Source organism: Streptomyces sp. NPDC104106, from assembly GCF_055584345.1.
The window spans coordinates 646027-702542 of sequence record NZ_JBVJMF010000002.1 but is presented as its reverse complement, the minus strand read 5'-3'; the positions used below and the strand labels follow the sequence as shown (position 1 = coordinate 702542).

Below are 56516 nucleotides of genomic sequence, written 5' to 3'. Positions count from 1 at the left end.
CGAAGAAGTCCGTGATCATCGGGGCGGCCTTCTCCAGGATGCCGATGCCGGCGGTCACGTTCGTGCACAGGACGACCCACAGCAGCCAGAACTGCGGGGTTCGCACCGCACCGCGGGCGGAGACCCGCACCCCGTCGGCGGTGCCCGGCCCGCTCGCGCTCGCTGCGGCCGCGCTCTCGCCCGGCACGCGGACGAGGAACACGCCGAGCGCCATGAAGACGGCGTACGACAGCCCGTGCACCAGGAACGCGAGCGCGATCCCGCAGTGGCCGGCGCCGAAGGAGTCGAGCATCTGCGCGGACCAGGGTGAGGCGATCAGCGCGCCGCCGCCGAAGCCCATGATGGCGATACCGGTGGCGGTCCCGGGCCGGTCCGGGAACCACTTGATCAGGGTGGAGACGGGCGAGATGTAACCGATGCCGAGACCGATACCGCCGACGAAGCCGTAGCCGAGGACGATCAGCCAGTACTGCCGCGTCTGGGCGCCGAGCGCGGAGATCAGGAAGCCGGAGGAGAAGCAGACGAGAGCCACGGTCATCGCCCAGCGGGGCCCGTTGCGCTCGACGAGCGTGCCGCCGAAGGCGGCCGACAGCCCGAGCATCACGATCGCCAGTTGGAAGGGCAGGGCGCTCTGGGTGCCGTCGAGGTGCAGGGCCGACTCCAGGGGCGGCTTGAACACGCTCCAGGCGTAGGCCTGCCCGATGGCGAGATGGACGGAGAGGGCGGCGGGCGGAACGAGCCAGCGGCTCCAGCCCGGAGGTGCGAGAGGGGGGCTGCTCATGCCCGCGGACGGTAGGGCGGCGGAGCGCGAATTGAGAAGGTGTGCGGTCGACCGTATGCGGTGAACGGTATGCGGGATGCGTCCAGCGGTCGACCGCCGCGCCGGCGTCCCCACGCCGCCGTCGGCCGCACGCCGCCGTCCCGCGCATGCCGCCGCGCGCTCGTGCCGCGCACCGAGTTGTACATGGGGGCGGCGGGTACCTGGGACGAGTCACGGCAGACGCGAACCTCCGCGGTGTACGCGCACCGCGGAGCGGGCCGCACGTTCCCCCTCCATGTGCAGGACAATGAGATCGTGAAGGTCACCTCGCCGCAGCACAACCCGGTGACCCACGGCAATCTCCGCATCAGGGGCCGTTTCGGCCACCAGTACGTACAGAACCGGGGCTGATCAGGACATGGGACGAGTCACGGAACGACGCAAGGTGCTCCGCATCCGGGACGGGGCGGTCTCCACCCGGCCGGACACCCTGGTCGCCGAGGAGCCCCTGGAGATCCGGCTGAACGGAAAACCCCTCGCGATCACCATGCGCACCCCGGGCGACGACTTCGCGCTGGCGGCCGGGTTCCTGGTGAGCGAGGGTGTACTGGCTACCGCATACGATCTGCAGAACATCGTCTACTGCGCGGGGGCGACCGCCGACGGCTCGAACACCTACAACGTGGTCGACGTGAAGACGGCGCCGGGTGTCGCACTGCCGGACTTCTCCCTGGAGCGGAACGTCTACACCTCGTCCTCCTGCGGTCTGTGCGGCAAGGCCAGCCTGGACGCCGTACGGACGACCGCCCGCTTCCCGATCGCCGACGCTCCCCCGCTCCGCGTCACCCCCGAGCTGCTGGCGAGCCTCCCCGACCGGCTGCGGGCGGCCCAGCGGGTGTTCGACCGGACCGGGGGCCTGCACGCGGCGGCCCTGTTCACCGAGGCCGGCGAGCTGCTGGACGTACGGGAGGACGTGGGCCGGCACAACGCGGTGGACAAGCTGGTCGGGCGGGCGCTGCAGAACGGCGAGCTGCCCCTGGCGCGGGCGATCCTCCTCGTGTCCGGGCGGGCCTCGTTCGAGCTGGCGCAGAAGGCCGTGATGGCGGGCATCCCGGTGCTGGCGGCGGTGTCGGCGCCGTCGTCGCTGGCGGTGGACCTGGCCGCCGAGACGGGGCTGACCCTGGTGGGCTTCCTGCGGGGCGCTTCGATGAACGTGTACGCGGGCGAGGAGCGCGTCGCCCTGCGAGAGGCGACCGCCCGGGGCTGAAGACCCGCTCCCCGCGGCGCGGTGGCGGGGGCCCGGCCGGCGGGACGCGCCCGCCCGCGTCGCGGGGCCCGTCGCAGCCTCCGCGCCCCGGATGCGGGTACACGCGCGCCACCTGCGCCGGTTCGCCGTCCCACCCCGCCGACAGCGCGCTCGTGACGGTGCACGACGATGCCGCCGCGGCCGGCGGTACGCGGGTCAGCCGGCGGCGAGGCGCACATCCGCCGCGGTGACGACCGTTCCGAGCCGGGGGAAGTCGAGCCGGACGGACGCCTCGTGCTCGGCGGCGGTGAAGGCGGCCATGGCGTCCTCGACGAAGACGAGGTCATAGCCGAGGTCGGCGGCGGCTCGGGCGGTGGACTCGACACCGAGGTTGGTGGCGATACCGCCGAACACCAGCGTGCAGACGCCGCGTTCACGCAAGCGCTCGTGCAGTCCCGTGCCCTGGAAGGCACCGATGGTCCGCTTGACCACCTCCAGGTCGCCGTCCCGGGCGAGGCCGGTCACGAGGCCGCTGCCCGGCGGCTGTTCGGCGACCGAGGGGCGTTCGACGCGGACGAGCACGACGGTCGCTCCGGCGGCGCGGAAGGCGTGCGCCAGCTCCTCGGCCACGCCGAGCACGTCGGTGCCGGTGCGGGGGGCCAGGGGCAGCGCGACGATGCGGTCCATCAGATCGAGGAGGATCAGGGCGGTGCGCCGGGGATCGAGCGCGGGAGCTGCGGTCATGACGGAACGTTATCCGCCGTCAGCCGTCCGTGCCGGAGATCCGGATCAACAGGCTCATGAACTGATCGCGTTCGGCGGCCGACAGCGGGGCGAGCAGTTCGGCGTTGGCCGCGCGGGCCGCCTTCTCGCAGCGTTCGAGGAGGCGGGCGCCGTCGTCGGTGAGGGACACGGCGTTCTTGCGCCGGTCCCGGGGGTCGGGGGCGCGTACGACGTGTCCGGCGGACTGGAGGTCGTTGAGGACGCCGACCAGGTCCTTGGGGTCGAGGCCGACGCTGCGGCCGAGGTCGGCCTGGGCGACGGGGGCGAGGTCGCGGACGGCGGAGAGCACCACGTGGTGCCACATCTTCATGCCCTCGGCCGCGAGGGCGTCGGCGACCAGGGCGCGGCCCCGGGCGGCCGCCCGGCCGAGGAGCCAGCTGGGCAGGGAGCGGATCGCGGGCAGGGGGGCTTCGGCCATGACGGCAGCCTAGCCGAGAATCATTGGACTTCCCCATGAAACCCGGATACCGTTGGGACTCCCAACGATTTCGTTGGTGTTCCCCATGACTGACGTGCCGGGTCCGCCCGGCCTTGACGATTGCGCCGGTCCGCCGGCTCAGGAGATGCCGATGCGTCGCGTCCGCTACGAGTCCCCCGGTGGTCCGCTGTTCCTGGAAGAGACCCCCGTCCCCGCGCCCGGCCCCGGCGAGCTGCTGGTGCGCTGCGAGGCGGCCGGCGTCACGCTGCCCGTGGTCCGCAAGGTGAGCGAGGCCGCCGAGCCGGTCGCGCTGGGCGGCGAGATCGCCGGCGAGGTGGTCGCGGTCGGCGAGGGCGTGACCCGTTTCCGGGTGGGCGAGCGGGTGACCGGGCTGTGTTTCGGGCACGGCTACGCCGACTTCGCCCCGCTGCACGAGGCCATGGCCTCTCCGGTGCCGGACGACGCGGACGCCGTGACCGCGGTCGCGCTGGTACGCAGCGGCCTGGTGGCGCTCGGGGCACTGGACGCGGCGCGGCCGACGCCGGGTGAGACGGTCCTGGTCACGGCGGCGGCGAGCGGCGTCGGGCACCTCGCCGTGCAGCTGGCGCGGATCCGGGGTGCGGGCCGGGTGGTGGGGGCGGTGTCCGACCCGGCCAAGGCGGACTTCGTGCGCGCGCTGGGCGCGGACGACTGTATCCAGTACACCGATGACAGTTGGGGGGATCCGGTCGACTGCGTCCTGGACGCGGTCGGCGGTGATCTGCTCACCCCGGCCCTCGCCGCCCTCGCCCCGCACGGCCGCCTGGTCGCCTACAGCTCGGGCGGCGGCACGGTCCGGGCCTACGACCTGCTGGTGGGCGCCAAGTCGGTGATCGGCTTCCAGATGGCCCTGATCGCGCGCGGCCGGCCGGAGGTGTACGAACGTTGGCGCCGGGAGCTGTGGCGGCTGTACGGCGAGGGCGCACTGCGCCCCGCCGTGCACGCCGAGTTCGCGCTGGAGGAGGCAGCGAGGGCGCACGAGGTCGTCGCGGCACGGGCCAACCTCGGCAAGGTCGTCCTGCGGCCGTAGGCGCCGCGCGGGGCCCCGGCCCTTTCGCGCACCGCGCGTGCCGCACGCTTCTTGCCGGGCACCGGACGCCCCAACTACCTTCGTGCATACGCACGTTGGACATCGGATGTCCGGATGTCCGGATGTCCGATGGCCCGTCTCGTTGCCCGGCCGACGATGGGCAGGTCGCACCATGCCGTCAGTTCTTCGCGCCCGCCTCGGATCCGCACTCGCCCTCGTGTCCTCGACGGCGGCGCTGCTCCTGGCGCCGCTCGCCACGCCCCACCCGGCCCGGGCCCAACCCGTGGAACGCACGCCTGAGTTCGCCCAGCAGACCCTGTTCAGGGCGTCCCAGGACCCCGGCTACGCATGCTTCCGCATCCCGGCGATCGTCCGGGCCGCCGAGGGCACCCTGCTGGCGTTCGCCGAGGGGCGGGTCCTCAACTGCGGGGACGCCGCCGACATCGACATCGTGCTCAAGCGCTCCACCGACGGCGGCCGCAGCTGGGGCCCGCTCCAGGTCGTCACCAAGGGCGGCGGCGACACCCACGGCAACCCCGCACCGATCGTCGACCGGGGCACCGGGCGCGTATGGCTCGCGGAGACGTACAACACGGGCCGTACGGACAGCGCCAGTTGCTCGGTGCCGTGCGACCGCACCCCACACCTGCAGTACAGCGACGACAACGGTCTGACCTGGTCCGCTCCGCGCGACCTGAGCCCGCAGATCCTGCCCGCCGCCTGGAACTCCTGGTACGCGACCGGTCCGGCGCACGGCATCCAGCTCGCCCACGGCCGGTACGCGGGGCGGCTGGTGTTCGCGGTCAACGCCGAGTCCTGGGACGGCACCCGGATCACCGCCAACCACGCGGCGCTGGCCATCAGTGACGACCACGGCGCCCACTGGCGCATCGGCGCCCGGGACACCTGGCCCGTCGCGGAGGACGGCGCCTTCCGGCAGAAGCCGTCCGAACTCGCCCTCGCCGAGCTGGGCGACGGCTCGATCCTGGTCAGCGGCAGGGAGCAGGACGGCACCGACCTCGGCCACCGCACCCAGGCCGTCAGCCGGGACGGCGGATCGAGCTTCGCCGGGCCCTTCCGCGACCTGCCGGACCTGTACGCCCCGATGGTGCAGGGTTCGCTGCTGCGGCTCGGCGACCGCCTGCTGCTCGCCTGCCCCGCCGACCCCGACCGGCGCCGCACCATGATGATCCGCTCCTCCTACGACGGCGGCCGCACCTGGGACAGCGTGGACCGCGGCACGGTCGTCACCACGGGCTGGTCCGGCTACTCCGACCTGGTGCGCGTCTCCGGCGACACCATCGGGCTCCTGTACGAGGGCGGTGCGGTGGACGCGCGCGAGGAGATCCGCTTCGCCCGCTTCACCGAGAGCCGGCTCGTCCCGCGCCGCGGCCCCGACCCGCGCACCGCCGACCTCGCCCCGCACGCCCGCCCGGCAGCGGTGCTCGGCGGTGCCCGGCAGACCCGAGGGGTCTTCGGCGGCGCCCTGCAGTTCAACGGCACCGACGCCGCCGTACGTCTGCCGTTCAGCGGCCGGCTGCCGCTCGGCACGAAGGACTTCACGGCGTCGCTGTGGTTCCGGTACACCGCCCCCGGCGGGGAGCAGCCGCTGCTGTGGATGGGCGGGGTCGGCGCCACGCAACCGCAGGTGTGGCTGCGCGGCGAGCCGGCGAACAACCGGATCCAGGGCCTGATCACCGTGCGGGACGGCGCGGCGGCCCCGCAGACCGCGTACGTGCGCACGGACACCGCGTACAACGACGGCCAGTGGCATCACGTGGTGCTCCGGCGGGGCGGCGGCCGGCTGATGCTCGCGGTCGACGGTATGCAGTCGTCCGTCGGCGACATACCGGGGTCGGTCAGCCGTGACTCCCCCTTCGGCGTGCACATCGCTCAGCGCATGGACAGCCGGGCCTTCTTCACCGGCGCCATCGACGAGGTGCACGTGTGGGACCGGGCGCTCACCGACCAGGAGCTGGCCGGTCCGGAAGCGCTTCGGTCAGCGAAGGACACGGTCCTGTGGCTGCCCCTGGACCGTGTGAGCCGCTGACTCCCCCGGCGCCGCCGGCGCCCCGGCAGCGGTGTCCGGGTCCTCCTGCGGATCGTGGGCGCGGCGCTTGGCGATGACCGCGCACACCATCAGCTGCATCTGGTGGAAGAGCATCAGCGGGAGCACGGCGAGCGAGGCGTGCGCGCCGAACAGGACGCCGGCCATGGGCAGCCCGGAGGCGAGGGACTTCTTCGACCCGGCGAACTGGATGGCGATCCGGTCCGGCCGGCCGAAGCGGAGCGCCTTGCCCCCGTACCAGGTCAGCAGCAGCATCACGGCCAGTAGGGCGGCCTCCACGACGAGGAGGCCGCCGAGCCGCGCGGCGCTGACCTGGTGCCAGATGCCCTGGGTCATGCCCTCGCTGAAGGCGGTGTAGACGACGAGCAGGATGGAACCGCGGTCGACGAGGCCGAGGACCCTCTTGTGCCGGGCGATGAAAGAGCCTGTCCAGCGGCGCAGCAGCTGCCCCGCGAGGAACGGCACCAGCAGTTGCAGCACGATCTTCACCAGCGAGTCGGCGGAGAACCCGCCGCCGCTGTTGCCGAGCAGCGCCGCCGCCAGCAGCGGGGTGAGCAGTATGCCGGCCAGGGAGGAGAAGGAACCGGCGCAGATCGCCGCGGGCACGTTGCCGCGGGCGATCGAGGTGAACGCGATGGACGACTGGATCGTGGACGGCACCAGCGTGAGGAACAGCAGACCCTGGTAGAGGGGGTGGGTCAGCAGGGTCGGCACCAGCGCCCGCGCGGCCAGGCCGAACGCGGGGAAGAGCACGAACGTGCAGACCAGGACCGTGACATGGAGCCGCCAGTGGCGCAGCCCGTCCAGCGCCTCCCGGGTGGACAGGCGGGCGCCGTAGAGGAAGAAGAGGAAGGCGATCGCGGCGGTCGACGCGCCCGAGGTGACATGGGCGGCGGTGCCCTGGGCCGGGAGGAGCGCGGCGAGGCCGACCGTCCCCAGCAGCAGGACGATGTACGGGTCGATCGGCATCCGGCTCGGCCGGCGCAGGCGTGTCACGGTGCTCCGATTGCTCTGTGGGGACGTGTGGGTCTGAAACTGTCGCTCGGGCCCGGGGGAGCCCCCTCCATGGTCCCCGGTCGGCCGCTGATCGGCAATCCCGCACACCGTTCTGACTGTCATCACGGAATCCGATAGCCGCGCTAGGCTGGCGGTGTGTACGACGCGACCCAGCTGCGCACCTTCCTGGCCGTGGCCCAGACCTTGAGCTTCACGCAGGCCGCGCGGCGGCTCGGGCTGCGCCAGTCCACGGTCAGCCAGCATGTCCGCCGACTGGAGGACGCGACCGGACGGCAGCTGTTCACCCGGGACACCCATTCGGTGGAGCTGACCGAGGACGGCGAGGCGATGCTGGGTTTCGCCCGGCGCATCCTCCAGGTGCACGAGCAGGCGACGGCCTTCTTCACCGGCACCCGGGTGCGCGGCCGGCTGCGGTTCGGCGCCTCGGAGGACTTCGTGCTCACCCGGCTGCCGGAGATCCTGGAGAGCTTCCGCTACGAGCATCCCGAGGTCGACCTGGAACTGACCGTGGAGCTGTCCGGCACCCTGCACGAGCAGCTGGCGGCCGGGAAGCTGGACCTCGTGCTCGCCAAGCGCCGCCCCGAGGACCCCCGCGGCGAGCTGGTCTGGCGCGACGACCTCGTGTGGATCGGCGCGGAACGGCTGCGTCTGGACGCCGACCGGCCGGTGCCGCTGATCGTGTATCCCCCGCCGGGCATCACCCGGGCCCGCGCGCTGGAGGTGCTGGAGCGCGCGGGACGGCCGTGGCGGATCGCCTGCACCAGCGGCAGTCTCAACGGCCTCATCGCCGCCGCCCGCGCGGGACTCGGGGTGATGGCCCACTCCCGGCGGCTGATCCCGCCCGGCCTGTTCCGGCTCCCGGACCGCTCCGGCCTGCCCGACCTGGGCAGGATCGACTTCGTCCTCGTCCACGGCCGCCGCCACGGCGCGGCGCAGGACGCCGCGGGCGCGCTGGCGGCGGCGGTCCTGGCGGGCGGCGAACGGCTGCGGCGCAGCGGCGGCTGAGCCGGGCGCGGTTCCCCGCGGGGACGGTTCCGGGGAGGTCGGCGGGCACAGGGTGCGTCCGGCCCTCCACCCGCCGCAGGGCCGGTGTCGTCTCCACGGGCTGGACACCGTCCGGCCGGCCGAGGGGGCCGCTGAGGCGGGCGTACAGGTCTGCCGTAGTGCGGGCGACGCCGCCGGCACCCAGGAGGGCCGGCCGTCGCCCGGCCGGGGCCGCGGCGGTCCACAGCACGGCGAAGACCGGGTAGCCGGTGATCGCCGGCCGGTACGCGGGCCGCCCCCGGCGGCGGCCCCACGGGGCGCGGCACGCCGTAATCGGCCCGCGCAGATTCGGTGGAGATTACGGCACCGAAACTTACTGACCCGTCAGTATCGTGTCCGGCCCTTCCCCATGTGCGGGCATTTTCCGGTCACCTCCTGGGGAAAACGTGAGGTTTGCACGGTTAACCACCCCCTCCCGCCGGATGACGCCGTGGGGTAGCTTTCACCGCGCTGTGCCGAGCATCACGGGCGTGACCAACAGCGAGGATCGGGGAGCGACAGTTTGCGCGAGTTCACCAACCCGCCGCTCGCGTCGGCACCGCCGGTGGGCGGCCTGGCCGACGTCGTCTTCGAGCATGCCCTGAGCGACCCGACCCATGTCTCCCTCGGCCGCAAGGACGCCGAAGGCCAATGGCGGGACGTGACCGCCGCCGAGTTCCGCGACGAGGTCATGGCCCTCGCCAAGGGCCTGCTCGCACGGGGCATCCGCTTCGGCGACCGCGTCGCCATCATGTCCCGCACCCGCTACGAGTGGACCCTGTTCGACTTCGCACTGTGGACGATCGGCGCCCAGGTGGTGCCGGTCTACCCCACCTCCTCGGCCGAGCAGTGCTTCTGGATGCTCTACGACGCGGAGGTGTCCGCGGCGATCGTGGAGCACGAGGACCACGCGATGACCATCGCCACCGTCATCGACCGCCTCCCCCGGCTGCGCCAGCTGTGGCAGCTGGACGCGGGCTGTGTGCAGGAGCTGTACGACGCCGGCGCGCACCTGGACGACGAGACGGTGCACCGGCACCGGCAGGCCGTCACCCCGGACTCGGTCGCCACGATCATCTACACCTCCGGCACCACGGGCCGGCCGAAGGGGTGTGTGATCTCGCACGGGAACTTCATGTTCGAGGCGGACACGGTGATCCGGCGCTGGGAGCCGGTGTTCCACTCGAAGAAGGGTGACGAGGCGTCGACTCTGCTGTTCCTGCCGCTCGCTCACGTCTTCGGGCGGATGGTGGAGGTCGCCGCGATCCGCGGCGGGGTCCGCTTCGGGCACCAGCCGCAGTTGCACGCCGCCGCGCTGCTGCCCGACCTGGCCGCGTTCCGGCCGACGTTCATCCTGGCGGTGCCGTACATCTTCGAGAAGGTATTCAACGCCGCCCGCCGCAAGGCGGAGAAGGAGGGCAGGTCCGGGCCGTTCGAGAAGGCGGTCGAGGTCGCGGTGAAGTACGCAGAGGCCGTCGAGGCCAAGGCGTGGGGCATCGGGCCGGGGCCGTCGGCGGGGCTGCGCATGCAGCACCAGTTCTTCGACAAGGTGGTGTACGGGAAGGTCCGCGCGGCGATGGGCGGCCGGATACGGAACGCGATGTCCGGTGGTTCGGGGATGGACCGCCGGCTGGGACTGTTCTTCGCGGGCGCGGGCGTGCAGATCTACGAGGGCTACGGCCTGACCGAGTCGACGGCCGCGGCGACCGCCAACCCGCCCGAGCGCACCCGCTACGGCACCGTCGGCCAGGCCATACCCGGCGTCACCGTGCACATCGCGGACGACGGGGAGATCTGGCTGCACGGCGGCAACGTCTTCCAGGGCTATCTCAACAACCCCAAGGCCACCGACGAGACCCTGCACGACGGCTGGCTGGCCACCGGCGACCTCGGTGCGCTGGACGAGGACGGCTATCTGACCATCACCGGCCGCAAGAAGGAGATCCTGGTGACCTCCGGCGGCAAGAGCGTCTCGCCGGGGGTGCTGGAGGAGCGGGTCCGCGAGCATCCGCTGGTGAACCAGTGCATCGTCGTCGGCAACGACCGCCCCTACATCGCGGCGCTGGTCACCCTCGACCAGGAGGCGGTGGAGCACTGGCTGCAGATGCGCGGCAAGCCGAGGATGACCCCGGCCCAGCTGGTGCACGACCCCGACCTGGAGACGGAGGTGCGCCGGGCGGTGGTCGCGGCCAACACCCTCGTCTCACAGGCCGAGTCGATCCGCACCTTCCGCATCCTGGCGCAGCCGTTCACCGAGGAGCACGGCCTGCTCACCCCCTCGCTGAAGCTGAAGCGGAAGGCGATCGAGAAGGCGTACGACGCGGAGGTGGACGCCCTCTACCGGGGCTGACGCAACGGCCCCGGCCCTGGAGAGGAAGCGTGCGGATTCCGCGATCAGGAATGCGGCACGCCGTGTGATCGTTGACGATGGTGTACCACCTGTCGACAACCGAAGGATCAAGAGGCTCGTGAGCAGCAAGGTCCCCCCGATCATCCTCAACAACGGCATCGAGATGCCCCAGCTGGGCTACGGCGTCTGGCAGGTGCCGGACGACGAGGCCGAGCGGGCCGTCTCCACGGCGCTGGAGGCCGGGTACCGCAGCATCGACACCGCCGCGATCTACGGCAACGAAGAGGGCACCGGCAAGGCCGTCGCCGCCTCGGGCGTGCCGCGCGAGGAGCTCTTCGTCACGACCAAGCTCTGGAACAGCGACCAGGGCTACGACTCCACTCTGAAGGCGTTCGAGACCTCGCTGGGCAAGCTCGGTCTCGACTACGTCGACCTGTACCTGATCCACTGGCCGCTGCCGTCCCGCGACACCTACGTCAGCACCTACAAGGCGTTCGAGAAGCTGCACGCGGAGGGCCGGATCCGCGCCATCGGCGTGTCGAACTTCCTCCCCGAGCACCTGCGGCGGCTGATCGACGAGACCTCCGTCATCCCGGCGGTCAACCAGATCGAGCTGCACCCCCACCTCCAGCAGCGCGCCGCCCGCGAGTTCCACGCGGAGCAGGGCATCGCGACCGAGGCCTGGTCGCCGCTCGGCCAGGGCAAGGGGCTGCTGGAGGTGCCGGCGATCGTGGCGATCGCGCAGAAGCACGGCCGTACGCCGGCCCAGGTCGTGCTGCGCTGGCACGTCCAGCTCGGCAACATCGTGATCCCGAAGTCCGTGACGCCGTCCCGGATCAAGGAGAACATCGAGGTCTTCGACTTCAGCCTGGACGACGAGGACCTCGCGGCGATCAGCGCGCTCAACGAGGACCGGCGCATCGGTCCCGACCCGGCCACCTTCGACATGGCCTGAGCGTCCCCGGCGCACCACGGCCGTCCGTCCCACCCCATCGGCGGGCCGGGCGGCCGTACGCCGTCCCCGGGCCCGGGGCGCCGGGCCTCAGTCGACGCGCACGTCCGCGTGCACGATCTCGAACTCCTCCAGGGCGACGACCGTGACGTGCCCCTTGATCGCGTTCTCGTGCCGGACGACCGCGTGGCCCGCCCGGGAGGCCGCCAGCGCGGCATGGTCCGCGAAGAGCACACCGGCCATGCCCCGGCCGCGCCCGCGGTCCAGGAACAGCGCGGCTCCGGCGAATCCCGGCAGCACCTCAAGGCGGGGCAGCACGCCCGAGTGGAAGGTGTCGAAGGCCAGGTCCCCGTCGGCCGGCGCGAACTCCAGCCGGCTCAGCCGCATCCCGCCGCCGGCGAGCGGACGGTACCCGACGGGGAAGACGGTGGCCTCGTAGTTCTCGACGGCGACGGTCCCGGCGAACGGATGCAGCAGGGCCGGGCGCCGCTCCCGCATCACCTCGTCGCTGTGGTCGCGTGCCTCTGCCGACTCCCACCAGCTGACCGAGAGCAGGGTGCCCAGCTCCCGGTCGACGAAGACACCCGCACCCCGGAAGCCGGGGCGCTCCTCCAGCAGGTCGTGCCCCTGCGTGTTCAGGGTCCGGATGGCCGTGCCCAGCTGTGCCGGATCACCGGTCGCGTACACCGTGCGGACGAACAACATGCGTCTCACCTCCCGGAGCCGAGAACCGCGGAAGACGGTCCCTTCAGTCTGGCCGGGTGCACAAATCCCCGCAATACGCTCAGGTTTCGCGAGATCGCAACCTGAGGACTGACGCAGACATGCCCATCGGTCGATGTGAACGGCCCGGGCGACGGTCAGGAAACCTTCCTGACAGAGGAGGGTCCCGTGCGCCTAGTTGGGCTGGCCCAGGGGGCGCACGACCACCGTGTTGACGTCGACACCGGCCGGCTGCCGGATCGCCCAGACCACCGAGTCGGCGATCTGGTCGGCGGTCAGCAGGTGCCCAGGCGGCAGGCTCCCGAGCCCGTCCCAGAACGGGGTCTCCACCCGGCCGGGGGCGACCAGCGTCACCCCGATCCCGAAGTCCGTGACCTGGCGCCGGGTGTTCTCGGCGAGCCCGGTGACCGCCCACTTGGTGGCCCCGTAGAGGTTGCCCGGAGTGTTCACGAACCCGGCGACGCTGCCGATGAGGACGATCCGGCCGCGGGACTCCTTCAGCGCCTCGACGGAGGCGCGGATGAGCAGCGCCGGGCCGAGGACGTTGGTGAGCACCATCCCGGTCCAGCCGGCCGGGTCGCCGTCGGCGACGGAGTCGTGGGTGGCGAAGCCGGCGTTGGCGACGACGGTGTCCAGCCGGCCGTATGCCGCGAGTGTACGGTCGACAGCATTCTGTATGCCGTCGAACGTCGCCGCGTCACCGGCGACCGTCAGCAGTTCCGCGGGGCGGCCGAGCCCGTCGGCGAAGTCCCGCAGCCGGGACTCGGTACGGCCGGTGACGGTGACGCGGTGTCCGGCGGCCAGCAGCTGCCGGGCGACGGCGGCGCCGATGCCGGTGGCGCCGCCGGTGACGAGTGCGACCGGAGAGTCGTCCATGGGTTCCCCCTGGGTGTGTCGGTGATGCGGGGGAGTCCATCACGTGGAGCGCACTCCAAGTCAACCGCCGGGGCCCGCACCGGAAATCGGCGACCACCCGCGGCGCTCCCGCGGCCCCCTACGCCGACCGCACCGCCCGGTGCACCGTGTGGACCGCGAGCACGAACACGTCGGGGCGGCGGAGGACGCTGCCGGAGTCAGTGGGGTCGAGGAGCCGGTCGAGGGCCGCGCGGTCCTCGGCGTCCAGGGCCTCGGCGTACATGTCCCGGGCGCGGGAGAGCGTGGCGGCGACGAAGCCGCGGACCCGGTCGGGGACGGGGGCCGGGATGTCGAGCAGGAAGCTGCGGGTGCCGGTGTGCTTCAGGCCCGCGGCGTTCAGCAGGGCCGGCCAGTCCTCGGCCACGGCGACCGCGTCCGGCAGCTCCGCGCGCATCGCGGCGAACCGGTCCTCCTGGAGCGCGTCGAGGCGGGACTGGAGTCCGGGGCGGCCGAAGCCGAGGTCGCGGGGCAGGTACCGGGGAGCCAGTCCGCCCTCCAGGATCGCCAGCGTACCGCCGGGCGCCAGCCGGGCACCGAACGCGGCGAGCGCCGCCTTCTGGTCGCCGACGTGGTGCAGACTGTGACTGGCCCACAGCAGGTCCGCCGGGTAGTCCAACTCCCCCAGCACGTGCGGTAGTTCACCGGTCAGGGTGTCGAAGCGGTCACCGAGTCCTTCGCGGGCGGCGCGGGCACGGGCACGCTCCAGCAGCGGCGCGGAGCCGTCGACGGCGACCGTCCGGGCGCCGGGGAAGGTCTGCGCGATCAGGCAGGCGATCACCCCGGGCCCGCTGCCCGCGTCCACGACCAGGCCGGGTTCGGTGACCTCCTGGCCCAGCCAGGCCAGGGCCCGCTCGTAGACCGGGGCCGTCATCTCCGCCTGTGTCTCCAGCAGCTCCGCCATCGCGGCCCAGTCGATGTCGTCGTGGGTGTGCCCCGCGTGCGCGTGCCGCGCCGCAGATCCGTGCCGTGCCCGAGGTGCGTGGTCGTCGTGCGCGTGAGCCATGGTGGTCAGCCTCTCCTTCGGATGCGGCCAGCGTGCGACGCCGCTCGGCGGGGAGGCCAGTTCTGTTGCCGGTGCCGCAAAAAACCGTCGGCAGCGGGCGGTCCGCCGGGGCCCGGGCCGCGAGGGGCCAGACCCCGGCGGACGTCCACCGGGTCAGAGGATCACGACAGCGGCGGATAGGCGTTCTGCATCAGCTGCTGGAACTGGGCGGAGAACCAGTGCCCGGCCAGCGGTGCGTTCGGCAGCGCGCCCGACATGTTGTTGCCGTTGCGGGCGTTGCCCGTGTAGGTCGGGTCGCACATCTGGTCGAAGCCCTTGCCCTCGTTGTTGGCGATGGCGGTGCTGGAGCCGTCCGACTCCCCCGGCGGCTTGGCCCACACATAGGCGTCGATGCCGGCGGCCGGTGCGGCGGTCGGCCGTTCACCGAGTCCGGCGCCGCTCTGGTTGCACCAGTTGCCGACGTGGATGCGCCGGTCGGTCCGGCCGCCGTTGACGTAGGTGTCGACGGAGGTCAGCGGGCCGGGGCCGGTGGGCCGGGCGGTGCCGCCCCAGCCGTTGCGGGAGGTGTCGATCAGCATGCCGATGCCGGAGTCGAAGCCGGCCGCGACCGCCTTGGACCGCAGGGCGAGGGCATACGACTGCTCGTCCGCGTACTGGTTCCAGTCCACCCACTTCGACTGGCGCACGCTCGTGCCGTTGACGCTGTCGGTGACCTTGAAGTACGGCTCCGTGGTGGGGCTGTAGTTGGCCGTGTTGACGATGAACCCGGCCACGTCGTTCACGCTGGCGCCGTTGGTGGTGGCGACCTTGTAGAACTCCTGCACGGAGGGGCCGAGGTTGCTGTCCCAGCCGAGCCAGCCGTGGTGGCCGGCGTCCACGTAGTTGTAGACGTTCGGGATCGCGCCGAGCTTCTGCAGGGCGTAGGACACGCCCTTCTCGTAGTTGCCGTTGGCCTTCATGGTCTCGCACGCGGCCGTGCTGGTGGCGGTGCCGCCGCCGTTGGTGACCAGGTTGGGCAGGGAGTCCGGCTCGATGACGGTGGCGATCCTCAGGGAGGCGTAGGCCGGGTCGGACAGGATGGAGGCGATCGGGTCGATGTACTGGCTCTTGTACGTGGCGATGTCGTCGGGGCCGATTTCGCCGTTGGAGGCGAGGGCGGCGCAGTCGCGGCCGGGCAGGTCGTAGATGACCAGCTGGACGACCAGGTCTGACGAACCCTTCTGCTTCAGGGCCGCGTTGAGGTGGTCGCGCAGGCCCATACCGCCGTTCACGCCGTTGATGGTGGCGATCCGGTCGAGCCAGACGGCGGTGGGCTGGTCGGAGATCCGGGTGCCGCCCGGTTCCGCGGCGGCCTGGGCGGACCACTCGGGGTTCACATAGACCTTCGCCCCCGCGTAGGGGTTGTCGACCCGGCTGCCGGTACCGCCGCCGGTGCCGCCCCCGCCGGTGCCGCCCCCGCCGGTCCCACCGCCGCCACCGCCGCTGCCGTCGTCGACGTTGCAGGTGACGCCGTCCAGGGAGAAGGTGGCGGGTAGGGCGTTGGTTCCGCTGTAGGTGCCGTTGAAGCCGAAGCTGACCGAGGCGCCGGTGGCCAGCGCGCCGTTGTAGCTCTCGTTGGCGGCGGTGACGTCACTGCCGCTCTGGCTGAACTGCGCGTTCCAGCCGCTGGTGACCTTCTGGTTGCCGGCGTAGGCCCACGTCAGCGACCAGCTCGACTTGGCGGCCGCGTTGTTGGTGACGGTGACGGCGGCGGTGAAGCCGGTGTCCCACTGGTTCTGCACGGTGTAGGCGACGGTGCAGGGCACGGCGGCGGTGGCCGCGCCGGCCGGTGCCGCGAGGAGCGCCGTGCCGGAGGTCCCGGCGACCAGCGCCAGGGCGGCGAGCAGCGATGTTCTGGTAGGACTCATCAGTGCGGGTTCCTTCTCCTGTGGTGGGTGTTGTTACGGGTTGAGGGCGCGCAGGTGGTCGCGCAGTCCGATGCCGTAGGCGGTGGGTGTGCCGTCGTAGGCGGAGATCAGGGACGGCCCCGAGGAGCAGTCCCAGGTGTTCCAGGTCCAGCCCAGGTAGGACAGGTTCCGGTCGTCGAGCCACTTCATGACCTGGTCGATGAAGCCGTGCGAGCAGGTGTTCTCGCCGATCTCGCCGGCGATCAGCGGCAGGCGGGCCGCGACCGGGGCGAGGGTCGAGTCCCAGCAGCTCTCGGTGGAGCAGGTGTTGAAGTTGTAGACGTGGTAGGCGGCGGCGAGATTGCCGGCCGGGTCGGTGGGCCGGTAGGCCTGCCACTGGCTGAGGTCGTTGGAGTACGCCAGCCCGCCGGCCATGATGACGTTCCTGGCTCCGGCGCCGCGGATACTGTCGACGAGATCCTGCATACCGGCGACCTGGTACGAGATGCCGGGGCAGGTCCCGCCGTCCCGCCAGCACTTCCAGGCGTCCGCCGCGCCGGCGGTCGCCCGGTCCGGGTAGGGCTCGTTGAACAGGTCGAACACCGGTGCCGGGTCGTCCTTGAAGGTGCTCGCCACCGACGCCCAGAACGAGGGGCTGTACTGCGCGTCGGGCATGGGCTTCTGGCAGGTGGCGTGGACGTCGGAGCAGCCGGCGGAGTTGCCGGTGTACTGGCCGTAGGACCAGTGCAGGTCGAGGACCGGGGTCAGGCCGTGCGCCTCGACACGGGTGACCAGGTCCTTGACGGCGCTGATGTAGTTGGCGCCGCCGTACTCGGGCTTGATGCCGGAAAGGCCCAGCCAGCACTCCTCGTTGAGCGGGATGCGCACGGCATTGGCCTTCCAGTCGGCGATCGCCTTGATCGCCGCGTCGTCCACCGGACCGTCCCAGATTCCCCGGCCCTGTACGCACATGAACTCACCGCCGGAGCGGTTGACGCCGAGCAGCCGGCGGGGTGTGCCGGAGGCGTCCACGAGCTGGGTGCCGGAGACGTGCAGGGCGGGCGCGCCGCCGGTCGTGGGCGGGGGCGAGGTCGGCGGTGGAGACGTGGGCGGCTGCGCGTCGGTGTTGCAGGTCGTGCCGTTGAGCTTGAACGCCGTCGGGCTGGTGTTGCCGCCCGACCAGTCGGCGAGGAAGCCGGCGGTCACGCTCGCGCCGGTGCCGAGGGAGCCGTTGTAGCTCTCGCCGGCGGCGGTCACGCTCGGGCCGGACTGGGACCATGCGGCGTTCCAGCCCCGGGTGACCTTCTGGCCGTCGGCGAAGTCGAAGGCCAGTTGCCAACGGCTCAGCTCTGCCTGGTTGTTGGTGATGGTCACCGAGCCCTGGAAGCCGCCCGCCCACTGGTTGGTGACGGAGTACCGCACCGTGCACGCGGGGGTGGCTCCCTGGGCCGACACCACCGGGACGACCGCGCTCGCGACGAGCGCGGCCGCTCCGGCGGCGGCTAAAAGTACTGAACGCGGGGGGTGTCGCATGAGCGACTCCTTGCAGTTGGGCGCGCCGTGACGGCCGCGTCGACTGACTGGAATCGCTCCCACTGGTGCGAAGGAAGGTAGCGCCAACTGGTCAGGTTGCCCAGAGGAGTTGCTGACTTTTCCGCAAGGCTCCGGTGTCGAATCTTTTCGACTCTTCAAGCACCTTGACCCCTCACAGGGTCGTCCCCACTATGGGAGCGCTCCCACTGGTTCAAGCCTTGACTTCTCCCGAGCCGCAAGCCGCAAGGAGGAACCAGCACATGGATCCCGGACGCAGACGAAGAGCGGTACGGCGGTGGTGGACCGCCGTGGCGGCCGTGTTCGCCCTCCCCCTGTCGATGCTCGCCGCAGGCGCGACGACCGCCCACGCGGCGTCCGTGCAGTGCAGCGTCGACTACGCCACCAACGACTGGGGGTCGGGCTTCACCGCCAACCTCACGATCACCAACCGCGGCACGGACGCCGTCAACGGCTGGAACCTCAGCTACGCCTACTCCGGCAACCAGAAACTGACGAACGGCTGGAACGGCACCTGGTCCCAGTCCGGCCAGACGGTCAGCGTGCGGAACGCGTCGTACAACGCCACCGTCGCCGCTGGCGCCGCCGTCACCACCGGCGCGCAGTTCACCTACAGCGGCACCAACACCGCCCCGACCTCCTTCTCGGTCAACGGCACCACCTGCGCCGGCGCGCACCAGCCGCCGGTCGCGGTGCTCACGAGCCCGAGCGCGGGGGCGGTGTACACCCAGGGCGACGCGATCCCGCTCGCCGCGACCGCCGCGGCCGCCGACAACGCGACGATCAGCAAGGTGGAGTTCTACGACGACACCACGCTGCTGGGCACGGACACGAGCGCGCCGTTCACGCTCTCCGTCTCAAGTCTGACCGTGGGCAGTCATTCCCTGGTGGCGAAGGCGTACGACAGCACGGGCGCCTCGGCCGAGTCAGCGCCCGTCGGCGTCACGGTCGCCTCGGGCCCGGCGGTGGTGGCCTCCCCGGCGCAACTCGGCGTGAAGCAGGGCACGTCCGGGACGTTCGGGGTGAAGCTGTCGACCCAGCCGAGCGCGAACGTGACGGTGAGCGTGGCCCGCACGGACGGCAACACCGGCCTGTCCGTGACCGGCGGCTCCTCGCTCACCTTCACACCGTCGAACTGGGACACCGCGCAGCAGGTCACCGTCACGGCGGACTCCTCCGGCACCGGAGCGGCGACCTTCACCGCCTCCGCGGACGGGCACGCCAAGGCGACGGTCACCGTGACGGAGCTGGCGGCGACGAAGACGTACGACGCGCGTTTCCTGGACCTGTACGGGAAGATCACCGACCCGGCGAACGGCTACTTCTCCCCCCAGGGCATCCCCTACCACTCGGTGGAGACCCTGATCGTGGAGGCCCCGGACTACGGCCACGAGACCACGTCCGAGGCCTGGAGCTACCTGCTGTGGCTGCAGGCGATGTACGGCAAGGTCACCGGCGACTGGTCGAAGTTCAACGGCGCGTGGACGCTCATGGAGAAGTACATGATCCCCACGCACGCCGACCAGCCGACGAACTCCTTCTACAACGCCTCCAAGCCGGCGACGTACGCGCCCGAGGAGGACACCCCGGACCAGTACCCTGCGAAGCTGGACACCTCGGTGGCCGTGGGGTCGGACCCGATCGCCGGTGAGCTGAAGAGCACGTACGGCACGGACGACGTCTACGGCATGCACTGGCTGGAGGACGTCGACAACACCTACGGCTACGGCGACACCCCGGGCGGCACCTGCGAGGGCGGCCCGACGGCGAGCGGACCGTCGTACATCAACACCTTCCAGCGCGGCCCGCAGGAGTCCGTCTGGGAGACCGTCCCGCAGCCGACCTGCGACGCCTTCAAGTACGGCGGAAAGAACGGCTACCTGGACCTGTTCACCGGCGACAACTCCTACGCCAAGCAGTGGAAGTACACCGACGCCCCGGACGCCGACGCGCGCGCGGTGCAGGCGGCGTACTGGGCGGACGTGTGGGCCAGGGAGCAGGGCAAGGCGGGCGATGTGTCCGCCACGGTCGCCAAGGCCGCGAAGATGGGCGACTACCTGCGGTATGCGATGTACGACAAGTACTTCAAGAAGATCGGCAACTGTGTGGGGCCCTCGACCTGTGCGGCCGGCACCGGAAAGGACGCCTCGCACTACCTGCTGTCCTGGTACTACGCCTGGGGCGGCGCCACCGACACCAACGCGGGCTGGGCGTGGCGGATCGGCTCCAGCCATGTCCACGGCGGCTACCAGAACCCCCTCGCGGCCTACGCGCTGAGCAGCTATCCGGACCTGGAGCCCAAGTCGGCGACCGGCGCCTCGGACTGGGGCAAGTCGCTGCAGCGGCAGCTGGAGTTCTACCAGTGGCTGCAGTCGTCCGAGGGCGCCATCGCGGGCGGCGCGACCAACAGCTGGCAGGGCCGGTACGCCACCCCGCCGGCCGGCACGCCGACCTTCTACGGCATGTACTACGACTGGGAGCCCGTCTACCACGACCCGCCGTCCAACCAGTGGTTCGGCTTCCAGGCGTGGTCGATGGAGCGGGTCGCCGAGTACTACCAGCAGACGGGGAACGCCACCGCCAAGGCGGTCCTCGACAAGTGGGTGAAGTGGGCGCTGTCGAAGACCACGATCAACCCCGACGGCACCTATCAGATCCCCTCGACCCTCCAGTGGTCCGGCCAGCCGGACACCTGGAACCCGTCAAGTCCCGGCTCCAACAGCTCACTTCACGTCACGGTCGCCGACTACACCAACGACGTCGGAGTGGCGGCGGCGTACGCGAAGACGCTGACGTACTACGGCGCCAAGTCCGGTGACGCGACGGCGAAGTCGACGGCGAGGGCGCTGCTGGACGGCATGTGGAACAACTACCGGGACAGCCTCGGCATCGCCGTCCCCGAGACCCGCGCCGACTACAGCCGGTTCGGCGACAGCGTGTACGTGCCGAGCGGCTGGAGCGGCACCATGCCGAACGGCGACGCGATCAACTCCTCGGCCACCTTCACCTCGCTCAGGTCCTTCTACAAGAACGACCCGGCCTGGTCGAAGATCGAGGCCTACCTCAAGGGCGGCACCGCGCCCGTCTTCACCTATCACCGGTTCTGGGCCCAGGCGGACATCGCCCTGGCCATGGGCTCGTACGCGGAGCTGCTCGAATAACCGCCCCGCCACGGCTCCGGGTACGGCGACGGGCGGCCCCCACCCGCACGGGGGCCGCCCGGTCGTCGCGCCTCCCCCACCTCAACCGCCTGCGGTCTGCCGTCTGTTGACGAGCCGAGCGGCCGCCCTCACCTTCAGCCGGCCACCGGCTTGCGGTACGCCCGCACGGCGAACACCGGGTCCGGGCGCGGGCGGTCCTGGTCCGGGAGGCGGGCGAGGAGCGTGGCGAACTCCTCGGTGCGCGGCTCGCCCGGCGGGAGCTGGGTGAACCAGCCGCGGCGCAGGTCGGCGATGGCGGCCCGCGGGCTGCGGCCCTGGCCGAGGCCGTGGAACGCGCCCGCCCCGGCCGGCTCCAGCCCGTGCCGGACGGCGTGCGCGGTGACGGTGGCCGCGGCGTCCTGGGCGGGGCGGCGCGGGCGGGGGGCGAGGACCGTGTCGATGTCGCTGCCGACGTCGTGCGCGGCGGCCTTGTCGACGGTGGTGACGTAGACGCCGCCGGGCCGCAGCACGCGGGCGCACTCGGCGACGATCGCCCGCACGTCCTCGGCGTCGTCGAGCAGGTGCAGCAGCCAGACGCTGGTGACCGCGTCGAAGGTGCCGGTGCCGAAGGGCAGCCGGCGGCTGTCCGCCCGGACGACCGCGCCCGGCAGTCTGGCCCCGGCCCTGCGGACCATCTCGGCGGTCAGGTCGGTGCCCGTGACCCGCAGCGCGGGGCGGTCGGCGGCGAGCCGGCGGGTGACGATGCCGGTGCCGCAGGCCACGTCGAGGAGCCGGCCCGGCCCCTCGGGGATCAGGGCGAGCACCGCTTCGGCGGCGGCGCGGGCGCGGCCCTCGCCGCCGCGGGACGCGTCGTAGGCGTCGGCTTCCTTCTCGTAGTCCAGCACGCCCCTCAGTGTGCGCCGTGAGCTGGGGCGATGTCCTCCACCCTGCGGGCGAGATCGAAGTCCTTGACGGTGAGCGCGCCGCCCGCGGTGTGCGTGTGCACGCTGAGGGAGACGGTGTTGTAGCCGAGGGCCAGGTCGGAGTGGTGGTCGAGTTCGTCCTGGACGGCGGCGATGTGCACGACCAGCGCCGCCGCGGCGACGTGTGAGTCGAGCCGGTAGGCGCGGGTGAGCCGGTCCCCGTCGACGCTCCAGCCGGGCAGCTCGGCGAGCCGGTCCTCGATCTCCTTCTGCGACAGCGGTTGTACGGCCATGGCCTTCGGCTCCCTTCGCGGTGGCGGTAGGCGTTCGGGATCAGCCTGCCACGTCAGACCCGCGCGCACTGCGCCGCGAGGTCGTCGGCGAGCCCCGCGATCCGGTACCGGCCCTCCACCCGGGCCACCCGGTCGTGCGGCAGGCCGGTGTCGCCGTCCAGCGTGCCTGGAGGTTGCCGCAGACCGAACCGGTGGAGTCGCTGTCGCCCGAGTGGTTGACGGCCGGCAGCAGTGCCCGGCCGGTGTCGGGCTCGGCGAGCGCGCACCGCACGCCGATGGTGAGCGCCTCCTCGGCGGCCCAGCCCGTGCCGAGGGACTCGACCCGCTCGGCGGTCGGTGCCCCGCCCTCGGCGAGGTCAGGGGCGGCGCCCAGGGCGGCCGTGGTCTCGTGTGGCCCGGGTGGCGCGCCGGCAGCCGCAAGGTGCGCGGCACCGCGCCCTCCAGGCTGTCCCCGGCGACCAGGTGCGCCACGATCGCGGCGAGCGCGCCCGCCGCGCGGGTCCCGGTGGGGTGGCCGAGGACGTCGCCGAGCGCGCCGCCGAGGAGGCAGCCGCGGACCCTGGCCCGGTGGACGGCCGCGGCCGGAAGCGACGGGGTCTGCCAGGGCCGGGCCCCCGGCTCGTTCCCGCACACCTGTTGCAACTCCTCGACTACGGTCGGACGTATGACCATTGTCGCTTCCGGCCCTTCCGCGTCCGCCACCGCCCCAGCCGCCGACAAGGGCGTCGGCCCGCTGCTGCGCGCCTGGCGGGAGCGGCGCCGGGTCTCCCAGCTGGAGCTGGCCCTGCGCGCCGACTCCTCGGCCCGGCACATCAGTTTCGTCGAGACCGGGCGGTCCCGGCCGAGCGAGGAGATGGTGCTGCGCCTCGCCGAGCATCTGGACGTGCCGGTGCGCGAGCGCAACTCCCTGCTGCTGGCGGCCGGTTACGCCCCGCACTACCCGGAGACCCCGCTGGAGGACCCGGCACTGGACGCGCTGCGCGGCGGACTGGAGCACCTGATCCAGTGCTACGAGCCCTACCCCGCGCTGGTGGTGGACGCCTGCTACACGGTCGTCGCCGCGAACCGGGGCATCGCCATGCTGCTGGACGGTGTGCCGGAGGACCTGCTGGCCCCGGCGCCGAACGCGATGCGGCTGACCCTGCACCCGGAGGGGCTGGCGCCGCGCATCCGCAATCTGCGCGCCTGGCGCGGGCATCTGCTGGCGCAGATGGAACGGCAGATCGCCCTGCAGCGTTCGCAGCGGCTGCGCGCCCTGTACGAGGAGGTGGCCGCCTATCCGCTGCCCGAGGGCGCGCCGGACGGCGAGGACGGCGAACCGGCGGGCCCGGTCGCGTACTTCGCGCTGCCCCTGCGCATCGAGCACGAGGGCCGGATCCTGTCGTTCGTGTCGTCGATCTCCACCTTCAACACCCCCATGGACGTCACGGTCGCCGAACTCGCCATCGAGACGTTCCTGCCCGCGGATCCGGCGACCGCGAAGTACCTGCACACGCTGGCTGGTTGAGCCCGCTTTCCACCGGTTCGCCCCTGATGCGGCGCCGGTTGCCCGCCGCTTGCCCGCCGCTTTTCGGCCATCTGATGCGTCTCGGACCGGTGTGCGAGAGGCGATCACATGGCAGACTGCCCGGGTACTTCGGCGCGTAGGGGAGGCGTGGCGTGAGTGAGCGGCGGGCTGCGCCCACCGTGGGCCAGGTGGTGCTCGGCAAGCGGTTGCAGGAGCTGCGCGAGGCGGCGGGACTCACCCGCGAGGAGGCGGCCCGGGTCCTCAGGGTGGCGTCGGCGACCGTGCGGCGGATGGAGATGGCCGACGTCGCGCTGAAGATCCCCTACGTGCAGGTGCTGCTCGACACCTACGGGGTGCCCGGGGAGGAGGCGGCCGCGTTCGTACGGCTGGCCGAAGAGGCGAACCAGCCGGGTTGGTGGCAGCGGTTCCACGACGTGCTGCCGGACTGGTTCAGCCTCTACGTCAGCCTGGAGGGCGCGGCCCGGATCATCCGCTCCTACGAGCCGCACTTCATACCCGGGCTGCTCCAGACCGAGGCGTACGCCCGCGCGGTGATGGAGGCCGGCACGGTCGGACAGGGCTCGCCGCACGCGGTCGAACGGCATGTGTCGCTGCGTCTGGAGCGGCAGCGGCTGCTGGAGCGGGAGGACCCGCCGCACCTGTGGGTGATCATGGACGAGACGGTGCTGCGGCGCCCCGTGAGCACGCGCCCCGAGGTGCTGGGCGAGCAGCTGGACAAGCTGCTGGAGTACGCCGATCGGGACCGGGTCACCCTGCAGATCGCCGAGTTCTCGGCGGGCCCGCACCCGGGGACGTACGCCCCGTTCACCCTGTTCCGCTTCGCCGAGCCCGAGCTGCCGGACATGGTGTTCACCGAGTATCTGACCGGCGCACTGTACCTGGACTCGCGCCGCGAGGTGGCCGCGCATCTGGAGGTGCTCGACCACATGACGGCCCGGGCCGCGTCGGCGCAGCGCACGCGCACCCTGCTGCGCGAGTTCCGCGCGTCCCTGTGACGCCCGCCCTTCGGACCGCGCGACCTCGCGGCATCCCGTACGGACCGACCCCTGGGGGACCACGCTCATGACCGCACCCGACGCCGTGCCCGCGCCGATCGACACCAGCCGCCCGCACCCCGCGCGGGTGTACGACTGGTGGCTGGGCGGCAAGGACAACTACCCGGTGGACGAGCAACTGGCCCGCAGGATCCTCGACGCGGACGGCACGGTGGTGCGCGGGGCGCGGGCCAACCGCCGGTTCATGCACCGGGCGGTGCGCACGGCGGCCGAGGCCGGGGTGCGGCAGTTCCTGGACATCGGGACGGGCATCCCGACCGAGCCCAATCTGCACCAGGTCGCCCAGGGCGTGGACCCGCGGGCCGCGGTGGTGTACGCGGACAACGACCCGATCGTGCTGCGGCACGCCGAGGCACTGCTGCGCGGCACCGACGAGGGCAGCACGGCCTACATCCACGCCGACGTCCGCGACCCGGACGTCATCCTGCGCCAGGCCGCCGAGTCCCTGGACCTCGCGCGGCCCGTCGCGCTGTCCCTGGTGGCGCTGACCCATTATCTGTCGGACGCCGAGGACGACGTGTACGGCCTGCTGGAGACCTACGTCGGGCACCTGGCACCCGGCAGCTTCCTGATCCTGTCCCAGGTGACGCAGGACCTCGCCCCCGAGGGGGTGACCCGGGCCGCCGAGCTGTTCCGCCGCAGCGGCACGCCCTTCCACCCGCGCACGCTGCCTGAGTTCTCCCGCTTCTTCACCGGCCTCGACCTGCTGGGCCCGGGGATCATCCCGGTGTACGGCTGGCGCCCGGACCCGGTGGACGTCGCCGCCCAGGCGGAGGGCGTGGTGCCGGTGTACGCGGGGGTGGCGGTCAAGCGGTGACCCGTACGGGTCTGTGCACGGGTGCGGGCTCTCAGCCGGGCGTTCGGTACGGCCCCGGGCCGGGCGGGGGTCAGGCGCCGCCCTTGGCGCCGGGTTCGTCGTCCACGATCTCCGCGTCGACCACGCCGTCCGCGTCGGCCGCGGGCCGGCTCTCCTGCGCGGCAGCGCCGGTGGAGCCGGCGTTCTCGTACATGGCCTGCCCCATCTTCTGGCTGACCGTGGCCAGTTTCTCCACTCCGGCGCGCAAGGAGGTGGTGTCGGCGTCCCGCTCCAGCAGCGCCTTCAGTTCCGCGGCGGCCGCCTCGACCTCGGCGCGGGTGCCGGCGGGCACGCGGTCGTGGTTGTCGCGGACGAACTTCTCGGTCTGGTAGACGAGTTGCTCCGCCTGGTTGCGGGTCTCGGCGGTCTCGCGGCGCCGGCGGTCCTCCTCGGCGTACTGCTCCGCCTCGCGCATCATGCGGTCGATGTCGTCCTTGGGCAGGGCGGATCCGCCCGTGACGGTCATCTTCTGCTCGCGGCCCGTGGCGAGGTCCTTGGCGGAGACGTGCATGATGCCGTTGGCGTCGATGTCGAAGGCCACCTCGATCTGCGGGACACCGCGCGGAGCGGGCGGCAGTCCGGTGAGGTCGAAGACGCCCAGCTTCTTGTTGTAGGCGGCGATCTCGCGCTCGCCCTGGTAGACCTGGATGCCCACCGAGGGCTGGTTGTCGGTGGCGGTGGTGAAGATCTCCGAACGGCGGGTGGGGATCGTGGTGTTGCGCTCGATCAGCTTGGTCATGATGCCGCCCTTGGTCTCGATGCCGAGGGACAGCGGGGTGACGTCGAGGAGCAGCACGTCCTTGACGTCACCGCGCAGCACGCCCGCCTGGAGCGCGGCGCCGACCGCGACCACCTCGTCGGGGTTGACGCCCTTGTGCGGGTCCTTGCCGGTGAGGTCGCGCACCAGGTCGGTGACGGCGGGCATCCGGGTGGAGCCGCCGACGAGGATGACGTGGTCGATCGCCGCCAGCCCGATCCCCGCGTCCCGCACGGCCTGGTGGAAGGGCTGCTTGCAGCGGTCGAGCAGGTCGGCTGTCAGCTCCTGGAACTGAGCTCGCGTCAGCTTCTCCTCCAGGTGCAGGGGTCCCGCGGCCGAGGCGGTGATGTAGGGCAGGTTGATCGTCGTCTCCGAGGACGACGACAGCTCGATCTTGGCCTTCTCGGCGGCCTCGCGCAGCCGCTGCACCGCCATCTTGTCGGCGCCCAGGTCTATGCCGTGACCGGCCCGGAACCGCTTCACCAGATGGTCGACGATCCGCTGGTCCCAGTCGTCACCGCCCAGGTGCGTGTCGCCGTTGGTGGCCTTCACCTCGATGACGCCGTCGCCGATCTCCAGCAGGGACACGTCGAAGGTGCCGCCGCCCAGGTCGAAGACGAGGACCGTCTGCTCCTCGCCCCGGTCCAGGCCGTAGGCGAGGGCGGCCGCGGTCGGCTCGTTGATGATCCTGAGCACGTTCAGGCCGGCGATCTCCCCGGCCTCCTTGGTGGCCTGCCGCTGGGCGTCGTCGAAGTACGCGGGCACGGTGATCACCGCGTCCGAGACGTCCTCGCCGAGGTAGGCCTCCGCGTCCCGCTTGAGCTTCTGCAGGACCCGCGCCGACAGCTCCTGCGCGCGAAGCCGCGAGCCGTCGACGGTTCCGCTCTCCGGGAAGCGCCAGGCGGCGTCGCCCATGTGCCGTTTGACCGACCGGGCGGTGCGCTCCACGTTGGTCACGGCCTGCCGCTTGGCGACCTCGCCGACCAGCACCTCGCCGTTCTTCGCGAACGCCACCACCGACGGCGTGGTCCGGGCGCCCTCCGCGTTGGTGACGACGGTGGGCTCGCCGCCCTCCAGGACGGCCACCACCGAGTTCGTCGTCCCGAGATCGATCCCGACCGCACGTGCCATGATCCGTCCCCTTCCGCCAGGGCGTCTTCGGCACTCCCAGCACATGCCGTGCGTACGGCGCTGTCAATGCCGGGGGGCGGGAACGGCGGTGCCGCGCCCCTTCCACGGGACGCGGCACCGGACGTCGTACCGGGCGTCAGGCCAGCTCGGCCGTCAGCGTGATGGTCGTACCGGCCAGGGCCTGGCTGACCGGGCAGTTCTTCTTGGCGTCCTCGGCGGCGGCGGCGAAGCCGTCCGCGTCGAGACCCGGGACCTCGCCGCGCACGGTGAGGTGGATGCCGGTGATGCCCTCGCCGGGCTGGAAGGTCACGTCGGCCTTGGTCTCCAGGCGGGTGGGCGGGGTGCCGGCGCCGGTCAGGCCGTGCGAGAGGGCCATGGAGAAGCAGCTGGAGTGAGCGGCGGCGATCAGCTCCTCGGGGCTGGTCTTGCCGTTCGCCTGCTCGGCGCGCGACGGCCACGACACCGGCTGCGAGCCGATGCCGGAGGAGTCGAAGGTGACGGTGCCGCTGCCCGTGAGCAGCTCGCCCTCCCAGACGGTGTGCGCGGTACGCGTGGTGGCCACGGTGGTTCCTTTCGCGGGTGTCGCAGGTGTTCGGTCCCGTTTCCGGGTGCCGTTTTCCGGTTCCGTGCCCCTATCCGATCACATCCGGGCGCGTCGCACGCCCAAGACGAGGCCACGGGCGGTGAACGGCGGATGACGTCGGGGCACCGGCGGCGGCCGTGGCGCTCAGCGGCCGTCGTAGCCGGCGGTCGGCATGGACAGGCGGCGGTGGACGCGGGCCTTCATCTGGGCGTCGTACGCCGGTTCGGCGCGGCCGACGGTCTCCACGCGCACCCCGCGCCGGGCGCATTCGGCGGTGAAGGCCTCCACGGAGTTCAGGGCCCGCCGCAGGACCCGCAGGCTGGGGGCGACGAACACGTCCACGCCGGGGCGGACGCCGTCCCACAGGGCGCAGTGGTCGAAGCGCAGTCCGCCGACGAGGAGTTCGCGGGCGACGACGTATCCGCGTTCGGCGGCCCAGCGCGCGCACATGGCGTGCTGGCTGCGGGCGTCGACGAGGAAGGGGTCGGCCTCCAGTTCCTCCAGCGGCGTCAGGCTGGCGATGGCGGTGACCCGGACGGACGCGGGCATGTCGGAGGCGGCCTGCGGTTGTCCCATGGCGTCCCCCTCACCTCCGGGTTTCGCCGCCGACCCTACTCCTGCCCGTAGGCTTCGGGGAGTCGCGTGAAGGGGGCGAAAGAAGGTGCCGGTGGAGATCCCCTGGTGGGGTCACGCCACCTGGACGATTCAGGACGGGCACATACGGGTGCTCACCGATCCGCCGTTCGCGCGCCGGCCGGCGCATCTGCGACGGCGCCGGGGCGGGGTACCACCGGCGCGCGGACGTGGCGCTCGTCTCCCGTCTGCACGCCGACCACCTGCATGTGCCCTCGCTCGCCTCGCTCGCGCCGGGCACGCGCCTGCTCGTGCCCCGGGGCGCGCCCCGGGCGGTGCCCACCCTGCGGCGGCTGCGGCAAGAGCGGATGACCGAGGTGCCGCCCGGGGACGAGGTGCGGGTCGGCGAGGCGCTCGTCCGGGTGGTGCCCGCGTCGCACGACGGGCGGCGGCTGCCGGTGGGGCCGCGTCGCTCGCCCGCGCTCGGCTATGTCCTGGAGGGCGAGGCGCGGACCTGTTTCGCCGGGACACCGGGCTGTTCGACGCGATGGCCGAGCGGGTCGGGCCGGTGGACGTGGAGCTGCTGCCGGTGGGCAGCTGGGGGCCGTTCGTCGGCGAGGGCCATCTGGACGCGGGGCGGGCGGCGCCGGCGCGGCTCCGGCTGGCGCCGCGGCTGGCGGGGCCGGTGCGCTACGGGACGTACTGGCCGATCGGGATGGACGCCGTGCGGCCGCACGAGCACACGCCGGGCGACGAGTTCGTACGGCTGGCGGGGGTGCTCGCTCCGCAGGTGACGGTGCGCAGGCTGGGGCACGGCGAGAGTGTGCGGCTGGCGGTCGCGCGGTGACCCGGCCGGTGTCCGCGGCGGTGCCGGCCGCCGCGTCGACGTCGGCGGTGCCACCGGAGTCGACGCAGCAGGCCATCGGTTGTCCGTCGTTGTTCCTGCTCGTGCTGACCGGGGCGCTGGTGCCGGTGGTCCCGACCGGGGCGCTGGTCAGTTCCGCGGCGGTGGTGGCGTTCCACCAGACGGCGCCGTTCTCGCCGGCGCTGGTGTTTCGGGACGGCGTCGCTGGCGGCGTTCGTGGGTGACGGGGCGCTGTACCGGCTGGGGCGGCGCGGGCTGCGGTCGCGGGGCGGATCGCGGTGGCCGGAGGCGGTACGGTCGCGGGCGCCGCAGGAGCGGGCCGTGCGGGCGCGGGAGAAGCCGGCCGCACACGGGGGCGTGGTCCTGGTGTTGTCGCGGCTGGTGCCGGCCGGCCGTGTTCCGGTGATGCCGGCCTGTCTGATGGCGGACTGGCCGCTGCGGCGCTTCGCCCGGGGCAATGCGGCCGCGTGTCCGGCGTGGGCGGCCACGTACCAGGTGATCGGCGTCCTGGGGGGCTCGTTGTTCCGGGCGCCGTGGGAGGGCGTCGTGGTGGCGGTGGCGCTGACGGTGGTGATCAGCGTGCTGCCGGGTCTGGTGCGAAGGGTTGGCCGGCGCCGTCGGGGTCCCGGTGGTCCTCGGGCCACTGGTTCGTCGTGACGTTTCGCCCGGTTCCCGGCGCCGTTGACGGGGCGCCGTACCCCAGCACTCCCGAGGCGCCGATCGGCAGGTCCCACAGGTCCTCGCGGTCGAGGCCGGCCTTATCCCAGGCCGCGCGCACGCGCGTGAGCGGTTCCAGGACGGGCTCGGCCGAGAGGACGAAGGTGCCCCAGTGCATGGGGGCCATACGGGGGGCGCCGAGGTCGAGGGTGGCCTGGACGGCTTCCTCGGGGTCGCAGTGCACGTCGCTGAGCCACCAGCGCGGGTCGTAGGCGCCGATGGGCATGAGGGCGAGGTCGATGCCGGGGTAGCGGCGGCCGATGCGGGAGAACCAGTGGCCGTAGCCGGTGTCGCCCGCGAAGTACAGGCGCCGGCCGTCGGCGTCGGTGAGCACCCAGCCGCCCCACAGGCTGTGGCAGGTGTCGGTGAGGGTGCGCTTGGACCAGTGGTGGGCGGGGACGAAGTCGAAGCGGACTCCGGCCAGTTCGGCCCCCTCCCACCAGTCCAGCTCGGTGACGCAGGTGAAGCGGCGGCGCCGGAACCAGCGGCCGAGTCCGGCGGGCACGAACATCGGGGTGGCGCGCGGGAGCCGGCGCAGGGTGGGGGCGTCGAGGTGGTCGTAGTGGTTGTGGCTGATGACGACGGCGTCGACGCGGGGCAGGCTCTCCCAGGGGACGCCGACGGGGGTGATGCGGGCCGGGGTGCCGAGGATGCGGTGGGACCAGACGGGGTCGGTGAGGACGGTCAGGCCGCCGATCCGGACGATCCAGCTGGCGTGCCCGGCCCAGGTGACGGCGAGGGTGCGGGTGTCGGTGCGCGGCAGCGGGGCGGGGGCGACGGGCAGCAGGGGGACGTCGGTGAGGCCGTCGCGGCCGGGCCGTACGGCGCCCTCGCGGGCGAAGCGGGCCATGGCCTTCAGGCCGGGCAGCGGGGCGGTGAGCCGGTCGTGGAAGGTCCGCGGCCACACCCGGTGTTCGCCCAGGGGGCGGGGTTCGGCGAGCGGGGGGAAGGGCGGGGCGAGGGGGGCGGTCGTGACGGCGGGGGACGTGGGGGTCGTGGAAGGCGTGGCACGCGTGGCAGTCGTCGAGGTCGTCGAGGTCTTCGTGGGCGGTCCGGACTCGTGCGTCTGCTGCGTCATCGAGGAGGCTCCCATCGCTGAGCTTCGTCGCGGAGATCGTCGAGGACCGACGTCAAGGAGACCAACGCGCGTTGCACGTGCGGCAGTTCCAGCGGCGCGGGTGACGTGAGGCATTCGGCGCGTTCGGCGTCCGTGGCGCCCAGCAGGGGGCCGGTGGCGAGGCGCACGCGCAGGGCGTCGAGGTCGTCGCCGAAGCGGTGGCCGCCGGGCGCGGGCATCCCGAGCCGGGCGGTGAGCAGGTCCTCCAACTCCTGGGCGTCGCCGACCCCTTGGGCGGCGAGGGGCTCGCGCAGCGGGCCGAGGTCGGCGTACAGGTGGCGGCCGGCCTGCGGGGGGCGGGCGAGGGCGCCGGCGGCGACGAGCGCGGCGTGCGCGGCGCCGGCCACGCGCGCGTGCAGTCGTACGGCGGCCTCCCGGCGCTCGGTGACGGGCGGTGGTTCGTCCAGGGCGTAGCCGGCCGCGGCGGCGACGGGGGCGGCGACGCGGGCGCCGAGCGCGGTGAGGATGTCGAGCACGCGCGCGTGGAGGTGGATCCCGGGTTCGGTCGCCGGGAAGCGGGCGACGGCGGCGGGCCAGCCGGCGGGCAGCAGGGAGCCGGCGAGGTCGGTGACGACGGTGACCCGGTCGGGCCGCATCTCGGCGGGGCTGAGCAGGACGGTGTCGTGGGGGCGGTGCAGGGTGTCGCGCCACGTCTCGTCGCTGACCAGGTGCAGGCCCTCGGCGGTGGCGGCCTCGATGGTCTCGTGCAGCAGTTCCGGCGCGGCGACGGTGGCGGTGGGGTCGTCGGCGACGGACAGCACGAGCAGCCGGGGATCGCCGCCCTCCGCGCGCACCCGGCGGACCGTCTCCAGCAGGGCGTAGGGGTCGGGAACGCCGCCGCCCTCGGCAGGGGTGGGCACGTGGTAGACGGGCCGGCCGAGGATCCGGGCGTACGGCGCCCACCAGGCGGCGCAGGGGCGCGGTACGAGGACGTCGGCGCCGTCCGAGGCGAGGGCGGCGGTGAGGGCGAGCAGCAGCGCGGGGGAGCCGGGGCCCGCGGCGACCTGGTCGGGGACGGTGGGCAGGCCACGCCGGGTCCAGTAGCCGCAGGCCGCTTCGAGGAGGGCTGGGGCGCCGCCGACGGGCTGGGCGTCGGTGCGGCTCGCGGCGGCGGCCAGCACGGCGGTGAGTTCGGGGAGCACGGGCAGGCCGTCACCGGGCAGGGGCGGACCGTAGCGGACGGGGCCGTGGCCCTCGGGGTCCGTCCGCCGCATGTCCGCCTCCGCGCAGTCCGTGGGGTCTTCGTGGGTCGTCGTGGTCGTGGTGCCTCGTGGTCGGGGCTTCGCCGCGGGCCGCCGCGTGGTGTGCTGTTGTCCGGTGTGCTCCTGGTGCCTGTGGGGTGCGGGCGCCCTCCTGTGGTGTACCCGGCGGTCGGGCGCGTATGACCGGTGCGGGGCGTCGGCCCGGTCACAGGCGGTGGGGCGGCGGACCGGCCGGGCCGCGCCATGGCGGCGCCGCCGGCCGGCGCCACGGGTACCGGGCACGGGCCGGGGGCACGGGGCGTGCCCTTGCTGCCATCTCAGCCCGGGTCACGCCGGACCGCGCGCGACCGACCCCCATTCGCGGGACAGGAGGCGGCCGGGCGGGTGACAGGAGGGCGCGGAGGACGGTACGGCGCGGTGGGGGGGCCGGTACGGCGAGTCCGGCGCCGGTGCGGGCGGGAGCGGTGAGGGAGCGGGGGGAGTACCCATGCGGGTGTGCCGGTGCGGGGCGGGGGAAGCCGGGGAGCGGACAGGTGCCGGGGCCGTCCGTCGCCGGTCGAGGGCTGCCGGTCGGCAGTCGACGGCGGCCGGTAGACAGTCGACGGTCGACGGACAGCAGACGTCGGTCGACGGACAGCGGTCAGCTGTCAGGTGTCAGCGGACGGCGCGGGGAAGGCTCGCGCGCGGACCGTCAGCGGGCGGGCACCCCCGGGGCCCCTGCCGGTCAGGTGCCGGAGGCGTGCGGGGTCGCCGTCTCGCCGCAGCGGCGTTCGCGGGCGCCCTCGCGGGTACGGCCCGCGCTGACCAGGCGGCGCGGGTTGCGGCGCAGGTACTCGCCCTCCAGCTGCGCCATGCGCTCGTTGTGGACCCGCAGCGCGTCGTTCGAGCCGTACAGCAGGGTGTCGTGGCGCGTGCGGTGGATCGTCTCCAGCTCTTTCATGAGCTGCTGGTCGTCCAGTCGGCTGGGGTCGACTCCGGTCATGGTGGTGCCCCGCTCGTCGTGTCCGTGTCCGGTATCCGTGGTCCCGGCCCCGAGCGTGCCGCCGGGAGGAATCCGGGGAGCCGGATCCCTGCCATCCACCATACGAAGATCCTCGGCCCCGGGCCTTGCGAAGGCCCCCGGTGAGTCAGCGCGCCCGTTCCACCCGGCGTTCGTCCCAGACCGGTTCCGGGGTCTCGCGGACGCGGCCGTCGCTGCCGAAGACCAGGTAGCGGTCGAAGGAGCGGGCGAACCAGCGGTCGTGGGTGACCGCGAGGACCGTGCCGTCGAAGGCCTCCAGCCCCTCCTGCAGGGCCTCGGCGGACTCCAGGTCGAGGTTGTCGGTGGGTTCGTCCAGCAGCAGCGCGGTGACGCCCTGCAGCTCCAGCAGCAGGATCTGGAAGCGGGCCTGCTGGCCGCCGGAGAGCCGGTCGAAGGACTGCTCGGCCTGCTGGGTCAGCTCGTAGCGGCGCAGCCGGGACATGGCCGCGCCCCGGTCCTGGGAGTGTTCCTTCCACAGGATGTCGAGGAGGGTGCGGCCGTGGAGTTCGGGGTGGGCGTGGGTCTGGGCGAAGTGGCCGGGGACGACCCGCGCGCCGAGCTTCCACTCCCCCGTGTGCGCCACGTCCTCGCCGGCGAGGAGCCGCAGGAAGTGGGACTTGCCGGAGCCGTTGGAGCCGAGCACGGCGACCCGTTCGCCGTAGAAGACCTCCAGGTCGAAGGGGCGCATCAGGCCGGTCAGCTCAAGTCCCTTGCAGGTGACGGCTCTGACGCCGGTGCGGCCGCCCTTCAGGCGCATGGTGATGTCCTGTTCGCGGGGCGGCTCGGGCGGCGGTCCGGCCTCCTCGAACTTGCGCAGGCGGGTCTGCGCCGCGGCGTAGCGGGAGGCCATCTCATGGCTGACGGCGGCGGCCTGACGGAGGTTCAGCACGAGCTTCTTCAGCTGGGCGTGCTTCTCGTCCCAGCGGCGGCGCAACTCCTCGAAGCGGGCGAAGCGTTCGCGGCGGGCCTCGTGGTAGGTGGCGAAGCCGCCGCCGTGCACCCAGGCGTCGGCGCCGGCGGGGCCGGGTTCCACGGAGACGATCTTCTGGGCGGCGCGGGAGAGGAGTTCGCGGTCGTGGGAGACGAACAGCACCGTCTTGCGGGTCTGCGCCAGCTGCTCCTCCAGCCAGCGCTTGCCGGGCACGTCCAGGTAGTTGTCCGGCTCGTCGAGCAGCAGCACCTCGTCGGTGCCGCGCAGCAGGGCCTCCAGCACGAGGCGTTTCTGCTCGCCCCCGGAGAGGGTGCGCACCTGGCGCCACTGGGCGCGTTCGTAGGGCATGCCGAGCGCGGCGGTGGTGCACACGTCCCACAGGGTCTCGGCCTCGTAGCCGCGGGCCTCCGCCCAGTCGGCGAGGGCCTGGGCGTAGGCGAGCTGGGCGGCCTCGTCGTCGACGGTCATGAGGGCGTGCTCGGCATCGTCGACGGCCCCGGCGGCCTCGCGGATCCGGGGCGGGGCGACGGAGACGAGCAGGTCCCGTACGGTCGTCTCGTCCCGCACGGAGCCCACGAACTGGCGCATCACGCCGAGGCCGCCGCTCACGGTGACGGTGCCGCCGTGCGGTTTCAGCTCGCCGGAGATCAGGCGCAGCAGGGTGGTCTTGCCGGCGCCGTTCGGCCCGACCAGGGCGACGGCGGAACCCTCGCCGACCCGGAAGGACACGTCCCCGAGAAGGGTCCTCCCGTCGGGGAGGTGGTACTCGAGGTGTGCGGCTTCCAGATGTCCCATGGGCAGGATTCTGCGGGTCTCCCACCGGCCGGAGCAAACGCGTATCCGGCACCCGTCCGGTCCGTCGGGCGCCTCGGCCGTCCGGGCGCCCCCGCGCTCCCGTACGGCGCGCGCCCCCGAGGCAGGTCTCCCGCCCCTCCCGCCGCCCCGCCCCGTCCTGGCGCCCCCTCCTACCTCGCGGTGTCGAACGGCTCCCCCGCCGGGCCGCCTTCGCCGGCCGGCACCACCGTGGCGCCCTGCCAGGAGATCGCCTTCCAGCCGTCGTCCGGGGCGCCCTCCAGGACGACCACGCCGGTGTTCCGCAGGGGGTGGGCGGCGGCGAAGGCGACGTCGACGTTGTCGGCGCGGGCGGCGGTCCACATGCGGATGGCGGCGCCGTGGCTGACCATGGCGACGGCGCCGGCGCCGCTCGCGGCGGCCTCGGCGATCACGGCGTCGTACCGGGCGAGGGCCTCGTCGCCGCTCTCGCCGCCGGGGATGCGCGGCGCGGTGTAGCCGGCCGCCCACCCGAAGATCGTGCGCATGTACTCCCGGCCCTCCGCCGACTCGCCGGGCAGCATCTCCAGGTCTCCGGCGGACACCTCGCGGATGCCGTCGCGGACGATCACGTCGAGGCCCCGGGCGGCGGCCAGCGGGGCGGCCGTCAGCTGGGTGCGCAGCAGGGTGGAGGCGTAGAGGGCCTCGATGTGCTCGCCGCCGAGTGCCTCGGGCAGGGCGGCGGCCTGTGCCTCGCCGAGCGGCGTGAGCCCCGGACCGGGCACGGCGGTGTCCAGCAGATGGTCCACGTTGGACGGGGTCTCACCGTGGCGGACGAGCAGCAGACGCATACGAGGCTCTCCCTTCGCGCCGGTCCCGCGCCCGGCACACACGCGCACGCGGATCACGGAACGGGCACTTCAGAGTACCTGCCCCGACCATACCTGACGGCCCATCAGTCCATGATGCGAAATCAAGGTCTCATCATTCGGCCCGCGCACGTACGGTGGCACTCACCACCGTCGGACCACCGCCGGACCAGAGGTGAAGGGGAACCGCCATGCCGCAAGCACGGGAGACGGCCGTCTACACGCACGGGCACCACGAGTCGGTGCTGCGTTCGCACACCTGGCGGACCGCCGCCAACTCCGCCGCATACCTGCTCGGTTCGCTGAAGCCCCACATGCGGATCCTGGACATCGGGTGCGGCCCCGGAACCATCACCGCCGACCTGGCCGAACTGGTCCCCGACGGCCGGGTCACCGGCGTCGACCACGCGCCCGGCATCCTGGAGCGGGCCCGGGCCACCGCCGCCGAGCGCGGCCTGGCCAACGTGGACTTCGCGGTCGCCGACGTGCACGCCTTGGAGTACCCGGACGACACCTTCTGCGTGGTCCACGCCCACCAGGTGCTCCAGCATGTCGGCGACCCGGTGCAGGCACTGCGCGAGATGCGCCGGGTGACGAAGCCGGGTGGGTTCATCGCCGTACGCGACGCGGACTACGCGGCGATGACCTGGTATCCGGCGGTGCCCGGCCTGGAGGACTGGCTGGACCTGTACGAGCGGGTGGCCCGGGCCAACGGCGGCGAGCCGGACGCCGGACGCCGGCTGAAGGCGTGGGCGCGGGCCGCCGGACTCACCGACATCACCGCCACGTCCAGCACCTGGACGTACGCCACGCCCGAGGAGCGGGCCTGGTGGAGCGGGCTGTGGGCGGAGCGGACCCTGGCCTCCGCCTACGCGCAGCGGGCCACGCGGGGCGGTCACGCGACCGAGGAGCAGCTGCGGGCGGTGTCCGAGGCGTGGCGGGAGTGGGGCCGGCAGGAGGACGGCTGGTTCGGGGTGCTGCACGGGGAGATCCTGTGCCGCAAGGAGGCCTGAGGGTCAGCGGGGCGACTCGCCGGTGAACGAGTACCGGGTCTCCTCGCCGGTGAAGGAGTACGCGGCCCAGGGGCCGGTGAGTTCCACCCGGACGCCCGGCTCCTCGGTCCGCGTGCGGTCCACCAGCTCCACGAACTCCTCGCAGTGGGCGCGCGGCACCAGATAGGCAGCGTCCAGGACGTTGCGGACCGCCGGGCCGGACGCCCCGCACGACTGCGGAGCGCGCACCCGGCAGTCCTCCGCCCACCCGGCCAGTCGTTCGTGCAGGATCCGGGCGAACGCCTCGCCGGGCGCGGCGGCCGCTCCCGGCACGGAGGCGGACTCGGCGGCGGGCACAGGCTCCGTGTACACCTTCACGCCCCACTCCACCCGGCCCTCCAGCCGGTCCAGGACGCGCCGGAAGGAGTCCTCGTGGGTCTCGATCAGCGTGCGCACCACGCTGTCGTCCTCGCAGACGGTCGCGAGCCGGAGCGGCAGCGGGGTGGTGACCGTGGCCAGCGCGGCGATCACGCCCCGGTGCGCACGCACGGTCCCGGCCAGCCAGCCAGGATCCTCCAGATGGGCCTGCAGCGCCTCCTCGCCGAAGTCGCCCGCCGGCACCGTACTGACCACCGCGAACAGCCCGCGGTGGCGCAGCAGGCCCACCGGGGCGCCCGCGACCCCCGTCAGCTGGGACTGAAGGGGCGTGTCGAAGGGGCGGCAGACGGCATAGACGTAACGCAGTCCGGCCATGGTCCCTCCTTCCGCTGCGGCCCCGTTCGGCGAGGTGTTCCAGCTCCAGCCTGACCCGGCGGCCGCGGCAGCGCCACAGCGACCGCGCCGCCCGGCCGGGACCCGACAGCCCGCGCCGCCCGGCCCGCGCCACGCGGTGCCGCGCGTCGGCACCGTCCGCACACCGACACACACGCCCGCACGACGCACACACGCCTGCGCGCGGCGTCGCGCACGCGACCGCCACACCCCGCCGCGAGCGCCGCTCAGCGCGCGGCCTCCTCCTCCACCAGCAGTTTCGCGGCGTTCACGATGGCCACGGCGTCGATGCCGGCCGCGTGCAGCTGCTCGTCGGGGGCGGCCGAGCCCGGCATGGTGCGCACCGCGAGCCGGACCAGCCGGGGCACGGGCCGGCCGTCGGCGAAGGCCTCCGCAACGGCGTCACCGAGGCCGCCCTCGGGATGGTGGTCCTCGACGGTGATCAGGCAGCCGGTCTCCGCCGCGGCCCGGCGCAGGGTCCCGGCGTCGACGGGCTTGACGGAGTACAGGTCGATCACCCGCACCGGGATGCCGTCCTCGGCGAGCCGGTCGGCCGCCGCCAGCGCCTCGGGCACGGTGACCCCGGCCGCGACGACGGTCAGCCGGTCCTCCTCACTGGAGCGCAGCGTCCTGCTGCCGCCGACCGGGAACTCCTCGCCGGGGCCGTAGATCACCGGTGTCTTGCCGCGCGAGGTGCGCAGATAACGGATGCCGTCGAGCCCGGCCATGGCCGCGACCAGGTGGGCGGTCTGGTTGGCGTCGCACGGGTAGAGCACGGTGGAGCCGTACACGGAGCGGAACGTCGCCAGGTCCTCCAGGCCCATCTGGGAGGGCCCGTCCTGCCCGATGGCGACGCCGGCGTGCGAGCCGATCAGGTTGATCCCGGCGCCGCTGATCGACGCCATGCGCACGAAGTCGTGGGCGCGGGTGAGGAACGCTGCGAACGTCGAGGCGTACGGCAGCCAGCCGCGCGCCGCCATGCCGACGCTCGTGGCGACGAGCTGCTGCTCGGCGATGTAGCACTCGAAGAACCGCTCGGGGTGCGCCTTGGCGAACTGCTCGGTGCGGGTGGAGTCGCCGACCTCGCCGTCCAGGGCGACGACGTCCCCGCGGGCGGTGCCGAGCGCGGCGAGTGCGGCGCCGAAGGCGTCGCGCGTGGCGACCTCGTCGCCCTCGTCGTAGTGCGGCAGCTCGACCGGGTCGGTGGTCAGGTCGCGCAGCGCGGCGGCGGCCTGCGGCTCGCCGACCCGGAGCCGCACCTCTCGTGCTCCGCCGAGTTCGGCGATGGCCTCCTCGGCGTCCGGCAGCGGCTTGCCGTGGTGCCCCTCGCGGTCCTCGACGGCGGCGACGCCCTTGCCCTTGAGGGTGCGGGCGAGGATGGCCACGGGCTGCCCGGCGGTGGACAGCGCCTCGCCGTAGGCCCGGTCGATCGCGTCGACGTCGTGGCCGTCGATCTCGACGGTGTGCCAGCCGAAGGCCTGGAAGCGGCGGGCGTAGGCGTCCAGGTCGTGGCCGTGCCGGGTGGGGCCGCGCTGCCCGAGCCGGTTGACGTCCACGATCGCGATCAGGTTGTCCAGCTGCTCGTACCCGGCGTGCTCGGCGGCCTCCCACACCGAGCCCTCCGCCAGCTCGCTGTCGCCGCACAGCACCCACACGCGGTAGCCGGTGCGGTCCAGGCGCTGCCCGGCGAGCGCGATGCCGACCCCGACGGGCAGGCCCTGGCCGAGCGATCCGGTGGCCGTCTCCACCCACGGCAGCCGCCGGGGCGTGGGATGCCCCTCCAGCCGGCTGCCGAGCTTGCGGAACGTGAGCAGTTCGCCGTCCTCGACCGCGCCGGCCGCCTTGTACGCGGCGTACAGCAGGGGTGAGGCGTGGCCCTTGGACAGGACGAAGCGGTCGTTGGCCGGGTGGTCGGGGCGTTCGAAGTCGTAGCGCAGGTGGTGGGCGAGCAGCACGGCCATGAGATCGGCGGCGGACATCGAGGAGGTCGGGTGCCCGGAGCCCGCGGCGGCGGAGGCGCGGACGCTGTCGACGCGCAACTGCTGCGCCAGGTCGGTGAGTTCGGCGGTGTTCATGTCTCTCCACGGCTCTTGTGCAGGTCGGCTCACGGGAGGTCTTCCGTGTATCCGTGGGCGGGGCACTCAAACGTCCCATGGGTCACCCGAACGCCATGCCGGCCTCGGGTGCCGGACGCGTGGCGGCCGGGGGCCGTCCGCGCGGGCCGGCCCCCGCCCCAACTAGGCTCGGTTCCATGGAGATTCTGGGCGCCTCGCTGCGCATCTGCGTCGACGACATCGAAGCCGCGATCCCGTTCTACGAGCGGTTGGCGGGCGGCAGAGCGCAGCGGTTCGAGCGCGGTGGGGTGCAGGTCGCCGCGATCGGCTCCTTTCTGCTGATGAGCGGCCCGGAGGCGGAGCTGGAGATCCTGCGGAAGGTGACGGCGACGATCGCCGTGAAGGACGTGGCGGAGGCCCACCGGGTGCTGACCGGCCTCGGCGCCCGGGTCCTGGCCGGGCCGGTGCCGACGCCGGCCGGCCGCAATCTGCTGGCGATGCATCCGGACGGGACCGTGTTCGAGTACGTGGACCAGCAGCGGGCCTGACGCCGCCCGGTCCCGCGTCAGGGCTGCTCGGGCCGCATCCGGAAGTCGAGCCGGGCGGGCAGCGGCTCGTCGGTGAGCCGGGACCAGAGCCGGCCGATCGCCTCCTCCCCCTCCCTGAGGTCGGCGACCTCGAAGTCCGCGTCGAGGACGGCCCGCGCCTCGTCGGGCCGTCCCTCGGCGAGCAGCAGCTCGGCCTTCAGGAGCAGGAAGCGGCCGCGCTCGCGGACGGCCGGCAGCAGCCGGTCCCACACGGCGCGGGCCTGCGCCGTACGCCGTACGCGCAGCAGCGCCTGGAGGGTCTCGCGGCCGAGCGCGGCCTGGGCGGCGGTCCAGGTCTCGCCGGCGTCGCGCCGCTCCTCGCACAGGTCGCCGAAAGCGTCCGCGTACCGTTCGGCGGCCCGCTCGTGATGGCCGCAGGCCTGATCGGCGACGGCCAGGCAGCGCAGCGACGGCCAGCGGGAGGGCGCCAGCCGCAGGGCGCGCTCCCAGCTGCGCACGGCCTGGGCGCGGTCGCCGGCGTGCCACTGGGCGACGCCGAGGTGGTACTCGGTGTGCGGGGTGGCGGGCGCGGTCTCCAGCATGTCCCGCCAGTGCGGGGCGACGAGCGTCTCGCCGGGCGGCCGTACCCGGCGCGGCTCGGGCAGCGAGCCGGTGCGCAGCAGTTCCCGCCAGGGGGCCTGGGCCTCGCCGAGGGTGGACTCGGGGAACGGGGTGCCGGGCAGCTTCCAGTCCGCGCGCAGCACCTCCAGGGCGCCCCAGCCGGATCCGGGGCTGAGGATCTCGCCGGGTTCGGTGTCGGCGCACGGCAGCCAGGCGGCGTACGCCTGCTCCACACGGGCGCGGGGCAAGGCCGCCTCCAGCCGGTCCTCGGCCCGCCGGACCACCTGCGTCCACGCGCCGTCGGGCGAGGCGTCGAGCGGTCCGTACGCCTCCAGCCAGGAGACCTCGCTCTCGGCCTCCAGCCGGACGTGTTCCAGCTGGGTGCAGGCGAGGCCGGCCTGGATCTCGCAGTAGCCGGGGGTGCCGGGCTCGGTCAGCCACCGCTGCCAGCGCCGGCCGCCGGGCAGATGGCCCCACACGAACAGCTTGCGGCCGCACAGGGTGTCGGTGGAGGTCTGCACCAGCCCGTGGCCGTCGGCGCCGAGGGCGGCGATCCAGCGGCGCCGGGCGTCGGGCACCTCGTAGAAGTAGTCGGCGGCGTAGGGGCTGTTGAGGGGGTGGGTGCGGTCGATGCCGTCGTACGAGGGGACCGGCACCCGGCGCAGCCGGCGCTCGTAGTCGAACTGCCAGGCCTCCTCGGCGGGGGCGAGGACGCGGACGTCCTCCGGCACGGCGGTGTTGGACCACCAGTACGCCGGCGCCGGCCGCTCGTGCGGGTTGCGGACGCGCACGCCGGCGTAGAGGAAGTCGGAGCCGTCGGGCAGCCACAGGTCGACCTGGAAGGGCAGGTCGCGCAGCCGCTCCCACTCCCACAGGCGCAGCATCTCGCCGCCGTCGGGGGCGGGGACGCGGGCGGCGTGCAGCGGTGCGCAGGAGAGGGTGGTGTGGCCGGTGGCGCCGATGTTCCACTCGATGCCGCCGGAGTACCAGGCGCCGTTGAGGGCGAAGTCGGCGGGCTGGAACACCGGGTTGCGGTAGAGGAGTTCGCGTCCGGTGGGCAGGTGGACCAGGGAGGCGACGCGGCCGCCGAGGCGGGGCAGGACGGTGACGCGCAGCCGGTCGTTCTCGATCACCAGGGCGTCGAGGGCGCGGGGGGCGCGGGTTCTGCCGTAGCCGTCGCGGACCCGGACCGGGAGCAGGCTGCGCAGGGGCTCGTAGTCGAGCCGGCGGGCCATGTCCGGCGGCATGTCGTGCCGGTCGCGGTCGTCGATGCGGTGGGGCTCGTCGAGGGGGTGCAGCGGCGGCAGCGGGTTGTCCGGGCCCAACTCGGCGGCGGGCAGGGTCAGTACCTGGCGTCGGATCCTCGTCACGATTCCCCATGGAACCCGCGGCACGCGGCCTCGGCCAGGGGAGCTGCCGGTCAGGATTGCGCAAAGGCGCCCCCGGCCGGTGGGCCGCTCCCGCGTGCCCGCGCCGTCGGGGACGGGATCAGTGACCGGTCCGCATCTCCGCGGTGAGCGCCCAGCGTTCGTGGTCGCGCCAGGCGCCGTCGATGTGGATCATGGCCGGCGAGAAGCCCTCCAGGCGGAACCCGGCGCCCCGGGCGAGGGCGATGGAGGCGGTGTTCTCGGGCTGGACGTTGATCTCCAGCCGGTGCAGGCCCAGCGGGCCGAAGGCGTAGCCGATGACCAGGTCGAGGCCCTCGCGCATCAGGCCGCGGCCGGCGGCGTGCGCGAAGGCGCCGTAGCCGAGCGCGCCGCACTGGAAGCCGCCCCGGACGATGTTGTTGATGTTGATGTACCCGGCGATGTCCCCGCTGTCCTTCTCGCACACCAGGAAGCCGGCCTTCGCCGGGTCCTCGATCAGCGCCCCGGCGTAGGCGGCGTAGGCCTCGTCGTTGTCCGGCGGGAACAGCCAGGGCCGGTGCAGGTCCTTGCTCTCGCGGGTGCGGGCCGTGAACTCGGGTCCGTCCTGGAGGGTGAAGTGGCGGACGGCCACGCGGGGGCCCTCGGCGAGGTAGTGGGGCACGGTGTGCGGCATCGGGCCAGGGTACGACGGTCCCGGCCGGGCCGCATCCGGTGGACCGGGCACCGGAGGGTCAGCGCAGGGCGGGCTCGTCCAGGGCCAAGGTGGCCGTGTCGGCGTCGAGTTCGGCCGCGACGCCGAAGGGGATCGTCAGCGCGCCCGCGCAGTGGCCGAAGCCGAACTCCTCCACCACCGGCACGCCGAGTCCGCCGAGCCGGTCGGCGAGCATCGGCCGGATCTCGGCGTACTCGCCGCAGTCCGCCCAGGAACCGAGCAGGATGCCGCGCACGCCCTCCAGCCGGCCGGCGCGCAGGAGCTGGGTGAGGTACCGGTCGAGCCGGTACGTCTCCTCACCCACGTCCTCCAGGCACAGCAGTCCGCCGGCCGCCGAGGGGCGGGCGTGCGGGGTGCCGAGGCCGGCCGCGAGCAGGCACAGCAGGCCGCCGAGCGTGATGCCGCGGGCGCGGCCGGGCACGAGGGCGGTACCGCCGGAGCGCAGCGTGCGCACGGTGTGCGGGGCGAAGAGGGTGGCGCGCAGATGCTCCTGTGTCCGGGCGTTCTTGACGAAGTCGGCGCCGGCCGCCAACGGACCGTACAGGGTGGCGAGGCCGAGGCGGGTGGCGAAGGCCTCGTGCAGGGCGGTGACGTCGCTGAAGCCGACGAAGACCTTCGGCCCGGCCGCCCGCATCGCGTCCCAGTCGAGCAGGTCCACCATGCGCTGGGCGCCGTATCCGCCGCGGGCGCACAGGACGGCGTCCACAGCGGGGTCGCACCAGGCGTTCTGGAGGTCGGCTGCGCGGTCGGCGTCGCTGCCCGCGAGGTAGGCGAACTCGCCGTGCCGGTCGAGGACGTGGGGCGCGGCGACAGGGTCGAGGTCCCAGCCGCGCAGCACGTCGAGCCCGGCCTGCAGCCGCTCCTCGGGCACCGGACCGCTGGTGGCGACGACGGCGACCCGGGCGCCGGGGGCCAGCCGCGTCGGGCGGGTCAGTTCCTTCACGGGCGCAGCTCCAGCCTCGGTACGTCGGGCATGTCCAGCCCGAACACCTGAGCGTACAGCGACAGTTCCGCCTCCAGGGCCCGTGCCATCGTCTCGGCCCGCCGGAATCCGTGCCCCTCCCCCGCGAAGGTCAGGTAGGCGTGCGGCACGCCCCGGCCCGCGATCCGGGCGAGGAAGCGTTCGCACTGGGCGGGCGGGCAGATCACGTCGTCCAGGCCCTGGAGCAGCAGGAACGGCGCGGTGAGCCGGTCGGCGTGGGTGGTGGGCGAGCGTTCGGCGTAGCGGGCCGGAACCTCGGCGGGCGGTCCGATCAGCGACTCCGGGTAGTGGGCCTCGAAGTCGTGGGTCTGACCCGGCCCCCAGGTGGCGAGGTCGAGGACGGGGTAGACGATGGTGCCGCAGGCGTAGACGTCGGTGGTGGCCAGGGAGGCGGCGGCGGTCCAGCCGCCCGCGCTGCCGCCGCGGATGGCGAGCCGGGCCGGGTCGGCGGTGCCCTCCTCGGCGAGGGCGCGGGCGACGGCCGCGCAGTCCTCGACGTCGACCACGCCCCACTGCTCGCGCAGCCGTTCCCGGTAGGCGCGGCCGTATCCGGTGGAGCCGCCGTAGTTGACCTCGGCGACGCCGATGCCCCGCGAGGTGAAGTAGACGACGGCCAGGTCCAGGACGAGCGGTGCCCGGCTGGTGGGGCCGCCGTGCGCCCAGATGACGTAGGGAGGGGCCTCGCCGTCGGGTGCGGTGCGGGCGGGGTGGTGCGGCGGGTGGACGTGGGCGTGCACCTCGCGGCCGCCGGGTCCGGTGAAGGTGCGGACGCGCGGCTGCGGGTAGTAGGCGGGGTCGACGGCGTGGCGGTGCCGGGCGCCGACGGCGCGGGCGCGGCCGGTGACGGTGTCCAGCTCGACCACCTCGTGGGCGGTGCGCGGGCCGGCGCCGACCGCGACGACCCGGCCGCCGTGGGCGGCGAGCGTGGGCGCGAACTCGGTCCAGGGCCCGGCGGCGTCGACGATCTCGCCGGTCTCCGGATCCAGTATCCCGAGTACCGCCGGCCCCCGGCCGTGCAGGACGGCGATCAGCCCGCTGTCCAGCGGCGCGAACCAGCGCAGGCCGGGTTTCCACAGCGGACCGGCGAACTCCTCCTCGCGCGGGCAGAGCGAGGTGCCGTCCCGGTAGATGTTCCACCAGCCGCCGCGGTCGCTGGTATACAGAAGACTGCCGTCCGTCGACCATTCGGCCTGGGCGATCGCCTCGCACGGCCCGCCGGCGACGGTGCGGACGGTGTGCGGTACGCCGTCGGCGCCGAACTCGCCGACGAGCAGTTCGGTCCCGTCCCACGGCATCCGCGGGTGGTCCCAGCCGAGCCACGCGACCCGGCGGCCGTCGGGCGAGAGGCGGGGACCGGTGACGAACCGGTGCCGGCCGTCGGTGAGTTCGCGCACCCGGGAGCGGTCCCCGGCGGCGGACCCGTCCAGCGGTACGGCGGCCAGGACCCGCCGGACGTCGCCGGGGCCGTCTCCGGCGAACTCCTCCCGTACGCACCACACCTCCCCGCGCGCCGGGTCCAGGTGCGGGTCCGCCCAGCGCAGTCCCGCGCCCACCGGGGAGAGCGGAGTCAGCGGGCGCGGCGGGCCGCCGGGTTCGTACCGGTACAGCCGCTGGTCGGCGAAGTGGGTGAAGACGACCAGCGGCCCGGCGCCGGACACGGCCCCGGTCCAGGGCCGGCCGCCGTACTCGACGACCCGGTTGCGTACGTCCCACGGCGCGGGCAGCACGGTCTCCTCGGTGCCGTGGGCCGTGCGGCGCACCAGCGCCCGGCGGCCGGCCTCGGACGGGCGGGGCTCGGTCCACCAGACCTCGTCCCCCACGAAACCCACCCACTCCGGCTGTCCGTCGTGTGCGGCGGCGAGCGCCGCGTCGACGGGCGACGGCCACGTTCCGTACGGCGACGTCAGCACGCGTGTGCCTCCTTCTCGGCGTGCACGGCTTTCCAGGGGGCGGTGTCCGGCGGTTGCCCTAGGCCGAGCGCAGGAAGCGGTCGAGGACGCGGACGCCGAAGCGCAGCGCCTCGACGGGCACGCGTTCGTCCACGCCGTGGAAGAGCGCCTGGTAGTCGAGGCCCTCGGGCAGCTTGAGCGGGGAGAAGCCGTAGCCGGTGATGCCGAGCCGGGAGAACTGCTTGGCGTCCGTGCCGCCCGACATGCAGTACGGCACCACGTGCCCCTCGGGCGCGAACTCCTCGACGGCGGCCCGCATCCGGGCGAACGTCGGCGAGTCCACCGGCGCCTGGAGGGCCACCTCGCGGTGCGCGAACTCCCAGCTGACGTCGGGGCCGGTCAGCCGGTCGAGGGTCGCGGCGAACTCCTCCTCGCCACCCGGCAGGAAACGCCCGTCGACGTGAGCGACCGCCTCGCCGGGAATGACGTTGACCTTGTAACCGGCGCTCAGCATGGTCGGGTTGGCGCTGTTGCGGACGGTCGCCTCGACCAGCGCGGCGGCCGGGCCGAGCTTGTCCAGGAGCAGGTCCACGTTGCGGAAGTCGGGCTCGATGCCGTACAGGACGGCGAGTTCGGCGAGCGCGGCCCGTACGGTCGGGGTGAGCCGCGGCGGCCAGGTGTGGTCGCCGATGCGGGTGACGGCGGCGGCGAGCCGGGTGACCGCGTTCTGCGGGTTCACCTTGGAGCCGTGCCCGGCCCGGCCGCGGGCGGCGAGCTTCAGCCAGCCCGTGCCGCGTTCCCCGGCGGCGATCGGGTAGATCTGCCGTCCGGCGCCGTCGTGGAAGGTGAAGGCGCCGGACTCGCCGACGCCCTCGGTGCAGCCCTCGAACAGCTCGGGGTGGCGGTCGGCGAGGAACCCGGAGCCGTCCTCGGCGCTGGCCTCCTCGTCGGCGGTGAAGGCGACGACGATGTCCCGGCGCGGCCGTACCCCCTGGCGGGCCCAGGAGCGGACGACCGCGAGGATCATCGCGTCCATGTTCTTCATGTCGACGGCCCCGCGCCCCCACACCACTTCGTCGAGGATCTCCCCGGAGAACGGGTGCACGCGCCAGTCGGCGGCCTCGGCGGGCACCACGTCGAGGTGGCCGTGGACGAGCAGCGCGTCGGCGCCGGGGTCGGTGCCCTCGATCCGGGCGACGACATTGGTACGGCCCGGTGTGCGCTCCAGCAGCAGCGGCTCCAGACCGGCGCCGGCCAGCCGCTCGGCGGCGTACTCGGCCGCCGGCCGCTCGCGGCAGTCACCGCCGCCCCGGTTGGTGGTGTCGATGCGGATCAGTCCGGAGGTGAACTCCACGACCTCCTCCAGGGCCTGCGCGTCGGCACCGAGAGCCCGCTGGTCAGCCATACTGCTCCTCCACGGCGGCGGAGACGATCGTGGTGACCGCCTTGAACGTCCGGATGCCCTCGTACATGGTGTCGCTGGTGTACGCCACCTTCCGTTCCCCGATGCGGGCGACGCCGGGGACGACGGTGGCGGCCATGGCCAGGTGCTCGGCGTCGAACTCGACGGCGATGGTGAAGGGACCGGCATCGGCCGGTTCCTGACGCAGCGCCAGCTGTGCCGCCTCCTTCGCGGCGGCGCGGATGTCGGCGGCGGTGCGCGCCGGGGTCCGGCACACCGCCGCGTAGCGGGACACATGGTCCTTGACGGCGACCTTCAGCGCCTCGGGGGCGTAGCCGAGGGCGTCCTCGCAGGCCACGTCGTCGCCGGTGACGAGGACGACGGGCACGCCGTACTCGGCGACGACGCGCGCGTTGAGCAGACCCTCGCTGGCCCGGACGTCGTTCAGCCACACCCCGGTGATCTGGTTGGCGAGGTAGGTGTGGGCGAGCACGCCCTCCATGCCGGCGCCGGCGTGGTAGCCGACGAAGGCGATGCCGTCGACGTCGCCGTACTGGACGCCCTCCACCATGGACAGCGCCTTGTGCCGTCCGGTGAGCATCTCCACCCGCTCGTCCAGCCGCTCCAGCAGCAGGTTGCGCATGGTCCAGTGGGCCTCGTTGACGAGTACCTGGTCGGCGCCGCCGTCGAAGAAACCCTGCGCGGCGGCGTTCACGTCCGAGGTGAACATCGACCGGCACCGCTCCCACTGCGGTGTCCCCGGCAGCACGTCGGCCGGCCACGTGACGCCCGTGGCCCCCTCCATGTCGGCACTGATGAGGATCTTCATGGTGCTTCACGTTACGCGCCGGGGAGGGAACTTCCTACGAGGCGGGGAGGAGGGGACTGGTCGACCCTCGCCGCACGCGCGGCGGCGACTGCTCCCGTGTCAGGCGCCGGCAGCCGTGACCACGGCATCGGTGGCGAAGCCGAGCAGCAGGCCCAGGAGCATGCACCAGGTGGTGAGGGTCTTCAGCCCGGTCTTGCGGGCGACGGCCAGCAGCTCGATGACGACGTAGAGGATGGAGCCGGCGGCCAGGCCGAGGAACGCGATCGACAAGGTGTCGTTGACCAGGTGCTGGCCGACGAGTGTGCCGAGGAAGGTGGGACCGCCGCCGATGAGTCCGAGCAGAAGCAGCGAGGGCCAGGAGGGCCGTTCGCCCTCGGCGGCGAGCGGGGCGACGATGCCGAATCCCTCGGTGGCGTTGTGCAGGCCGAAACCCGTGATCAGCAGCACGGCGAGGGACAGCTCGCCCCGGGCGGCGGAGTTGCCGATGGCCAGGCCCTCGGCGAAGTTGTGGAGACCGATGCCGGTGGCGATCATCAGCGCCAGCGAACCGGCCTGGCTGCGCGCCCGCGGTGCCAGCTCCGCGCTGGCGGCGGCACCGGGCCCGGCCTTCCGCGATCCGGCGGCACGGCGGCGGGCGATCCAGCCGTCGTAGTGGACGAGTCCGGCCAGCCCCGCGGTCAGACCTACGGCCAGGGTGAGGGCGCCGGAGGCCACGGTCGACCAGTCGTGCTTGCCCAACGCCTCGTCGGTCGGCTCCCAGGCGTGGGTGAGGACGTCCCAGACGAGGAAGACCAGGATCCCGATGGCCACGGCGTTGAGTCCGGCACGCAGACGCGGGGTGGAGGTGCGGAGGCGTCCGAGGGGGAGGCCGAGATAGATGGTGAAGCCTGCGATGGCGCCGAGCAGGGCGATGTTGGCGCTGGACATGGGGACTCTCCGGTCTGGACGTGCACAGGAAGCCCCCAGAAGCTAAGTCAGGGAAGGCTTGCCTAACAATCCTTGCCGGGCCGCTTCGGGAAACTTTGGCGAAGTCATTGCCTTGCCGGGCCGGCCCCCGGCCTCCCGGCCCGCGGCCGAGGGCCGGATCAGGCGATCGCGTGTGCATCGCCTCCGGTCGACCGCACCTCGTATGTGGAGGCCGCCTCCGCACACCGTCAGGCGGTGGTCCCGGCCGTCCGGACCGACCGTGCGACGCCGGAGCGGCGAGCCGTGGCAGCCCCCACACGCCCGATCTCCCCCGTCCCTCCCGTGCCTGCGGGCGCCGGCCCGGGAGGGACGGGCACCGGCGCGTCGGATCCTCCGGCCAGCCGGTGCCGAAGGTCCCGGCGCTCACCTGCCCGCGAGGACGAACCAGCGGGCCGGCAGGTCGATGCGGGTGCCGTCGGAGAGGTGTTCGGTCTGCGGCAGGGTCGTCTCGCCCTCGGCGAGGACCGTGAGGCCGGCCGCGGCGAGCAGCTTCGGTATCTCCTCGTCGTCGGCGTCGGCGGGCTTGAGCCCGTGCTGGAAGACGCGCCGGAGCTTGGGCCCCGGGCCGGCCGGCTGGGACGCGGCGCGCCGCAGCACGTCCCGGGAGCCGGAGGTGAGTTCGACGACGAAGGCGCGTCCCCGGGTGCCGATGATCTCGGCGACGGCGGCGGCGACCGCGGACCGCGCCTCAGGTTCACTCTGATGGATGACGGCGCGCATGTACACGTGGGCGTCGCCGAGCCGCTCGTGCAGGGCGCGGACGGCGTCCGTGTCGGTGAGGTCGAGCTGCTGGAACTCCACGGTGTCGCCGTGCCCGGCCCGGCGGGCGTGCTCGACGGCGGCGTGCGAGAGGTCGACGCCGACGGCGCGGGCGAACCGGGTGGCCAGGTAGCGGGTCTGGGTGCCGTTGCCGCAGCCGAGGTCGACGATGGTGCGCTCCGGGTCGGCGTGGGGCAGCAGCAGGGCGGTGTGCGGCTGTGCGGCGAGGGACGGATCGGAGTCCCAGATCGCCTCGCCCGCCTCGTCGGAGGTCTCTCGCCAGTAACCCTCCCAGGCGTTGCGGTACTTGTCCGAGACGTTCATGCGATCTCCCCACGGTTCGGTTCCGTGATCGGGATATCGCGGGAGCCGGGAGGGGGGCAAGGGGCCGGTGTGCACCTTCACGAGATGTACGGGACGGGCGTGCACCAGGGGGCGCGCGCGGCCGGGTTGCACGCCCCGGCTCGTGTCCCCGCTCACGCCCCGGCCGGCTCCCCGGCTCACGGCCGCCTACGGACCACCTGTTCGAACCAGACCGTCTTGCGGTGTCCGCTCGCCGTGGCGCCCCACTCCCGGGCCAGTCGGCTGACCACGCGCAGTCCGCGCCCCGACTCGTCGTAGGGGGCGGCGGCAAGCATGGCGGGCAGGGCGGGTTCGTCGTCGGTTACCTCGAACAGCAGGGCGTCGGCGAGGATCACGCGCAGCCCGACCGGCTCGCTCACGGCATGCCGTACCGCGTTGGTGACGACCTCGCTGACCAGCAGTTCGGCCGTCTCCACCGCCTGCGGCAGGCCCCAGTCGAGGAGTTGGGCGCGCACCAGCCGGCGGGCCCGGGCCACCTCCCGCGGGTCGGGGTCGAGCCGCCACTCGGCGACGTGGTCGCCGGGGATGCCGTTGAGGCGGGCCATGAGCAGGGCGACGTCGTCCTTGCGGCCACCACGGGTGTTGAGGGCGCGGATGATGGTGTCGCAGGCGTCGTCCATGGAGGCGGCGGGGTGTGCGGCGGACTCGCACAGCGCGGCCAGGCCCTCGCCGATGTCGGAGCCGCGCACCTCGACCAGGCCGTCGGTGCACAGCACCAGCCGGTCACCGGGGGCGACCTTGACCCGGACCGACTCGAACGCGACACCGCCGACGCCTATCGGGGCGCCGGTGGGCAGGTCGAGGAGTTCGCTGCGGCCGTCCTCGGCGCGGACGAGGACGGGCGGGATGTGGCCGGCGTTGGCCAGGTGCAGTTCGCCGCGGATCGGGTCGTAGACGGCGTACAGGCAGGTGGCGAGGTAGTTGTCGCCGAGCCGCCGGGCCAGGTCGTCGAGGTTGCGCAGCAGCTGGGCGGGCGGGGTCTCCAGCGCGGCCATGGTCTGTACGGCGGTGCGCAACTGGCCCATCATCGCGGCCGAGTTGAGGCCGTGGCCCATGACGTCGCCGACCACGAGGGCGGTGCGCGAGCCGGGCAGTTTGACGGTGTCGAACCAGTCGCCGCCGATCCGGCCGAGCCGGGTGCCGGGCAGATAGCGGGTGGCCACGTCGCACCCGGCCATCCGCGGGGTCACCTGCGGCAGCATGCTGTCCTGGAGGGTGTCGGCGACGTTCTCCTGGTACGTGTACATGCGGGCGTTGTCGAGGACGAGGCCCGCGCGGGCGGCGAGTTCGGCGCCGGTGGTGCGGTCCATGTCGTCGAACGGCACCCGGTCGGCGCGGCGCAGCAGCACCATGAAGCCGAGGACGACGTTGCGCGCCTTGAGCGGGACGATCAGCAGGGAGCGGCCGTTGATGAGCGGCCGGAGGTCGCGCTTCTCGAACTCCCCGGAGATGCGGTCGCCCAGCTCGTCGCTGATCCGCGGGATGAGGACCGGCTCGCCGGTGCTCATGCACTGGTAGAACGGCGTGTGCTCGGGGAAGGCGAAGGACTCGCCGACGGGCACGGTGTCGTCCCAGCGGCCGGGTTCGTCGTTGTGCTCGACCCAGACGCGGAACATGACGGTGCTGGCGTCCGGCGGGCCGTCCGGGAAGCCCTCGCCCGCGAGGACGGCGGCGCGCAGATGAGTGCCGGCGAAGTCCGCGAACCGGGGCACGGCGGCGCTGGTGACCTCGCGGATGGTCTCGCCGAGGTCGAGGGAGGAGCCGATGCCGGAGCTGACCTCGTTGAGGAACTCCAGCCGCTCGCGCACCGCGGCGTACTCCAGGTCCTCCTCGGCGCCGGCCGGGATCAGGGGCGACGCGGAGCGCTGCTGCGGTACGACGGGCTCGGCCGGCCGGCGGCCCGGACGGCGGGGCACGCCCCAGTACGGGGTCACGGGCACCCGGCTGAACTGGCTGAACTCCAGGACGGGATAGCCGAGTTCGAGGACCTGGGCGACGATGCGGGAGCTGAGTCCGGGGCCCATGTTGGGCAGGATCTCGGGCAGCCGCCGGGCCAGCTCGTCGGAGGCCGGCAGTTCGGTGTGGCGGGCGAAGCCGGGCGCGATCCGCTCGGCGTCGTCGTCGTAGCCGCGCTCCTCGCGCAGCCGGGCCGCGTCGGCGGCGAGGACGAGCAGCCGGGACGGGCCGGGACCGACCAGCGGGTAGGCCCACCACAGCACGTCGAGCCGCTCGCCGTCGGCCGGCCGGTCGGGGGCGGCGAGGCGGGCGCGGCCCGCGGTGGGGTAGCCGGTGTGGCCGCCGAGGGAGGACTCCAGGTCGGGCCCGGTGCCGTCGTAGCCGTCGTAGGCGTCCGGCATCGCCTCGTCGTGCGCGTCCTCGGGGAGCGCGCCGGAGACCGGCAGCAGATCGGCCGCCGGCCGTCCGACGGCGTCCTCGCGGCCGACGCCGAACAGTCGCCGGGCGCCGCTGCTCCAGTGGGACACGAGGCCGGCGCGGTCGACGACGACCACGGCCAGCGGAATGCGGCCCGCGGCGGCGTCACCGGCGCCGCGGCCGGGAGGCGTGTCCCGCGTGCTGCCACGGTCGTCGCCGAAATCCATGGCCCAGGCCCTTTCTCCCCGCGGCTGTTCGCAAACGATCTGTGAAGGCTGCCACTACCGTACGGCGGCGGCCGGTCGCGATGTGTGGCAATCCTCGAATTGGTTTCACCGGCCGCCGCACCGGCGCGCCGCCCGGCGTCCGCGCGGGCGCCCCCGGCCGGGCGCCCGCCCGGGCCCGGGTCAGTCCTCGTGGCCCAGTTGCAGGTCACGCTCGGTGCGGCCGCCGCCCGCGACCTGGAGCACGGTGGCGACGGGCGGGTAGCCGGCGGCGATGACGGTGTACTCGCCGGAGGAGAGGTCGACGAACCGGAAGGTGCCGTCGGCGCCGGTGGTGAGGGTGTCGACGACGTTGCCTGCGGCGTCGAGGAGGGTCACGCGCGCGTCCTCCACGGGTCGTCCGCCGCTCGCCCGGACGGTGCCCTTCAGCACGGCGCCGCCCGCGAGTTCGACGTCCTGCCGGGTCTCGCGGGAGGCCGCCACGCTGACCGGGAGGGCGGCGGGGCGGTAGGCGGGGGCGCTGGCGGCCAGGGTGTACTCGCCGGCGACGAGTTCGGTGATGACGTAGCCGCCCTCGCGGCCGCTGCGGGTGGCGGCGACGACCTCGCCGTGCACGTTGGTGAGGGTGACGGTGGCGTCGCGCACGGGGGTGCCGTCGGCGGTGACGACGGTGCCGGCGAGGCGTCCGGCGCCACCGAGGACGACGTCGAGTTCGACGGGCCGTTCGCCGACGGTGATGGAGACGGCCTGCGGCTGGTGGCCGCCGGCGGCGGCGATGAGGACGTACGCCCCGGAGCCGGGCGTGCTGAGCGCGTAGCGCCCGTCGTCGCCGCTCGCGCCCCGGCCGATCTGCTGTCCCGCGACGTCGATGAGGGTCAGGGCCGCGCGGGGCACGACGGTGCCGTCGGGGTGCTGCACGGTGCCGCAGACGGGGACGCCGGCGGTGTGGGGCGAGCGAGCCTGCGGGATCGGGGAGCCGGCGGGCACGGTCTCGGGCTCGGGTTCGGCGGTGGGGTGGGACACCAGGGGTTTCTCCTTGAGGAAGAAGGCGACGAGCAGGCCGGCGACGAGCACCGGGACGAGATAGAGGAAGATCCGGGGCATCGCGTCGGCGTAGGCGCGGATGTAGGCGTCGCGCAGGGCCGGGGGCAGCGCGTGGACGAGCTGCGGGGTGAGGGAGTCGGCGTCGGGCAGCCGGGCGCCGGCGCGCGGTGGCAGTTCCCTGCGCAGTGCGGCGGTGAGCCGGTCGGCGAAGAGGGTGCCGAAGATCGCGGCGCCGACGCTGCCGCCGATCTGCCGGAAGTAGTTGTTGGCGCTGGTGGCGGTGCCGAGGTCGGCGGGGCGTACCGAGTTCTGCACGGCGAGGACGAGGACGGGCATCACCAGGCCGATGCCGGTGCCGAGGACGGCCATCCAGATGCTGTAGTGCAGCCGGGGCGTGTCGGCTTGCAGGCGCGAGAGCAGCCACATGCCGACGGCGGAGACGGCGCCGCCGAGCACGGGGAAGACCTTGTAGCGGCCGGTGCGGCTGATGAGCTGGCCGCCGACGACGGAGGCGCCGACGATCCCGGCCATCATGGGCAGCATCAGCAGCCCGGACTCGGTGGCGCTGGCGCCGTCGACCATCTGCAGGAAGGTCGGCAGATAGCTGGCGGCGCCGAACAGGGCCACGCCGATGACGAGTCCGACCAGCCCGCTGACGTTGAAGACCCCGTCGCGGAACAGCCGCAGCGGGATGAGGGGTTCGGCGGCGAAGCGCTCGGCGACGAGGAAGAGCGCGGACGCGGCGAGGGCGCCGGCGCCGAGGCCGGTGATCTGCCGCGAGCCCCAGGCGTACTCGGTGCCGCCCCAACTGGTCAGCAGCACCAGGCAGGTGGAGGCGGCGGCGAGCAGGACCGAGCCGAGGATGTCGAAGCGCCCGCGGGTGGCGGGTCTGGGCAGCTTCAGGACGACCGTGACGACGGCGAGGGTGACCAGGCCGAAGGGAACGTTGACGTAGAAGCACCAGCGCCAGGAGAGGTGGTCGGTGAAGTAGCCGCCGAGCAGCGGGCCCGCGACGGAGGCGAGGCCGAAGGCGGCGCCGATCAGGCCCATGTAGCGCCCGCGTTCGCGGGACGGCACGATGTCGGCGATGATCGCCTGCACGCCGATCATGAGCCCGCCCGCGCCGACGCCCTGGATCGCGCGGAAGGCGATCAGCTGGTCCATGGACTGGGCCCGGCCGGCGAGCGCGGAGCCGAGGACGAAGATGGCGATGGCGAACTGGAAGACGCCCTTGCGGCCGACGAGGTCGCCCAGCTTGCCGTACAGGGGCAGGCCGACGGTGGATGTGAGCAGGTAGGCGGTGATGGCCCAGCTCATCCTGTCCAGGCCGTGCAGCTCGCCGACGATCTTCGGCAGGGCGGTGGCGACGATCATCTGGTCGAGCGCCGCGAGGAGCAGGGCGAGCATCAGCCCGAAGAACACGAGCCGCACGCGGCCCGCGCCCGGTCGGGGCACCTGCGGGGGCGGCGGGGCGGTGGCGGCCCGCTCCCCGGCCTCCGGTGCCGCGGTCGGCTCGTGCGTCACCAGAGTCGTCCCGCTCACGTACCGCTCCCCTCGTCACAGCCGTCACATGTCCCGCGTAGGGCGGCAACGGGGAACAACTGCGGCGGGTTACGGCCTGGTTCCGGACGGAAGGGAGATCCACTCGAACCGGTGAAGAGGCTCAACGCCCCTTCACCGGTGGGCCCTTGGGGCTACTTCTCGACCTCGGCGGCGAGCCTCGCGAGCACGGCGTCGTAGATCCGGCCGAGGCCCTTGGGGGCGAAGGTCTTCTCGAAGAAGCCGCCGATGCCGCCGGCGCCCTGCCAGGTGGTGGTGACGACGACGCGGGACCTGCCCTCGCCGGCCGGGGTGACGCGCCAGGTGGTGACCATGGAGGAGTTGCGGTCCTTCTCGACCAGCTCACCGTCGGTGGGCTCGCTGACCTCCAGCAGGCAGTCGCGCACCCGCTTGCTGGTGGCCTGGAGCCGCCAGTGGACGAGGGTGCCCTCCCCGTCGCCGCCCTCGCGGACCTCGTACTCGCTGAACTGCTCCGGCAGCAGCTTCTGCCGCGTGCCGCGGTAGTCGGCGAGGGCGTCGAACACCTTCTCCGCGTCCGCCGCGACGACCCGCTCCGTAGTGGCCTCGACCTGCGCCATTGCGTTCCTCCAGGACCTGTCTTCTCGGGGTTGGGGCAAGCCAACCACCCCGGCGCCCGGCCCCCCAAATCGGGGGGCGTCAACAGGGGCCGCACGATCATGGGAACAGATGTTCTATTGTGTGCGGCAGTGCTACCGAGGAGGCGTCATGCGCTGGGAGAACCTCACCGTGGAGTCCGCGGCCACCGGGGCGCCGGGGGAGGCGGCCGAGCACGGCCCGGCCGCCGAGGCCGCGCTGTTCGGCGCGGACGCCGTGGTCAGCCGCACGTTCGACACGCCCGAGTTCCGCGGGATCACCTTCCACGAGATCAGGGCCCGCTCGGTGCTGAACCGGGTGCCGGGCGCCTCGCGCATGCCGTTCGAGTGGACGGTCAACCCGTACCGGGGCTGCACCCACGCGTGCGTGT

General features: G+C 73.3%; 45 protein-coding genes and 4 pseudogenes (2 of these 49 only partly in view). 16 read left to right on the top strand and 33 right to left on the bottom strand.

Translation table 11 applies throughout. From position 1 onward, the window contains the following. Positions 1-781, bottom strand: the 5' portion of a protein-coding gene (locus ACZ60X_RS07075) for an OFA family MFS transporter (protein WP_469594284.1). 554 nt of this gene lie to the left of the window's left edge; only the first 781 of its 1335 coding nucleotides appear in the window; the start codon lies at positions 779-781; its stop codon lies beyond the left edge, outside the window. A gap of 156 nt (positions 782-937) precedes the next feature. Here ACZ60X_RS07075 and ACZ60X_RS07070 point away from each other — a divergent pair. Both ACZ60X_RS07070 and fdhD read left to right on the top strand, forming a co-directional pair. Further along, positions 938-1171 (top strand): annotated as a pseudogene (locus ACZ60X_RS07070) (2Fe-2S iron-sulfur cluster-binding protein); the annotation flags it as partial. A 7-nt stretch (positions 1172-1178) separates the two neighbouring features. After that, a complete protein-coding gene (gene fdhD, locus ACZ60X_RS07065; RefSeq protein WP_469594281.1) occupies positions 1179-2027 on the top strand; it encodes a formate dehydrogenase accessory sulfurtransferase FdhD in 849 nt (282 codons plus the stop codon). A gap of 195 nt (positions 2028-2222) precedes the next feature. Here the strand turns inward: fdhD and ACZ60X_RS07060 are convergent, their stop codons facing one another. Next, on the bottom strand, positions 2223-2750 hold the full coding sequence (locus tag ACZ60X_RS07060; protein ID WP_469594279.1) for an isochorismatase family protein: 528 nt from the start codon (positions 2748-2750) through the stop codon (positions 2223-2225). A 19-nt stretch (positions 2751-2769) separates the two neighbouring features. Further along, on the bottom strand, positions 2770-3207 hold the full coding sequence (locus ACZ60X_RS07055; RefSeq protein ID WP_469594276.1) for a MarR family winged helix-turn-helix transcriptional regulator: 438 nt from the start codon (positions 3205-3207) through the stop codon (positions 2770-2772). A 151-nt stretch (positions 3208-3358) separates the two neighbouring features. Between ACZ60X_RS07055 and ACZ60X_RS07050 the strand changes: the two genes are divergently transcribed. Both ACZ60X_RS07050 and ACZ60X_RS07045 read left to right on the top strand, forming a co-directional pair. Continuing rightward, positions 3359-4276 (top strand): quinone oxidoreductase family protein, encoded by a 918-nt coding sequence (locus ACZ60X_RS07050; protein ID WP_469594274.1) that lies wholly within the window; start codon positions 3359-3361, stop codon positions 4274-4276. Between the two features lie 172 nt (positions 4277-4448). Further along, positions 4449-6326 carry an exo-alpha-sialidase gene (locus ACZ60X_RS07045; protein ID WP_469594271.1) on the top strand — a complete coding sequence of 626 codons (1878 nt, stop codon included), beginning with the start codon at positions 4449-4451 and terminating at the stop codon, positions 6324-6326. Here the strand turns inward: ACZ60X_RS07045 and ACZ60X_RS07040 are convergent. Beyond that, positions 6276-7313, bottom strand: coding sequence for a bile acid:sodium symporter family protein (locus ACZ60X_RS07040; protein WP_469594432.1), 1038 nt, complete (start codon positions 7311-7313; stop codon positions 6276-6278). The two genes, ACZ60X_RS07045 and ACZ60X_RS07040, sit on opposite strands and share 51 nt — an antisense overlap. Before the next feature lie 183 nt (positions 7314-7496). Here ACZ60X_RS07040 and ACZ60X_RS07035 point away from each other — a divergent pair, with 183 nt between their 5' ends. From ACZ60X_RS07035 to ACZ60X_RS07025, 3 genes are all read left to right on the top strand, one after another. Beyond that, positions 7497-8366 carry a LysR substrate-binding domain-containing protein gene (locus ACZ60X_RS07035; RefSeq protein ID WP_469594269.1) on the top strand — a complete coding sequence of 290 codons (870 nt, stop codon included), beginning with the start codon at positions 7497-7499 and terminating at the stop codon, positions 8364-8366. 541 nt (positions 8367-8907) lie between these two features. Then, complete coding sequence (locus ACZ60X_RS07030) at positions 8908-10734, top strand: AMP-dependent synthetase/ligase (RefSeq protein WP_469594267.1); 1827 nt, start codon at positions 8908-8910, stop codon at positions 10732-10734. 118 nt (positions 10735-10852) lie between these two features. Next, complete coding sequence (locus ACZ60X_RS07025; protein ID WP_469594264.1) at positions 10853-11689, top strand: aldo/keto reductase; 837 nt, start codon at positions 10853-10855, stop codon at positions 11687-11689. An 87-nt stretch (positions 11690-11776) separates the two neighbouring features. On the opposite strand, the gene ACZ60X_RS07020 is transcribed toward ACZ60X_RS07025, so the two are convergent. The 5 genes from ACZ60X_RS07020 to ACZ60X_RS07000 form a co-directional block, all read right to left on the bottom strand. Then, positions 11777-12391 carry a hypothetical protein gene (locus ACZ60X_RS07020; protein WP_469594261.1) on the bottom strand — a complete coding sequence of 205 codons (615 nt, stop codon included), beginning with the start codon at positions 12389-12391 and terminating at the stop codon, positions 11777-11779. 192 nt (positions 12392-12583) lie between these two features. Next, positions 12584-13285: an SDR family oxidoreductase gene (locus ACZ60X_RS07015; RefSeq protein ID WP_469594259.1), complete on the bottom strand. Its 702-nt coding sequence runs from the start codon at positions 13283-13285 to the stop codon at positions 12584-12586. Positions 13286-13403: 118 nt separating this feature from the next. Continuing rightward, the gene (locus ACZ60X_RS07010) at positions 13404-14327 is read right to left on the bottom strand and encodes a class I SAM-dependent methyltransferase (RefSeq protein WP_469594257.1); all 924 of its coding nucleotides are present in this window, start codon (positions 14325-14327) and stop codon (positions 13404-13406) included. Positions 14328-14488: 161 nt separating this feature from the next. Beyond that, positions 14489-16234, bottom strand: coding sequence for a glycoside hydrolase family 6 protein (locus tag ACZ60X_RS07005; protein ID WP_469594255.1), 1746 nt, complete (start codon positions 16232-16234; stop codon positions 14489-14491). A gap of 33 nt (positions 16235-16267) precedes the next feature. Beyond that, positions 16268-17746: a cellulase family glycosylhydrolase gene (locus tag ACZ60X_RS07000; RefSeq protein ID WP_469594252.1), complete on the bottom strand. Its 1479-nt coding sequence runs from the start codon at positions 17744-17746 to the stop codon at positions 16268-16270. Between the two features lie 260 nt (positions 17747-18006). On the opposite strand from ACZ60X_RS07000, the gene ACZ60X_RS06995 reads away from it, so the two are divergent. Then, positions 18007-20925: a glycoside hydrolase family 48 protein gene (locus ACZ60X_RS06995; protein WP_469594249.1), complete on the top strand. Its 2919-nt coding sequence runs from the start codon at positions 18007-18009 to the stop codon at positions 20923-20925. Between the two features lie 134 nt (positions 20926-21059). Here ACZ60X_RS06995 and ACZ60X_RS06990 read toward each other — a convergent pair whose 3' ends face one another. From ACZ60X_RS06990 to ACZ60X_RS06980, 3 genes and pseudogenes are all read right to left on the bottom strand, one after another. Continuing rightward, complete coding sequence (locus tag ACZ60X_RS06990; protein WP_469594247.1) at positions 21060-21809, bottom strand: class I SAM-dependent methyltransferase; 750 nt, start codon at positions 21807-21809, stop codon at positions 21060-21062. 5 nt (positions 21810-21814) lie between these two features. Further along, positions 21815-22120, bottom strand: a complete 306-nt coding sequence (locus tag ACZ60X_RS06985) for a 4a-hydroxytetrahydrobiopterin dehydratase (RefSeq protein ID WP_469594246.1) — start codon at positions 22118-22120, stop codon at positions 21815-21817. A gap of 53 nt (positions 22121-22173) precedes the next feature. Beyond that, a pseudogene (locus ACZ60X_RS06980) lies at positions 22174-22636 on the bottom strand (ADP-ribosylglycohydrolase family protein); the annotation flags it as partial. Between the two features lie 148 nt (positions 22637-22784). On the opposite strand from ACZ60X_RS06980, the gene ACZ60X_RS06975 reads away from it, so the two are divergent. From ACZ60X_RS06975 to ACZ60X_RS06965, 3 genes are all read left to right on the top strand, one after another. Beyond that, positions 22785-23627, top strand: a complete 843-nt coding sequence (locus tag ACZ60X_RS06975) for a helix-turn-helix domain-containing protein (protein WP_469594244.1) — start codon at positions 22785-22787, stop codon at positions 23625-23627. A gap of 152 nt (positions 23628-23779) precedes the next feature. Beyond that, the gene (locus tag ACZ60X_RS06970) at positions 23780-24643 is read left to right on the top strand and encodes a helix-turn-helix domain-containing protein (RefSeq protein WP_469594242.1); all 864 of its coding nucleotides are present in this window, start codon (positions 23780-23782) and stop codon (positions 24641-24643) included. 67 nt (positions 24644-24710) lie between these two features. Next, positions 24711-25520, top strand: coding sequence for an SAM-dependent methyltransferase (locus tag ACZ60X_RS06965; RefSeq protein WP_469594238.1), 810 nt, complete (start codon positions 24711-24713; stop codon positions 25518-25520). 70 nt (positions 25521-25590) lie between these two features. On the opposite strand, the gene dnaK is transcribed toward ACZ60X_RS06965, so the two are convergent. The 3 genes from dnaK to ACZ60X_RS06950 all read right to left on the bottom strand — a co-directional run bounded on the left by dnaK (position 25591) and on the right by ACZ60X_RS06950 (position 28606). Beyond that, positions 25591-27447, bottom strand: coding sequence for a molecular chaperone DnaK (gene dnaK / locus ACZ60X_RS06960; RefSeq protein WP_469594236.1), 1857 nt, complete (start codon positions 27445-27447; stop codon positions 25591-25593). Between the two features lie 136 nt (positions 27448-27583). Continuing rightward, positions 27584-28009 (bottom strand): OsmC family protein, encoded by a 426-nt coding sequence (locus tag ACZ60X_RS06955; protein ID WP_469594234.1) that lies wholly within the window; start codon positions 28007-28009, stop codon positions 27584-27586. A gap of 165 nt (positions 28010-28174) precedes the next feature. After that, entirely contained in the window at positions 28175-28606 is a 432-nt protein-coding gene (locus tag ACZ60X_RS06950; protein ID WP_469594232.1) for a hypothetical protein, read from the bottom strand. Positions 28607-28691: 85 nt separating this feature from the next. Here ACZ60X_RS06950 and ACZ60X_RS06945 point away from each other — a divergent pair. After that, positions 28692-29450: pseudogene (locus ACZ60X_RS06945) on the top strand (MBL fold metallo-hydrolase). A gap of 20 nt (positions 29451-29470) precedes the next feature. Further along, positions 29471-30125 (top strand): annotated as a pseudogene (locus tag ACZ60X_RS06940) (DedA family protein). On the opposite strand, the gene ACZ60X_RS06935 reads toward ACZ60X_RS06940, so the two are convergent. From ACZ60X_RS06935 to ACZ60X_RS06915, 5 genes are all read right to left on the bottom strand, one after another. Then, positions 30043-31263, bottom strand: coding sequence for an MBL fold metallo-hydrolase (locus ACZ60X_RS06935; RefSeq protein ID WP_469594229.1), 1221 nt, complete (start codon positions 31261-31263; stop codon positions 30043-30045). The pseudogene ACZ60X_RS06940 and the gene ACZ60X_RS06935 overlap by 83 nt on opposite strands. Beyond that, positions 31260-32516, bottom strand: a complete 1257-nt coding sequence (locus ACZ60X_RS06930; RefSeq protein ID WP_469594227.1) for an aminotransferase class I/II-fold pyridoxal phosphate-dependent enzyme — start codon at positions 32514-32516, stop codon at positions 31260-31262. Before ACZ60X_RS06930 ends, ACZ60X_RS06935 begins: the two co-directional genes overlap by 4 nt. Positions 32517-33228: 712 nt before the next feature. Continuing rightward, positions 33229-33486: a DUF6158 family protein gene (locus ACZ60X_RS06925; RefSeq protein WP_469594430.1), complete on the bottom strand. Its 258-nt coding sequence runs from the start codon at positions 33484-33486 to the stop codon at positions 33229-33231. A gap of 145 nt (positions 33487-33631) precedes the next feature. Further along, entirely contained in the window at positions 33632-35251 is a 1620-nt protein-coding gene (locus tag ACZ60X_RS06920) for an ABC-F family ATP-binding cassette domain-containing protein (RefSeq protein WP_469594225.1), read from the bottom strand. Between the two features lie 170 nt (positions 35252-35421). Then, positions 35422-36078, bottom strand: a complete 657-nt coding sequence (locus ACZ60X_RS06915; protein WP_469594223.1) for a histidine phosphatase family protein — start codon at positions 36076-36078, stop codon at positions 35422-35424. 209 nt (positions 36079-36287) lie between these two features. Between ACZ60X_RS06915 and ACZ60X_RS06910 the strand changes: the two genes are divergently transcribed. Next, the gene (locus ACZ60X_RS06910; protein ID WP_469594221.1) at positions 36288-37109 is read left to right on the top strand and encodes a class I SAM-dependent methyltransferase; all 822 of its coding nucleotides are present in this window, start codon (positions 36288-36290) and stop codon (positions 37107-37109) included. 3 nt (positions 37110-37112) lie between these two features. Here the strand turns inward: ACZ60X_RS06910 and ACZ60X_RS06905 are convergent, their stop codons facing one another. Then, on the bottom strand, positions 37113-37841 hold the full coding sequence (locus ACZ60X_RS06905) for a GvpL/GvpF family gas vesicle protein (RefSeq protein WP_469594218.1): 729 nt from the start codon (positions 37839-37841) through the stop codon (positions 37113-37115). Between the two features lie 245 nt (positions 37842-38086). Beyond that, on the bottom strand, positions 38087-39934 hold the full coding sequence (locus ACZ60X_RS06900) for a transketolase (protein WP_469594215.1): 1848 nt from the start codon (positions 39932-39934) through the stop codon (positions 38087-38089). Between the two features lie 176 nt (positions 39935-40110). On the opposite strand from ACZ60X_RS06900, the gene ACZ60X_RS06895 reads away from it, so the two are divergent. After that, positions 40111-40461: a VOC family protein gene (locus ACZ60X_RS06895; RefSeq protein WP_469594213.1), complete on the top strand. Its 351-nt coding sequence runs from the start codon at positions 40111-40113 to the stop codon at positions 40459-40461. A 17-nt stretch (positions 40462-40478) separates the two neighbouring features. Here ACZ60X_RS06895 and ACZ60X_RS06890 read toward each other — a convergent pair whose 3' ends face one another. The 11 genes from ACZ60X_RS06890 to ACZ60X_RS06840 all read right to left on the bottom strand — a co-directional run bounded on the left by ACZ60X_RS06890 (position 40479) and on the right by ACZ60X_RS06840 (position 56109). After that, positions 40479-42431, bottom strand: a complete 1953-nt coding sequence (locus ACZ60X_RS06890; protein ID WP_469594210.1) for a DUF5107 domain-containing protein — start codon at positions 42429-42431, stop codon at positions 40479-40481. 118 nt (positions 42432-42549) lie between these two features. After that, the gene (locus ACZ60X_RS06885; RefSeq protein WP_469594207.1) at positions 42550-43101 is read right to left on the bottom strand and encodes a GNAT family N-acetyltransferase; all 552 of its coding nucleotides are present in this window, start codon (positions 43099-43101) and stop codon (positions 42550-42552) included. A 58-nt stretch (positions 43102-43159) separates the two neighbouring features. Then, on the bottom strand, positions 43160-44083 hold the full coding sequence (locus ACZ60X_RS06880; protein WP_469594205.1) for a S66 peptidase family protein: 924 nt from the start codon (positions 44081-44083) through the stop codon (positions 43160-43162). Continuing rightward, positions 44080-46032 (bottom strand): prolyl oligopeptidase family serine peptidase, encoded by a 1953-nt coding sequence (locus tag ACZ60X_RS06875; protein ID WP_469594202.1) that lies wholly within the window; start codon positions 46030-46032, stop codon positions 44080-44082. Before ACZ60X_RS06875 ends, ACZ60X_RS06880 begins: the two co-directional genes overlap by 4 nt. 58 nt (positions 46033-46090) lie before the next feature. Beyond that, complete coding sequence (locus ACZ60X_RS06870; protein ID WP_469594200.1) at positions 46091-47416, bottom strand: M20/M25/M40 family metallo-hydrolase; 1326 nt, start codon at positions 47414-47416, stop codon at positions 46091-46093. After that, on the bottom strand, positions 47409-48242 hold the full coding sequence (locus ACZ60X_RS06865) for a M55 family metallopeptidase (protein WP_469594197.1): 834 nt from the start codon (positions 48240-48242) through the stop codon (positions 47409-47411). The genes ACZ60X_RS06870 and ACZ60X_RS06865 overlap by 8 nt, the downstream gene beginning before the upstream one ends. Positions 48243-48341: 99 nt before the next feature. Next, positions 48342-49169, bottom strand: a complete 828-nt coding sequence (locus ACZ60X_RS06860) for a ZIP family metal transporter (RefSeq protein ID WP_469594194.1) — start codon at positions 49167-49169, stop codon at positions 48342-48344. 402 nt (positions 49170-49571) lie between these two features. Next, complete coding sequence (locus tag ACZ60X_RS06855; protein WP_469594192.1) at positions 49572-50291, bottom strand: methyltransferase domain-containing protein; 720 nt, start codon at positions 50289-50291, stop codon at positions 49572-49574. A gap of 176 nt (positions 50292-50467) precedes the next feature. Further along, a complete protein-coding gene (locus ACZ60X_RS06850) occupies positions 50468-52930 on the bottom strand; it encodes an ATP-binding SpoIIE family protein phosphatase (protein WP_469594189.1) in 2463 nt (820 codons plus the stop codon). A 180-nt stretch (positions 52931-53110) separates the two neighbouring features. Further along, positions 53111-55513, bottom strand: coding sequence for an MFS transporter (locus ACZ60X_RS06845; protein ID WP_469594186.1), 2403 nt, complete (start codon positions 55511-55513; stop codon positions 53111-53113). A 152-nt stretch (positions 55514-55665) separates the two neighbouring features. Beyond that, positions 55666-56109 (bottom strand): SRPBCC family protein, encoded by a 444-nt coding sequence (locus ACZ60X_RS06840; protein WP_469594183.1) that lies wholly within the window; start codon positions 56107-56109, stop codon positions 55666-55668. A gap of 148 nt (positions 56110-56257) precedes the next feature. On the opposite strand from ACZ60X_RS06840, the gene ACZ60X_RS06835 reads away from it, so the two are divergent. Next, positions 56258-56516 carry the 5' end (the start) of an Rv2578c family radical SAM protein gene (locus tag ACZ60X_RS06835; protein ID WP_469594180.1) on the top strand. It continues 815 nt past the right edge of the window, so 259 of the gene's 1074 nt are visible here — the first part of the coding sequence; the start codon lies at positions 56258-56260; its stop codon lies beyond the right edge, outside the window.

Excerpts from the sequence above, each read along its gene's own strand:
- ACZ60X_RS06950 (WP_469594232.1), bottom strand. The coding sequence starts at position 28,606 with ATGGGACAACCGCAGGCCGCCTCCGACATGCCCGCGTCCGTCCGGGTC.
- ACZ60X_RS06850 (WP_469594189.1), bottom strand. The coding sequence starts at position 52,930 with ATGGATTTCGGCGACGACCGTGGCAGCACGCGGGACACGCCTCCCGGC.
- ACZ60X_RS06925 (WP_469594430.1), bottom strand. The coding sequence starts at position 33,486 with ATGACCGGAGTCGACCCCAGCCGACTGGACGACCAGCAGCTCATGAAA.
- ACZ60X_RS07015 (WP_469594259.1), bottom strand. The coding sequence starts at position 13,285 with ATGGACGACTCTCCGGTCGCACTCGTCACCGGCGGCGCCACCGGCATC.
- ACZ60X_RS07000 (WP_469594252.1), bottom strand. The coding sequence starts at position 17,746 with ATGCGACACCCCCCGCGTTCAGTACTTTTAGCCGCCGCCGGAGCGGCC.
- ACZ60X_RS07055 (WP_469594276.1), bottom strand. The coding sequence starts at position 3,207 with ATGGCCGAAGCCCCCCTGCCCGCGATCCGCTCCCTGCCCAGCTGGCTC.
- dnaK (WP_469594236.1), bottom strand. The coding sequence starts at position 27,447 with ATGGCACGTGCGGTCGGGATCGATCTCGGGACGACGAACTCGGTGGTG.
- ACZ60X_RS07060 (WP_469594279.1), bottom strand. The coding sequence starts at position 2,750 with ATGACCGCAGCTCCCGCGCTCGATCCCCGGCGCACCGCCCTGATCCTC.
- ACZ60X_RS06840 (WP_469594183.1), bottom strand. The coding sequence starts at position 56,109 with ATGGCGCAGGTCGAGGCCACTACGGAGCGGGTCGTCGCGGCGGACGCG.
- ACZ60X_RS06865 (WP_469594197.1), bottom strand. The coding sequence starts at position 48,242 with ATGAAGATCCTCATCAGTGCCGACATGGAGGGGGCCACGGGCGTCACG.
- ACZ60X_RS06920 (WP_469594225.1), bottom strand. The coding sequence starts at position 35,251 with ATGGGACATCTGGAAGCCGCACACCTCGAGTACCACCTCCCCGACGGG.
- ACZ60X_RS06915 (WP_469594223.1), bottom strand. The coding sequence starts at position 36,078 with ATGCGTCTGCTGCTCGTCCGCCACGGTGAGACCCCGTCCAACGTGGAC.
- ACZ60X_RS06900 (WP_469594215.1), bottom strand. The coding sequence starts at position 39,934 with ATGAACACCGCCGAACTCACCGACCTGGCGCAGCAGTTGCGCGTCGAC.
- ACZ60X_RS06985 (WP_469594246.1), bottom strand. The coding sequence starts at position 22,120 with ATGGCCGTACAACCGCTGTCGCAGAAGGAGATCGAGGACCGGCTCGCC.
- ACZ60X_RS06910 (WP_469594221.1), top strand. The coding sequence starts at position 36,288 with ATGCCGCAAGCACGGGAGACGGCCGTCTACACGCACGGGCACCACGAG.
- ACZ60X_RS07005 (WP_469594255.1), bottom strand. The coding sequence starts at position 16,234 with ATGAGTCCTACCAGAACATCGCTGCTCGCCGCCCTGGCGCTGGTCGCC.
- ACZ60X_RS06995 (WP_469594249.1), top strand. The coding sequence starts at position 18,007 with ATGGATCCCGGACGCAGACGAAGAGCGGTACGGCGGTGGTGGACCGCC.
- ACZ60X_RS06860 (WP_469594194.1), bottom strand. The coding sequence starts at position 49,169 with ATGTCCAGCGCCAACATCGCCCTGCTCGGCGCCATCGCAGGCTTCACC.
- ACZ60X_RS06855 (WP_469594192.1), bottom strand. The coding sequence starts at position 50,291 with ATGAACGTCTCGGACAAGTACCGCAACGCCTGGGAGGGTTACTGGCGA.
- ACZ60X_RS07040 (WP_469594432.1), bottom strand. The coding sequence starts at position 7,313 with ATGCCGATCGACCCGTACATCGTCCTGCTGCTGGGGACGGTCGGCCTC.
- ACZ60X_RS06965 (WP_469594238.1), top strand. The coding sequence starts at position 24,711 with ATGACCGCACCCGACGCCGTGCCCGCGCCGATCGACACCAGCCGCCCG.
- ACZ60X_RS06885 (WP_469594207.1), bottom strand. The coding sequence starts at position 43,101 with ATGCCGCACACCGTGCCCCACTACCTCGCCGAGGGCCCCCGCGTGGCC.
- ACZ60X_RS07010 (WP_469594257.1), bottom strand. The coding sequence starts at position 14,327 with ATGGCTCACGCGCACGACGACCACGCACCTCGGGCACGGCACGGATCT.
- ACZ60X_RS06895 (WP_469594213.1), top strand. The coding sequence starts at position 40,111 with ATGGAGATTCTGGGCGCCTCGCTGCGCATCTGCGTCGACGACATCGAA.
- ACZ60X_RS07050 (WP_469594274.1), top strand. The coding sequence starts at position 3,359 with ATGCGTCGCGTCCGCTACGAGTCCCCCGGTGGTCCGCTGTTCCTGGAA.
- ACZ60X_RS06870 (WP_469594200.1), bottom strand. The coding sequence starts at position 47,416 with ATGGCTGACCAGCGGGCTCTCGGTGCCGACGCGCAGGCCCTGGAGGAG.
- ACZ60X_RS06905 (WP_469594218.1), bottom strand. The coding sequence starts at position 37,841 with ATGGCCGGACTGCGTTACGTCTATGCCGTCTGCCGCCCCTTCGACACG.
- ACZ60X_RS07020 (WP_469594261.1), bottom strand. The coding sequence starts at position 12,391 with ATGTTGTTCGTCCGCACGGTGTACGCGACCGGTGATCCGGCACAGCTG.
- ACZ60X_RS06975 (WP_469594244.1), top strand. The coding sequence starts at position 22,785 with ATGACCATTGTCGCTTCCGGCCCTTCCGCGTCCGCCACCGCCCCAGCC.
- fdhD (WP_469594281.1), top strand. The coding sequence starts at position 1,179 with ATGGGACGAGTCACGGAACGACGCAAGGTGCTCCGCATCCGGGACGGG.
- ACZ60X_RS07045 (WP_469594271.1), top strand. The coding sequence starts at position 4,449 with ATGCCGTCAGTTCTTCGCGCCCGCCTCGGATCCGCACTCGCCCTCGTG.
- ACZ60X_RS06935 (WP_469594229.1), bottom strand. The coding sequence starts at position 31,263 with ATGACGCAGCAGACGCACGAGTCCGGACCGCCCACGAAGACCTCGACG.
- ACZ60X_RS06930 (WP_469594227.1), bottom strand. The coding sequence starts at position 32,516 with ATGCGGCGGACGGACCCCGAGGGCCACGGCCCCGTCCGCTACGGTCCG.